Source organism: Nonomuraea sp. NPDC049421 (genome assembly GCF_040677005.1).
In the GTDB taxonomy this organism is placed as follows: Bacteria; Actinomycetota; Actinomycetes; order Streptosporangiales; family Streptosporangiaceae; genus Nonomuraea; species Nonomuraea salmonea.
Window position 1 is genome coordinate 141,746 of the sequence record NZ_JBFAQA010000001.1, and the last position, 52,034, is coordinate 193,779.

At 72.7% G+C, this 52,034-nt stretch carries 48 protein-coding genes; 24 read left to right on the plus strand and 24 right to left on the minus strand.

Annotated elements, in window-relative coordinates; translation table 11 throughout:
• Positions 1-9: 9 nt before the first annotated feature.
• Both AB0K18_RS00575 and AB0K18_RS00580 read left to right on the plus strand, forming a co-directional pair.
• Positions 10-156, plus strand: coding sequence for a hypothetical protein (locus tag AB0K18_RS00575; protein WP_364909149.1), 147 nt, complete (start codon positions 10-12; stop codon positions 154-156).
• Between the two features lie 170 nt (positions 157-326).
• Positions 327-3,092 carry a glycoside hydrolase family 78 protein gene (locus AB0K18_RS00580; RefSeq protein WP_364907812.1) on the plus strand — a complete coding sequence of 922 codons (2,766 nt, stop codon included), beginning with the start codon at positions 327-329 and terminating at the stop codon, positions 3,090-3,092.
• Here AB0K18_RS00580 and AB0K18_RS00585 read toward each other — a convergent pair.
• Complete coding sequence (locus tag AB0K18_RS00585; protein ID WP_364907815.1) at positions 3,083-4,222, minus strand: acyltransferase; 1,140 nt, start codon at positions 4,220-4,222, stop codon at positions 3,083-3,085. The genes AB0K18_RS00580 and AB0K18_RS00585 overlap by 10 nt on opposite strands.
• A gap of 124 nt (positions 4,223-4,346) precedes the next feature.
• On the opposite strand from AB0K18_RS00585, the gene AB0K18_RS00590 reads away from it, so the two are divergent.
• From AB0K18_RS00590 to AB0K18_RS00605, 4 genes are all read left to right on the plus strand, one after another.
• Positions 4,347-4,949 carry a hypothetical protein gene (locus AB0K18_RS00590; RefSeq protein ID WP_364907818.1) on the plus strand — a complete coding sequence of 201 codons (603 nt, stop codon included), beginning with the start codon at positions 4,347-4,349 and terminating at the stop codon, positions 4,947-4,949.
• 132 nt (positions 4,950-5,081) lie between these two features.
• Positions 5,082-5,918 carry a hypothetical protein gene (locus AB0K18_RS00595; protein ID WP_364907821.1) on the plus strand — a complete coding sequence of 279 codons (837 nt, stop codon included), beginning with the start codon at positions 5,082-5,084 and terminating at the stop codon, positions 5,916-5,918.
• Positions 5,919-6,194: 276 nt separating this feature from the next.
• Entirely contained in the window at positions 6,195-8,012 is a 1,818-nt protein-coding gene (locus AB0K18_RS00600) for an ATP-binding cassette domain-containing protein (RefSeq protein ID WP_364907824.1), read from the plus strand.
• A gap of 360 nt (positions 8,013-8,372) precedes the next feature.
• Positions 8,373-8,846 (plus strand): proteasome activator, encoded by a 474-nt coding sequence (locus AB0K18_RS00605; protein ID WP_364907826.1) that lies wholly within the window; start codon positions 8,373-8,375, stop codon positions 8,844-8,846.
• Between the two features lie 17 nt (positions 8,847-8,863).
• Here AB0K18_RS00605 and AB0K18_RS00610 read toward each other — a convergent pair whose 3' ends face one another.
• Positions 8,864-9,706, minus strand: a complete 843-nt coding sequence (locus tag AB0K18_RS00610; protein ID WP_364907829.1) for an SDR family NAD(P)-dependent oxidoreductase — start codon at positions 9,704-9,706, stop codon at positions 8,864-8,866.
• Positions 9,707-9,818: 112 nt separating this feature from the next.
• Between AB0K18_RS00610 and AB0K18_RS00615 the strand changes: the two genes are divergently transcribed.
• Positions 9,819-10,748 (plus strand): LysR family transcriptional regulator, encoded by a 930-nt coding sequence (locus AB0K18_RS00615; protein WP_364907832.1) that lies wholly within the window; start codon positions 9,819-9,821, stop codon positions 10,746-10,748.
• An 18-nt stretch (positions 10,749-10,766) separates the two neighbouring features.
• On the opposite strand, the gene AB0K18_RS00620 is transcribed toward AB0K18_RS00615, so the two are convergent.
• The 5 genes from AB0K18_RS00620 to AB0K18_RS00640 form a co-directional block, all read right to left on the minus strand.
• A complete protein-coding gene (locus AB0K18_RS00620) occupies positions 10,767-11,348 on the minus strand; it encodes an ATP/GTP-binding protein (RefSeq protein WP_364907835.1) in 582 nt (193 codons plus the stop codon).
• Positions 11,329-11,679, minus strand: coding sequence for a DUF742 domain-containing protein (locus AB0K18_RS00625; protein ID WP_364369552.1), 351 nt, complete (start codon positions 11,677-11,679; stop codon positions 11,329-11,331). The genes AB0K18_RS00620 and AB0K18_RS00625 overlap by 20 nt, the downstream gene beginning before the upstream one ends.
• Positions 11,676-12,101 carry a roadblock/LC7 domain-containing protein gene (locus AB0K18_RS00630; protein ID WP_345400254.1) on the minus strand — a complete coding sequence of 142 codons (426 nt, stop codon included), beginning with the start codon at positions 12,099-12,101 and terminating at the stop codon, positions 11,676-11,678. Before AB0K18_RS00630 ends, AB0K18_RS00625 begins: the two co-directional genes overlap by 4 nt.
• Positions 12,094-14,595, minus strand: coding sequence for a nitrate- and nitrite sensing domain-containing protein (locus AB0K18_RS00635; RefSeq protein ID WP_364907839.1), 2,502 nt, complete (start codon positions 14,593-14,595; stop codon positions 12,094-12,096). Before AB0K18_RS00635 ends, AB0K18_RS00630 begins: the two co-directional genes overlap by 8 nt.
• Positions 14,596-14,878: 283 nt before the next feature.
• Positions 14,879-15,859, minus strand: a complete 981-nt coding sequence (locus AB0K18_RS00640; RefSeq protein ID WP_364907842.1) for an acyl-CoA dehydrogenase family protein — start codon at positions 15,857-15,859, stop codon at positions 14,879-14,881.
• A 100-nt stretch (positions 15,860-15,959) separates the two neighbouring features.
• Here AB0K18_RS00640 and AB0K18_RS00645 point away from each other — a divergent pair, with 100 nt between their 5' ends.
• Positions 15,960-17,150 carry an aminotransferase class I/II-fold pyridoxal phosphate-dependent enzyme gene (locus tag AB0K18_RS00645; RefSeq protein ID WP_364907845.1) on the plus strand — a complete coding sequence of 397 codons (1,191 nt, stop codon included), beginning with the start codon at positions 15,960-15,962 and terminating at the stop codon, positions 17,148-17,150.
• Positions 17,151-17,329: 179 nt separating this feature from the next.
• Here AB0K18_RS00645 and AB0K18_RS00650 read toward each other — a convergent pair whose 3' ends face one another.
• The 4 genes from AB0K18_RS00650 to AB0K18_RS00665 form a co-directional block, all read right to left on the minus strand.
• Entirely contained in the window at positions 17,330-17,596 is a 267-nt protein-coding gene (locus AB0K18_RS00650; protein WP_364907848.1) for a hypothetical protein, read from the minus strand.
• A 380-nt stretch (positions 17,597-17,976) separates the two neighbouring features.
• Positions 17,977-18,600, minus strand: coding sequence for a YoaK family protein (locus AB0K18_RS00655; protein ID WP_364907850.1), 624 nt, complete (start codon positions 18,598-18,600; stop codon positions 17,977-17,979).
• 98 nt (positions 18,601-18,698) lie between these two features.
• Complete coding sequence (locus AB0K18_RS00660) at positions 18,699-20,447, minus strand: glycosyltransferase (protein WP_364907853.1); 1,749 nt, start codon at positions 20,445-20,447, stop codon at positions 18,699-18,701.
• A gap of 130 nt (positions 20,448-20,577) precedes the next feature.
• Complete coding sequence (locus AB0K18_RS00665; RefSeq protein WP_364907856.1) at positions 20,578-22,245, minus strand: aromatic amino acid ammonia-lyase; 1,668 nt, start codon at positions 22,243-22,245, stop codon at positions 20,578-20,580.
• A 74-nt stretch (positions 22,246-22,319) separates the two neighbouring features.
• Here AB0K18_RS00665 and AB0K18_RS00670 point away from each other — a divergent pair, with 74 nt between their 5' ends.
• Positions 22,320-22,487 carry a hypothetical protein gene (locus tag AB0K18_RS00670; protein ID WP_364907859.1) on the plus strand — a complete coding sequence of 56 codons (168 nt, stop codon included), beginning with the start codon at positions 22,320-22,322 and terminating at the stop codon, positions 22,485-22,487.
• Between the two features lie 61 nt (positions 22,488-22,548).
• On the opposite strand, the gene AB0K18_RS00675 is transcribed toward AB0K18_RS00670, so the two are convergent.
• Complete coding sequence (locus AB0K18_RS00675; protein ID WP_364909152.1) at positions 22,549-24,084, minus strand: MDR family MFS transporter; 1,536 nt, start codon at positions 24,082-24,084, stop codon at positions 22,549-22,551.
• A gap of 150 nt (positions 24,085-24,234) precedes the next feature.
• On the opposite strand from AB0K18_RS00675, the gene AB0K18_RS00680 reads away from it, so the two are divergent.
• Together AB0K18_RS00680 and AB0K18_RS00685 are read left to right on the plus strand one after the other, a co-directional pair.
• Positions 24,235-24,813 carry a TetR family transcriptional regulator gene (locus tag AB0K18_RS00680; RefSeq protein ID WP_364907862.1) on the plus strand — a complete coding sequence of 193 codons (579 nt, stop codon included), beginning with the start codon at positions 24,235-24,237 and terminating at the stop codon, positions 24,811-24,813.
• A gap of 84 nt (positions 24,814-24,897) precedes the next feature.
• Positions 24,898-26,211, plus strand: a complete 1,314-nt coding sequence (locus tag AB0K18_RS00685) for a hypothetical protein (protein WP_364907864.1) — start codon at positions 24,898-24,900, stop codon at positions 26,209-26,211.
• Positions 26,212-26,244: 33 nt separating this feature from the next.
• On the opposite strand, the gene AB0K18_RS00690 is transcribed toward AB0K18_RS00685, so the two are convergent.
• Positions 26,245-26,967 carry a 4'-phosphopantetheinyl transferase superfamily protein gene (locus AB0K18_RS00690; protein ID WP_364907867.1) on the minus strand — a complete coding sequence of 241 codons (723 nt, stop codon included), beginning with the start codon at positions 26,965-26,967 and terminating at the stop codon, positions 26,245-26,247.
• Positions 26,968-27,051: 84 nt separating this feature from the next.
• Here AB0K18_RS00690 and AB0K18_RS00695 point away from each other — a divergent pair, with 84 nt between their 5' ends.
• Both AB0K18_RS00695 and AB0K18_RS00700 read left to right on the plus strand, forming a co-directional pair.
• Positions 27,052-27,834: an alpha/beta fold hydrolase gene (locus AB0K18_RS00695; protein WP_364907869.1), complete on the plus strand. Its 783-nt coding sequence runs from the start codon at positions 27,052-27,054 to the stop codon at positions 27,832-27,834.
• A 48-nt stretch (positions 27,835-27,882) separates the two neighbouring features.
• Positions 27,883-28,359, plus strand: a complete 477-nt coding sequence (locus AB0K18_RS00700) for a hypothetical protein (protein ID WP_364907872.1) — start codon at positions 27,883-27,885, stop codon at positions 28,357-28,359.
• A gap of 113 nt (positions 28,360-28,472) precedes the next feature.
• Here AB0K18_RS00700 and AB0K18_RS00705 read toward each other — a convergent pair whose 3' ends face one another.
• Positions 28,473-28,901, minus strand: coding sequence for a cold shock domain-containing protein (locus AB0K18_RS00705; protein ID WP_364907874.1), 429 nt, complete (start codon positions 28,899-28,901; stop codon positions 28,473-28,475).
• 344 nt (positions 28,902-29,245) lie between these two features.
• On the opposite strand from AB0K18_RS00705, the gene AB0K18_RS00710 reads away from it, so the two are divergent.
• Positions 29,246-29,587: a hypothetical protein gene (locus tag AB0K18_RS00710; protein WP_364907876.1), complete on the plus strand. Its 342-nt coding sequence runs from the start codon at positions 29,246-29,248 to the stop codon at positions 29,585-29,587.
• Here AB0K18_RS00710 and AB0K18_RS00715 read toward each other — a convergent pair.
• Positions 29,548-30,711, minus strand: coding sequence for a citrate synthase/methylcitrate synthase (locus AB0K18_RS00715; RefSeq protein WP_364907879.1), 1,164 nt, complete (start codon positions 30,709-30,711; stop codon positions 29,548-29,550). The genes AB0K18_RS00710 and AB0K18_RS00715 overlap by 40 nt on opposite strands.
• A 282-nt stretch (positions 30,712-30,993) precedes the next feature.
• Between AB0K18_RS00715 and AB0K18_RS00720 the strand changes: the two genes are divergently transcribed.
• From AB0K18_RS00720 to AB0K18_RS00745, 6 genes are all read left to right on the plus strand, one after another.
• Positions 30,994-31,737 carry a hypothetical protein gene (locus AB0K18_RS00720; protein WP_364907880.1) on the plus strand — a complete coding sequence of 248 codons (744 nt, stop codon included), beginning with the start codon at positions 30,994-30,996 and terminating at the stop codon, positions 31,735-31,737.
• Between the two features lie 46 nt (positions 31,738-31,783).
• Positions 31,784-33,073 carry a tetratricopeptide repeat protein gene (locus AB0K18_RS00725; protein ID WP_364907883.1) on the plus strand — a complete coding sequence of 430 codons (1,290 nt, stop codon included), beginning with the start codon at positions 31,784-31,786 and terminating at the stop codon, positions 33,071-33,073.
• Positions 33,074-33,349: 276 nt separating this feature from the next.
• Positions 33,350-33,556 (plus strand): cold-shock protein, encoded by a 207-nt coding sequence (locus AB0K18_RS00730; RefSeq protein ID WP_139637865.1) that lies wholly within the window; start codon positions 33,350-33,352, stop codon positions 33,554-33,556.
• Positions 33,557-33,684: 128 nt separating this feature from the next.
• Complete coding sequence (locus tag AB0K18_RS00735) at positions 33,685-34,176, plus strand: hypothetical protein (RefSeq protein ID WP_364907886.1); 492 nt, start codon at positions 33,685-33,687, stop codon at positions 34,174-34,176.
• Between the two features lie 43 nt (positions 34,177-34,219).
• The gene (locus AB0K18_RS00740; protein WP_364907889.1) at positions 34,220-34,690 is read left to right on the plus strand and encodes a SigE family RNA polymerase sigma factor; all 471 of its coding nucleotides are present in this window, start codon (positions 34,220-34,222) and stop codon (positions 34,688-34,690) included.
• Positions 34,687-35,826: a hypothetical protein gene (locus AB0K18_RS00745; protein WP_364907891.1), complete on the plus strand. Its 1,140-nt coding sequence runs from the start codon at positions 34,687-34,689 to the stop codon at positions 35,824-35,826. The genes AB0K18_RS00740 and AB0K18_RS00745 overlap by 4 nt, the downstream gene beginning before the upstream one ends.
• A gap of 41 nt (positions 35,827-35,867) precedes the next feature.
• On the opposite strand, the gene AB0K18_RS00750 is transcribed toward AB0K18_RS00745, so the two are convergent.
• Complete coding sequence (locus tag AB0K18_RS00750) at positions 35,868-37,256, minus strand: APC family permease (RefSeq protein WP_364907894.1); 1,389 nt, start codon at positions 37,254-37,256, stop codon at positions 35,868-35,870.
• Between the two features lie 288 nt (positions 37,257-37,544).
• Between AB0K18_RS00750 and AB0K18_RS00755 the strand changes: the two genes are divergently transcribed.
• Complete coding sequence (locus AB0K18_RS00755) at positions 37,545-38,753, plus strand: SRPBCC family protein (protein ID WP_364907897.1); 1,209 nt, start codon at positions 37,545-37,547, stop codon at positions 38,751-38,753.
• 135 nt (positions 38,754-38,888) lie between these two features.
• On the opposite strand, the gene AB0K18_RS00760 is transcribed toward AB0K18_RS00755, so the two are convergent.
• From AB0K18_RS00760 to AB0K18_RS00775, 4 genes are all read right to left on the minus strand, one after another.
• Positions 38,889-40,397: a hypothetical protein gene (locus tag AB0K18_RS00760; protein ID WP_364907900.1), complete on the minus strand. Its 1,509-nt coding sequence runs from the start codon at positions 40,395-40,397 to the stop codon at positions 38,889-38,891.
• 119 nt (positions 40,398-40,516) lie between these two features.
• Positions 40,517-41,095, minus strand: a complete 579-nt coding sequence (locus AB0K18_RS00765) for a helix-turn-helix domain-containing protein (protein ID WP_364907903.1) — start codon at positions 41,093-41,095, stop codon at positions 40,517-40,519.
• Between the two features lie 81 nt (positions 41,096-41,176).
• Positions 41,177-41,467 carry a DUF3817 domain-containing protein gene (locus AB0K18_RS00770; protein WP_345400348.1) on the minus strand — a complete coding sequence of 97 codons (291 nt, stop codon included), beginning with the start codon at positions 41,465-41,467 and terminating at the stop codon, positions 41,177-41,179.
• A 54-nt stretch (positions 41,468-41,521) separates the two neighbouring features.
• A complete protein-coding gene (locus AB0K18_RS00775; RefSeq protein WP_364907905.1) occupies positions 41,522-42,832 on the minus strand; it encodes a family 43 glycosylhydrolase in 1,311 nt (436 codons plus the stop codon).
• Positions 42,833-43,135: 303 nt separating this feature from the next.
• On the opposite strand from AB0K18_RS00775, the gene AB0K18_RS00780 reads away from it, so the two are divergent.
• A complete protein-coding gene (locus AB0K18_RS00780; RefSeq protein ID WP_364907908.1) occupies positions 43,136-44,587 on the plus strand; it encodes a serine/threonine-protein kinase in 1,452 nt (483 codons plus the stop codon).
• Between the two features lie 4 nt (positions 44,588-44,591).
• Here AB0K18_RS00780 and AB0K18_RS00785 read toward each other — a convergent pair whose 3' ends face one another.
• The 4 genes from AB0K18_RS00785 to AB0K18_RS00800 form a co-directional block, all read right to left on the minus strand.
• A complete protein-coding gene (locus AB0K18_RS00785) occupies positions 44,592-45,743 on the minus strand; it encodes a magnesium and cobalt transport protein CorA (RefSeq protein ID WP_364909155.1) in 1,152 nt (383 codons plus the stop codon).
• A gap of 231 nt (positions 45,744-45,974) precedes the next feature.
• Positions 45,975-46,796 (minus strand): DUF817 domain-containing protein, encoded by an 822-nt coding sequence (locus AB0K18_RS00790; RefSeq protein WP_364907910.1) that lies wholly within the window; start codon positions 46,794-46,796, stop codon positions 45,975-45,977.
• Between the two features lie 63 nt (positions 46,797-46,859).
• Positions 46,860-48,026, minus strand: a complete 1,167-nt coding sequence (locus tag AB0K18_RS00795) for a zinc-dependent alcohol dehydrogenase (RefSeq protein ID WP_364909158.1) — start codon at positions 48,024-48,026, stop codon at positions 46,860-46,862.
• A gap of 87 nt (positions 48,027-48,113) precedes the next feature.
• A complete protein-coding gene (locus tag AB0K18_RS00800) occupies positions 48,114-48,566 on the minus strand; it encodes a hypothetical protein (RefSeq protein ID WP_364907913.1) in 453 nt (150 codons plus the stop codon).
• 235 nt (positions 48,567-48,801) lie between these two features.
• On the opposite strand from AB0K18_RS00800, the gene AB0K18_RS00805 reads away from it, so the two are divergent.
• Both AB0K18_RS00805 and AB0K18_RS00810 read left to right on the plus strand, forming a co-directional pair.
• Positions 48,802-50,520 carry a ubiquinol-cytochrome c reductase cytochrome b subunit gene (locus tag AB0K18_RS00805; protein ID WP_364907915.1) on the plus strand — a complete coding sequence of 573 codons (1,719 nt, stop codon included), beginning with the start codon at positions 48,802-48,804 and terminating at the stop codon, positions 50,518-50,520.
• A 148-nt stretch (positions 50,521-50,668) separates the two neighbouring features.
• Positions 50,669-51,892: a site-2 protease family protein gene (locus AB0K18_RS00810; RefSeq protein WP_364907918.1), complete on the plus strand. Its 1,224-nt coding sequence runs from the start codon at positions 50,669-50,671 to the stop codon at positions 51,890-51,892.
• Positions 51,893-52,034 lie beyond the last annotated feature (142 nt).

The following is a 52,034-nucleotide window of genomic DNA, read 5'->3' on the forward strand; positions in this document are numbered from 1 at the left end:
GCCCGCACTGTGGCCCGCACTGTGGCCCGCACTGTGGCCCGCACTGTGGCCCGCACTGTGGCCCGCACTGTGGCCCGCACTGTGGCCCGCACTGTGTCCCGCCCTGTGTCCGGCCATGTGGCCCGCCTTCCCGCCCGCGTCACCGCTCGTCGGTGACGAGTGTAGGAGCCCGCGCGCACCCCCGGCAGCCTGATGAGCAACGATGCCCTGGCCGTGCTGTTCAAACCTTCCACCTGGTGCTGGAGCTGGGAACAGTCGTGGACAACGTTCCCCAAATGACGTCTTGACGCACCGGCGCGCGGCGGTTTACGTTAACTCGCGTCAGGGTGTTAAAACGTTTCAACAACAACCGCCTCTTCCGCACGATCGTGGCCGGCGACGACCGCCGGGGCCATCCAGGGCTGACCAGAAGGAGCGCCTTGCTACACGTCACACCACCTGCCTTCGAGCACCACCGCGACCCGCTCGGCATCGGCGAGAGCCGCCCACGACTGTCCTGGACCACGACCACCGACGAGCCCGGCTGGACGCAGGCGGCGTACGAGATCGAGATCCGCGACGCGTCCGGCACCGCGGCCTGGCGGGTCGAGTCGGGGGAGTCGGTGCTCGTGCCCTGGCCGGGCGCGCCGCTCGGGTCGCGCGAGCGACGTGAGGCGCGCGTCCGCGTGCACGGCGCCGACGGCACCGGCAGCGGCTGGAGCAACTGGGCGGCGGTCGAGACCGGCTTGCTGGAGGCCGCCGACTGGCAGGCGGGGGCCGCCGCGCCGCCGCACGACCTGCTCGGCCCGCCCGACGGCCCCGCCCTGCTGCTGCGCCGGGACTTCACCCTGCGCGGCCCCGTCGCGCGCGCCCGCCTGTACGTCACCGCCCACGGCCTGTACGAGGCCGAGCTGAACGGCCGGACCGTCGGCGACGACGTGCTCGCCCCCGGCTGGAGCAGCTACGACCGGCGGCTGCGCTACCGCACCCACGACGTCACCGCCCTGCTGCGCGAGGGCCCCAACGCGATCGGCGCCACCCTGGCCGACGGCTGGTACCGCGGCCGCATCGGCTTCGGCGGCGGCAAGACCGCCATCTACGGCGACCGCATCGCCCTCATCGCCCAGCTGGAGATCACCTACGAGGACGGCGGCACCGACCTGGTCGTCACCGACGAGCACTGGCGCTGCGCCACGGGCCCGATCACCGCCGCCGGCCTGTACGACGGCGAGCGGTACGACGCCCGCCTGCTGCCCCAGGGCTGGTCGGAGCCCGGCTTCGACGCCGCCGCCTGGACGCCCGCCGACGTGCTCGGCCACGACCCCGCCCGGCTCGTCGCGCCGACGGGTCCGCCGGTGCGCCGGGTCGAGACGCTGCGGCCGCGAGAGGTCCTCACCGGGCCCTCGGGCGAGACCATCCTCGACTTCGGCCAGAACGTCTCCGGCCGGCTGCGCATCCGCGTCCAGGGTCCGGCCGGGCAGACGATCACGCTGCGCCACGCCGAGGTCCTGGAGAACGGCGCGCTCAGCCTCCGCCCGCTGCGCCACGCCGCCGCCACCGACACGTACACGCTGCGCGGCGACGACGTCCCCGAGGAGTGGGAGCCCCGCTTCACCATGCACGGCTTCCGCTACGCCCAGATCGACGGCTGGCCGGGCCCGCTCCCCGAGCCCGGCGACGGCGCCGGGGCAGGGGCCGAGGCCGGCGGTGGCGACGGCGCCAGGACCGAGGTCGGGCCCGGCGGTGGCGACGGCGCCGGGACCGAGGTCGAGGCCGCGATCGAGGCGGTCGTGTGTCACACCGATCTGCGGCCGACCGGCACGTTCCGGTGCTCGGACCCCGACCTCAACCGCCTGCACGACAACGTCGTCTGGAGCCTGCGCGGCAACTTCGTCGACGTGCCCACCGACTGCCCCCAGCGCGACGAACGCCTCGGCTGGACCGGCGACCTCCAGGTCTTCGCCCCGACCGCCGCCTTCCTCTACGACTGCGCGGGCCCGCTGGCCTCCTGGCTCGCCGACCTGGCCGCCGAGCAGGCCAAGCTCGGCACCGTGCCGCACTACGTGCCGTGGGTGCCGCTGATGCCCGCGGAGCCCGCCGCGGCGTGGGGCGACGCCGCCGTCATCGTGCCCTGGGTGCTGTACCAGCGTTACGGCGACATCGGGTTGCTGCGCACCCAGTACGCCAGCATGAAGGCGTGGGTGGACCACATCGCCGGAAGGGCGGGCGAGAGCCACCTGTGGGACACCGGCTTCCAGTGGGGCGACTGGCTCGACCCGGCGGCGCCGCCCGACAAGCCGGGCAAGGCACGCACGGACCCCGCCCTGGTCGCCACCGCCTACCACGCCTGGACGGCCCGCCTCGTCGCCGAGACGGCCGCGCTGCTCGGCCACGACGACGACGCGGCCCACTACGCGAGGCTGGCGGGGGAGGTGCGGGCGGCGTTCGGGCGCGAGTTCGTCACCCCGTCGGGGCGGCTGGCCTGCGACACCCAGACCGCGCACGCCCTCGCGATCTGCTTCGACCTGCTGGAGACGCCTGAGCAGCGCGAGCGGGCCGGGCGGCGGCTGGCCGAGCTGGTCGCGGCCGACGGGCACCGCATCGGCACGGGCTTCGTGGGCACGCCGCTGGTCTGCGACGCGCTGGCGGCGGTCGGCGCGTACGGCACCGCGTACGAGCTGCTGACTCAGCGCGCATGCCCGTCATGGCTGTATCCGGTCACCATGGGCGCCACCACGATCTGGGAGCGCTGGGACAGCATGCTGCCCGACGGCAGCGTCAATCCGGGCGAGATGACCTCGTTCAACCACTACGCGCTGGGCGCGGTGGCCGACTTCCTGCACCGCACGGTCGCCGGGCTCGCCCCCGCGGCCCCCGGCTACCGGAGGCTGCGCGTCGCGCCGCGTCCCGGCGGCGGGCTGACCGAGGCGGAGGCGGCGCTCGGCACCCCGTACGGGACCGCCCGCGTCGCCTGGACCAGGGCGGGCGGCGAGCTGACCGTCACCGTCACCGTGCCTCCGGGCACCACCGCAGAGCTTGACCTGCCGATCGAGGGCGGGCCCGCCGAGGTGGGGGCGGGCACGCACACGTTCGGCGGCGCCCTTCAGGGCTGAGCGCGGCGCGGGCCCGGCCCCGCCGGGCCCGCCAGCCGCTTGCCGAGCCGCTGGGCGGGCGCCTCGACCAGGTGGTAGGTCAGCATGCTCAGCGGGATCAGGACGAGGAGGTAGCTGGGCAGGCCGGGGAGCACGTACAGCAGGATCGGGTGCAGCAGGTAGACGGAGAAGCTGATCACGCCGAGCCGCGCCAGCCAGGCGGGGAACGTCCGCGTGCGCAGCCGGTACGCCGCCCAGAACGTGCAGAACGCCAGCACGATCGCCGGCACCCACGCCGGGTCGTCCTTGGCGGGCAGGCCGCAGCCCAGCACCACCAGCACCGCCGTGATCGCCGCCCGCCAGGAGATCGTGCCCTGCTCGGCCCGGTACACCGCGGTGCCCGCGAACATCGTGGCCAGGATGATCACGCCCTGCCACGTGCCGCCCCTGCTGCCCAGCACCACCAGCGCCAGCCCCAGCAGCCCGCCCGCGACCGCGCCCGCCGTCCTCAACCGGCCCCTGGCCAGCACCGTCACCGCGACGGCCGCGACCACCGCGAGCCCGAGCGCCGCCGCCAGGAGGTCGGCCCGCCCGCCGATCACCGACTTCGGCAGCAGCAGCCCGAGCGGCACGGCCGGCACCGCCAGCGCCACCGCGATCCCCGCCGACCGCCGCTCCTGCCCCACCGCGAACAGCGCCACGCACATCAGGTAGAAGGCCATCTCGTACGACAGCGTCCAGGCGACGTTGACGACGGCCGGCAGGTTCAGCAGTTCCTGGAGCATCGTCACGTTCCCGAGCACGACCAGCGCCGCCGGCCGGTCGCCCAGGCCGTCCGGCACCGGCAGCACGCCCACCAGCGCCAGCCCCAGCATCAGCGCGCAGGCGAGCAGCAGCAGCGGCAGCAGCCGGAAGGCCCGCCCGGTCCAGAACGCGCGCAGATCGCCCTTGCGCTCCAGCGACGCCGGAATGATGTAGCCGCTGACCAGGAAGAACACGAACACGCCCCACGTGCCCATGTCGATGCGCCGGTCCACCTCCGCCCAGACGGCGGGGATGAACGTCCAGCCGGCGTGGTGCAGGGTGACGGCCAGCGCTGCCGGCCCCCGCAGGGCGTCCAGCCAGGCCAGCCGGGCGGGGGCCAGGAACATCTGCCGCAGTCTAGGCCATGGGCCGCGAAAGGCCGCGGCGAGTCCCGTCGTGAATATCCGGTTTCGCGCACGCGTTCGATCTCTTATCTTTGCCGTGACCCGCGTCACGAAGGAGATGGTGATCGTGAGAAGCCCCTCCGGCCGAGCAGCTCTTGGTACCAGCGCCGTCGCCGCCGTCGCCCTCGCCGGCGGCCTGCTGACCACCCCGCCCGCGAGCGCCGCCCCCGTGGCGAGCGCGCCCGCCGTCACCACCGTGACGCCGACCGCCCAGCGGGCCGCCCAGCGGGCCGCCCAGCGGGCCGCCCAGCGGGCCGCCCAGCAGGCCGCCCAGCAGGCCGCCGCGCGCCCGCGCAACGGCCGCATACTCTACGACCGCATCAGCGGCGGGCTCGGCCGGCTCAAGATCAAGAACGGCACGTCACGCGACGGCGTCGTCGCCCTGGTCAAGGGCAAGAAGAAGGCGATCAGCATCTACGTACGCGCCAGGTCCACCGCGACCATCAGGGACGTCAGGGACGGCACCTACCGCATCTACTTCACCACCGGCACCCGCTTCAGCGTCTCCAAGGGCAGGTTCACCCGCGCGGCCAGCTACCAGCGCTTCACCAGCAAGCTGCGCTTCACCACGACCTCCAGGACCGCGACCGCCTGGACGCTCACCCTCAACCCGGTCAAGGGCGGCAACGCCAGGACCACCCACGTCAACCCGAAGGACTTCCCCGCCTGAACGATCACGCAGCGGAGCCCGGTGATCTCCGCCCGCGACTCCCATGCCGCATCCGCGGGTCCGGCTTGACGACGCGATCTTAGATGCACCAGATTGTTCGCGTCTTTCAGGACCGTTCCCAAGGAAACCCTCATGAAGCGAACCCTCATCGGTGCGGTCGCCGTCGCGGGCCTGGCGCAGTTCGTCGCCATGCCCGCGTACGCCGCCCCCACCACCGACCCGGTCAAGGCGCTGCAGGCCCAGTTAGGGCAGGGCAAGGCGGTCAACCTGCGGGCCACCGCCAAGGTGACCTTCAAGGCCGGGCAGGTGGCCACCTCCGCCCTCGACGGCACGGTCGGCTTCGGCCCGCGCGGGCCCGTCGCCTCCGACGTGGCCCACACCCTGCAGTACAGCCCGGCACTGCTGCGCACCATGCAGAAGACCGCCCCCGCCGAGACCGAGGCCCTCCAGGAAGGGCCCGTCCGCATGCTCTCCTCCGGCGGCGTCAGCTACGTCTCCGGCCCCGTCGTCGACCAGGCGCTGCCGCCGGGCACGAGCTGGGTGCGTTACCGCAAGGTCGTCCAGCCGCCCAGCAACCTGGTCGTCGAGGCGCTCGACCCGGCCACGCTCAAGACGCTCGTCGCCGGCCGTACCTCGTGGAAGGACGGCATACTCAAGGGCAGCGTCAAGGCCAGCAGTCTCGCCAAGTCCTCCGAGCCGTTCGCCGCCTTCTACGGCACCCGCTTCACCGCCAAGCGCGACGGGAAGATCGGCTACACCATCTGGTTCGGCGACAAGGGCCTCGTGCGGCGCATCGCCGCCAAGGCCGTGCTGCCCATCGACAAGAGCACCGTCCAGGTCGAGTCCGACACCCGCTACACCGACTGGGGCCGCGAGGCCACGGTCCTCCTCCCGCTGGAGGGCGACGTGATCGACAGCACCGAGGTCAAGGACGAGACCCCGTCCCAGGTGCCGGGCATCTGGAACTGACCCCGGACCGCCCACCGGGACCGTCATCTGACCCGCGGCACGTGCCCGGGGAGCTCGCCCGTGGTACGTGCCGGACGTCGTCATGCACCTGCGCCTTCTGCCCGGGATCTGAGCCGCGGCAGGTGCCGGGCACTTCCAACCGGCCCGCGAAAAACCCGTGGCGGGCCCTCGTGGCCCGCCCGTATTCTGGCCGCATGTCTACGCCCCGGACTTCTTAGCTAGGACACCCGCTTCCACGCCACCCGTGTGTCCACTAGCTTTCCGGAGCGTCATCCCATGCTCACCTTCCGTGGCGTCGCCGTGCGCGCCGGCGCCTCCCTGCTCATGTCCGGTGTGACCGGGCACGTCGGTCCAGGCGACCGCATCGGCCTCGTCGGCCGCAACGGCGCCGGCAAGACCACGCTGATGAAGACCCTCGCCGGCCGCCTCCAGCCCGCGTCCGGCGACATCGTCCGTACGGGCCCCGTCGGCTACCTGCCCCAGGACCCCGCGGCGGCCGACCCCGCGACCACGGTCCTCGACCGCATCCTGTCCGCCCGCGGCCTCGACACTGCGGTCCGCGACCTACGCGCCGCCGAGACGGCCCTCGCGGAAACCGCGTCGGCCGCCTCGGACCCCGCCACCTCCGACCCCACCACCTCTGAGGGCGTCGCTTCCGAACGCGCCGGCTCCGGATCTGCCGCTTCCGACCGCGCCGGCTCCGGATCTGCCGCTTCCGGGCGTGCCGCTTCCGGGCGTGCCGGTTCCGGGCGCGCCGGTTCCGGGCGCGCCGGCTCCGGGCCCGCGGCCTCCGAGCGCGCCGCCTCTGGGCCCGCCGCCTCCGGGGTGGTGGCCGCGGAGCGGGCGATGGCGCGTTATGTCAGGGCCGAGGCCGAGTTTCAGGCGCGCGGCGGCTATCCAGCCGAGGCGGAGGCGGCTCGGGTCGCGGCCGGGCTCGGGCTGCCCGATCGGGCGCTGGACCAGCCGCTCGGCACGCTGTCCGGTGGGCAGCGGCGGCGTGTCGAGCTGGCCAGGGTGCTGTTCGCCGAGCCAGGCGTGCTGCTGCTCGACGAGCCAACCAACCACCTCGACCGCGACTCGATCGCGTGGCTGCGGACGTTCCTGCTCGGCTACCCGGGCGGGCTCGTCGTCATCAGCCACGACACCGGGCTGCTGGCCGACGTGGTCAACCGGGTCTGGCACCTGGAGGCGGGCGCGCTGGAGATCCGTAACAGCGGCTGGGAGACGTACCTCGCCGAACGGGACGCCGACGAACGGCGCAGGGCCAGGCTGCGGGCCGCCGCCGAGCGCAAGGCCGCCGCCCTGCACGCCCAGGCCGACCGGATGCGCTCCCGCTCGTCCACCGCCGTACGCGCCCGGGACATGGCCCGCCGCGCCGACCGCATGCTCGCCGAGACCCGCCCCGTACGGCGCGCCGCCAAGGTCGCCAGGATCCGGCTCCCGGAGCCCGCGCCCAGCGGCCGCACGCCGCTCGGCGCGATCAGCCTGACCAAGGCGTACGGCGGCCTGCCGGTGCTGACCGGCGTGGACCTCGCCATCGACCGGGGCAGCCGCCTCGTCGTGCTCGGACTCAACGGCGCCGGCAAGACCACCCTGCTCAGGATCCTCGCCGGGCACGAGCAGCCCGACTCCGGACGGGTGGTGCACGGACACGGGCTGCGGCTCGGCTACTTCGCCCAGGAACACGACACCCTCGACCCCGCCCACACCGTCGCCCGCCACCTCGCCACCGCCGCGCCCCACCTCACCGACGGCGAGGCCAGGACCGTCCTGGGGTCGTTCCTGTTCGGCGGGGACGACGTGGACAAACCCGTCGGGGTGCTCTCGGGCGGCGAGAAGACCCGGCTCGCCCTGGCCGGGCTGGTCAGCTCCCAGGCCAACGTGCTGCTGCTCGACGAGCCCACCAACAACCTCGACCCGGCCTCGAAGGCGGAGGTGCTGGCGGCGGTGGCGGCGTACGAGGGCGCGGTCGTGATGGTCACCCACGACGAGGAAGCCGTCGATGCCCTGGCCCCGGACAGGGTGCTGCTGCTCCCGGACGGCGTCGAGGACCTCTGGAACGACGACTACGCCGACCTCATCACCCTCGCCTGACCTCGCTGAGGGGAAGAGCCCGTAAGGCTCTTCCCCGGGATCGCCGGTCGGTGCCCGAGTCGCGGGGAGGAGCCCTTTCCCCCGAGCCGGGGGAGAGGAGCCCCCTCCCTCAACTCGGGGGAAAGGCCTCCCTTTCGGCTCCCCCCCGCTTTCGGCTTCCTCCGCCTTCGCCGTTTTCCGCCTCGCTTTCCTCCGCGTTCGTCTCCCTCGTCTTCGAGAGGGCCCCGGGCGGTGGGTGCGTGGGCCTGGGGGGTGTCACTTCTGTCTCGGAGGTCTCTGGCGTGAGGGGCGTGTGCCTGGGCAGGGGACGGTGGAGACCGCGCCCCCGCGTGGGGCGACCTGCTATGACAGGACGGCGACATGACCTCTACACCCGATCCCCACCGGCCGGCAGCTCCCGTCCCGCCCGACGCGGCGCAGGAGGCGGAGTCGGCGGTGGAGGCCGAGATCGGGCGCGTCAAGGAGCCGGCGCGGCTGCTGCGCGTCAGCACGATGGCCCGGTCACTGCTCGACGAGGCCCGCGGGCTGCCGCTGGACGAGCACGCCCGCGAGCAGCTGGGGCACATCCACGCGCGGGTCGTCGCGGAGATCGGCGACTCGGTGGCGCCCGAGTTGCGGGAGGAGCTGGAACGGCTGCTGCCCACCTCGTCCGGCACCCTGACCCAGGGGGAGATCCGCATCGCGCAGAGCCAGCTCGTGGGGTGGCTGGAAGGGGTGTTCCAGGGCATCAGAGTGGGTCTGTCGCTCCAGCAGGCCACCCACCCCGAGTTCCCAGGTGTTCCTCCCACCCCAGGCCGCCCGCCCACCGCCCCCGGCACCGGCCCTTACCTCTAGAGCTCGGGCACGGGGGCTCAGGCGGCTGGCGACCAGGGCAGAGCCCGGCCGTGGCGGATCAGCCGGCCGTAGTGGCCGGGATTCACCGGGCCCGTCGCCAGGTCAAGCAGCGGGACGGCGGCCTCGCCGGGGAGGGCGGCGGTGGTGACGTCCCACCACAGGGCTGAGGTGGGGGTGTTCATCATGCCGGGACACACCGCGGCCAGGAGGATGCCCCGGCGGGTGTCCTCCGGCCGGCGCTGCCCGGCCAGGACTCGTACCGCGGCCACCTGGGCGATCTTCGAGGGGATGTTGACGAACATCGGCCAGGCGCCCGCCTTGGCGCTGCCGTCCTTGATCGCGTCCCGCCAGGCCGCGACCTGCTCGTCCACCTCGTCCAGCGACGACAGCCCGTCGAAGCGGCCGTGCAGCACCGGGGCCAGCTGGTGCAGGGTGCCCAGTGAGCTGGCGACCACGAGCAGCCGGCCGCCGTCGCGCAGCAGCGGGAGGAAGGCACGCAGCAGGCGGGTGGTGCCGAAGTTGTTGACCTCGGTGTATTCGTCGATCACGGCGGCCGGGTCGTCGCCGGGGCCGACGCGCATGACGGCGTTGCCGAAGACGATGTCCACGCCGCCGTGCCGGTCCCGCAGCAGATCGGCCAGGCGGGTGGCGGCGCCGGGGTCGGCGACGTCGTAAAGCATCCCGCGTACCTCGGCGGCGGTCTCAGGCAGTTGCGCGATGGCCTTCGCGACGCGTCCCGGGTCGCGGCCGGTCAGGTAGACCGTGTCGCCTGGGCCCAGACGGCGGGCCAGGCCCTCGACGAGGGCCAGGCCGAGGCCCTGGGTCGCGCCCGTGACCAGGGCGACTTTGGCGTTGCTCACTGTAGTGCTCCTCAATCGGAAAGGGACAGAGGGAGCTCCCGGTCGTCCAGCCTAGGGAGGCGGGGGCCATGCCGCCAGCGCAACTTCGTCAAGTGTGGTATGCGTATACCTCATGGCCTTCACCGACGCGTCGCTCACCGCGCTACGGGTCTTCCGCGAGGTGGCCGAGCGCGGCACGCTCACGGCCGCCGCCACCGCGCTCGGCTACACCCAGTCGGCCGTCTCCCGCCAGATCGCCGCACTCGAACGCGCGGCGGGCGCCGAACTGCTGGAGCGCCGCCACGACGGCGTGCGGCTGACCCCGGCGGGGCGGATCGTGCTGCGGCACGCCGCCGTGGTGGTCGATCAGGTGGACGCGGGCGCGCGTGAGCTGGCCGGGCTGCCGGACGAGCCCGGCACCGTACGCCTCGGCTTCTTCGCCAGCGCGGGCGTCGTCCTGGTGCCCCGGGCGCTGGCGGCCCTGCGCGCCGAGCATCCCGCCATCACCGTGCACACCAGGGAGGGCAGCACGCCGGCGCTGGTCCGCGCGCTGCGGGCGGGCGCGCTCGACCTCGCGCTGCTCGGCTCGGCGCCGCCGTTCCGTCCGCCCGACGCCGAGAGCCCCGCCCTTGAGGTGAGCGTCCTGTACGAGCGGAGCCTGCGTGTCGCCGTCCCCGCCGCCCATCCGCTGGCCAGGGGCGACTACATCGACGTCGCCGACCTGCACGGGCAGCGCTGGATCGCCGGTCCAGGCAGGGCGGCGGCCGGGGGAGCGGGCGACAGCACCGGCATGGGCGCGTGGCCCGGCCTGGACGAGCGTCCCGCAATCGTGCACTCGGCCCGCGACTGGCTGGCCAAGCTCAGCCTCGTGGCCGCGGGCGCCGGGCTGACCACGGTGCCCGCGATGCTCGCGGAAGCCGTCCCCGACGGGGTACGGGTGCTTCCGGTCCGTGGCGGCCCCCACGAACAGCGCCGCTGCCTGCTGGCCAGGCTGCCGGGCCCGCTGCCCGAGCCCGCCGCCCACCTCGCCGGAGCACTACGCGACGCCGCGCCCACACCATAGACGCCGCGCGCCGTGCGGTCACATGCCCTTCACCGCGTACGTGACGAGCGTCGTGAGCACGTCCCTGACGGAGTCGCGCCGCCGCACGTCGCACAGCACGATCGGGATGTGCTCGCCCAGCCCCAGCGCCCGCCGCACCTTGCCGGGCTCGTACCGGCGGGCGCCGTCGAAGCAGTTGACCCCCACCACGAACGGGATGCCGCGCTGCTCGAAGTAGTCCACGGCGGGGAAGCAGTCCTGCAGCCGGCGGGTGTCGGCGAGCACGACGGCGCCGAGCGCGCCGAGCGCCAGCTCGTCCCACATGAACCAGAACCGGTCCTGACCCGGCGTGCCGAACAGATACAGCCACAGCCCGTCGCGGATCGTGATCCGGCCGAAGTCGAGCGCCACCGTGGTCGTGATCTTGGACTCGACGCCTGAGGTGTCGTCCACCCCGATGCCGCGGTCGCTCAGCAACTCCTCGGTGTGCAGCGGCCGGATCTCGCTGATCGTGCCCACCATGGTCGTCTTGCCGACGCCGAAACCACCCGCGATGAGGATCTTGATGGCCAGTGCGGGGACGGCCGGCGCCGTCCCCGCCTCAGAGACTGCGTAGCCCATGGAGCACTTCCCTGTAGATGCGTTCGTCGATCGTCTGCGCGACGGGGCGTGGGCGGTCGATGGTGACGAGGCCGTCGCGGCGCAGATCGCCCAGGATGACCCGGGTGATGTTGAGCGGCAGCCGCAGGTGCGCCGCGACGTCGGCCACGGGGGTGGGCCTGCGGCACAGCGTCAGCACGGCGCGGTGCTCGGGGATGAGGTCCGCGGGTTCCGGGACGTCGCCGATGGTGGTGACGATGGCCACCAGGTCGAACGTCTCGCCCTGGGGCCGCGCCCGGCCCCCGGTCAGCCCGAAGAGCCGGATCAGCGGCCCCGGATCGTCCCCGCTCACTGTCTCGTACCGTTCCAGGCCGGTGCCGGTGCAGCTCCCCTCGGTTGCGCGGAGAGGTGCTCGCCGACCCTCTTGACCATCAGGGCCATCTCGTACGTGACCATGCCCAGCTCGGCGTCCGCCGTGGCGAGCACGGCCAGCCGGGCGCCCTGCCCTGCGGCGGTGACGAACAGGAAGCCCTCCTCCATCTCGATGATGGTCTGCCGTACGCCGCCGAGCCCGAAGTGCCGTCCCGCTCCCATGGCGAGGCTGTGGCTGCCGGCCGAGATGGCGGACAGGTGCTCCGCGTCCTCCCTGGTCAAGCCTCTGGAGCTGCCCATGGACAGCCCGTCGGCGGACAGCACGATGGCGTGCCGGATGCCGGGCACGCGCTGGATGAGGTCGTCGAGCAGCCAGCTCAGTTCGCTTCTGGAGTCAGGCATCGGATTGGTCGTCCTTTCGGTTCCACATGTCGTGCTCGTGCCCCGTCTGCCGGCGGCCCTGCTGCCAGCCGCGTTGCATGGACGACATGAGCTGTGCGAGCTCCTCCGGCGTGCGCTCGGCGACGACGCGACGGTGCACGCGTCCCGAGTCACGGAGCTGGGGAGCCAGGCTGGCCTGCGGGATCCGCATGGGCAGCCCGTCGAGATCCTCGTCGGCGTCCTGGGCGGGCACCGTGACGCTCCACGCCTCCGGCCGGCCGTCGGGGTCGGCGGAGCCGGGCACCGGCGTGGGCTTGGCGCCGCCGGTGGGCCGCCGCATCGGCAGCTCCACGTCGTCGGTGCCGGGCCCGAGCACCGAGCCGATCATGGGCGCCGCCGGAGAGGCGGGCGAGGAGGCGGGTGAGGGGTCCTGCGCGGTGCCGCCGGACAGCCAGGCCGGGTCGGGCGTCCAGACCGGCTCGTGGTCGCCCGTACGGTCGGGCGCGTCGAACCAGGTGCCCCGCTCGGGAGCGGTGCTCGTCCCCTGCCCCCAGGAGGCCGACGACGCCGACGGCGCCGACGATGCCGACGAGCCGAGGGCGGGCTGGCCGCCGGCGGTGAGCGCGGGGCGCTCGGCCTCGGCCAGCAGCGAGGCGGGCAGGAGGACGATCGCGGTGGTCCCGTCGTACGGCGACCGCCGCAGCATGATCTTGATGCCGTGCCGGGTCGCGAGCCTGGCGACCACGAACAGGCCCAGCCGGTCGGTGTCGGCCAGGTCGAACTCCGGCGTGTCCGACAGCCGGGCGTTCAGCTCGGCGAGCGTGGCGTCGTTCAGGCCGAGCCCCCGGTCCTCGACCTCCAGCGCCACCCCGTTGGCCGCCGTCACCCCGCGCACCTGCACGGTGGTGTTGGGCGGCGAGTAGACGGTGGCGTTCTCGACCAGCTCGGCCACGAGGTGGATGACGTCGGTGACGGCGGCGCCGACGAGCAGCGGCGCGTCCGGCATGGGCGCGACCGTGACCCGCGTGTAGTCCTCGACCTCCAGGACGGCCGCGCGTACGACGTCGAACAGCGGCACCGGGTCGCGCCAGCGGCGGGCGGGGGAGGAGTCGGACAGGATGATGAGGTTCTCGGCGTGCCGCCGCATGCGGGTGGTGAGGTGGTCGAGCTTGAACAGGTCCTCCAGCGTCTCGGGCTCCTCCACCCTGCGCTCCATCGTGTCGAGGAGCGCGAGCTGGCGGTGCAGCAGCGCCTGGTTGCGCCGCGCCAGGTTGAGGAAGACCTGGCTGACGCCCTTGCGCAGCGCGGCCTGGCCGACGGCGGCCTCGACGGCGGTGCGGCGCACGGCGGCGAAGGCGTTCACCACGCGGTCCACCTCGGCGGTCTCGGCCGGGTCGAGGGCCGGGGCCTCGGTGGCGGGGTCCACGTCGTCGCCGCGGCGCAGCCGCTCGACGAGGCGGGGCAGCCGCTGCTCGGCCAGCTCGACGGCCGACCGTTGCAGCCGGAGCAGCTCGTCGACCAGCGAGCGGCCGAACCGGTACGACAGCGCCAGCGACACCAGCACCGCCGCGAGCCCGAGCAGCAGGACCAGCCCGATCCGCCAGTACGCGCCGACCTTCTGGCTCTGGCCCTCGGCCGCGGCGCGCGTCAGCTCGGCCTGCGTGGCCTGGTTGATCTGGCCCAGCACGGCCTCGGCGTCGCCCTTCCACTCCCGGGCGGTGACGGGCGGCGCGCCGCCCGTGTCGAACGTGAACAGCTCGTCCTCGACCGCCACCACGCGCCTGTAGGGCTCGCTCGCCACCAGCCGGTCGTAGGCGGCCCGCAGCTCGGGCCCGGCGTCGCGCTCGGCGTTGGCGAAGAGGAGCCGGCGGCTGGACATGGCGGCCACGAACGCGGCGCGGTCGGTGGGGGTCATCCTGCGCTGCACGATCGTGCTGGTCAGCACCGCGTGCTCGCGCCACAGGTATTCGGCGGTGGCGCTGAAGGCGGCCATGCCGCGCACCGCGCGGTAGGAGGAGACGTCGCTCAGCGCGTCGCGGTCGGTGAACTGCCGGTTCACCACCGCGATGAGGTTGTTGTACGCCTCGATGATGGTCAGCGTCGGGGCCAGCACGCCGCCATCGGCGGAGGCCCGCAGCGACTGGAGCCCGTCGAGGGCCTGCACCATCGCCTCGACCTGGGCCGGGGTCGCGTCGCTGTCGCCCTCGATGATCGTCCTGACGATCTCGCGGACCTTGCCGACCTGGGCGTCGGTCTGCTGCCGCTGCTCGGCCAGCGGCTTGTACGCGGCCGTGCTGCCGGGCGCCTCGGCGGAGAGCTGGCGCTCGCGCTGCAGCTCGACGATCAGCTGGAGCAGCGGCGAGCCGATGGCCTCCCAGCGGTCCTGCGTCTGCGAGACCTCGACGATCTCGTCCACACTGGAATAAGCGATGAATCCCCATAACGCCACCATGGAGACCAGCGGAAGCAGGAGGATCCTGAGCAGCTTGGTACGGATCGGCGGGGGCGAGCTCATCCTTCATCCAATTCCGCGCGAGTGTGCGCTGCCGGGCAGTCGTGGACGTGCTGCCGCCCCCGAGGTTGCCCGCCACGACCGGTGCGCTTGTGGTTCGTCCACTATGCCGATGGGGCAGATGTACTTCAAGGTACGGATGCGAAGAATCATCGCGAATGACGTGTTGACTCTTTGTCAACACACGGTTCGTGAACCGTGACCGCCGTCACATCCACGCACAGTGACGAATCCGGGTAATTGATCAAATGACCGATCGCAGGACCGGTCAAATGAGCGATCACGATCAGACGAACGCGCCGTGCCCCGTCACCGCGCGCCCGACGATCTGCATCTTCGCCAGGCGCACCACCATGCCGAGGCAGGCGGTGGCGTTGCCCAGCATCTTGACCAGCAGGTCCTGCACGAGCTGGAACGCCGCGATGGGCCGGCCGAACTGCTCACGTTCACCGGCGTAGCGCAGCGCGATCTCGTACGCCGCGATCATGATGCCGACCGCCTGCCAGGCGACGCCGCTGCGGGTCCTGCGCAGGATCTTCGCGGTGTCGCGAAAGGAGGAGGCGCCGGCCAGCCGGTGGGATTCGGGCACCCGGCAGCCCCGCAGCGTGATGTCGGCGTTCTGCACCGTGCGCAGCGCCATCTTGTTCTCGATCTTCGTGGCGGTGAACCCGGGCGTGCCCTTCGCCACCACGAACCCCTTGACCTGCCCGTCCTCGACGTCCTTGGCCCACACCACGATCAGGTCGGCGAACGTGCCGTTGCCGATCCAGCGCTTGGCGCCGTCGAGCACCCACGTGTCGCCCTCGCAGCGGGCCGTCGTCCGCATGCCGCCCGCGACGTCGGAGCCGCCCTCCGGCTCGGTGAGCGCGAACGCGCCGATCTGCTCCATCCTGCTCATCGCCGGCAGCCACCGCTCGCGCTGCTCCGGCGAGCCGCAGGCGGCGATGCTGCCCATGGCGAGGCCGGTGTGCACGCCGAAGAACGTCGCCATCGACGGGTCCGCGTGCGCCATCTCCAGCGCCAGGAACCCGCTGAGCAGGCCGCTCGGCTTCGACCCAGGGCACTCCGGCAGGGCGAGCCCGGCGACGCCCAGCTCCGCGTACCCCTTGACCAGGTCGATCGGGAACTCGGCGCGCACCCAGCAGTCGTTGGCGATGGGCACCACCTTGTCGTTGAGGAACTCGCGCACCCGCAGCAGCGTCCGCCGCTCGTCGTCGGCGAGCAGGCTCTCGAACTGGTAGAAGTCTCCGGTCAGCAGCTCCGACATGGCCGCCCCCTACCCGGCTCCCGTCCCGCGACACGACGCCGGGGCGCGAGAAGAGGCAGACTGGCGCGCGTCTGGTACACCGCCGCGCAGAAGGGTCGTGATGATGCTCGACGCGTTCGCCAGGTGCCGGCTCCATGAGGACTTCGAGCCGGTCACCGAGATGGGCGCCAATCCGTACTACCGGCCGGTGGAGGAGCGGCTGGCCACCGGCGAGGTGCGGGTGGACGGGCGGGTGCTGGTGTCGGCCGGGTCCAACGACTACCTCGGGCTCTCGGCCGACCCCAGGCTGAAGGACGCCGCCTGCCGGGCGGTGCGCCGCCTGGGCACCGGCACGTCGGGCTCGCGCCTGGTCAACGGCTCTCTCGCGCTGCACGAGACGCTGGAGTCGAGGCTGGCGGCGTTCCTCGGGCAGCAGGCCGCCATGGTGACGCCGAGCGGGTTCCTCGCCAACATGGCGCTCGGCGCCCTGGTCGGGCCGCGCGACACCGTCCTCGCCGACCAGCTCATCCACGCCTCGCTCATCGACGCCGTCCGTGTCTCCCGCGCCCGCCTGCGCCGCTACCGCCACAACGACATGGAGCAGCTGGACCGGCTGCTCGACGGCTGCGACCCGGCCGCCGCCGCGCTCGTGCTCACCGAGGGCATGTTCTCCACCACCGGCACGCTGTGCGACCTGCCCGGCACCGCCGCCCTGGCCCGCCGCCACGGCGTGCGCCTCGTCCTGGACGGCGCCCACGACATCGGCCTGTTAGGCGCGGCAGGCCGCGGCGCCGCCGAGCACTTCGGCCTGGAGAGCGCCGTGGACCTGCACACCCTGGCCTTCTCCAAATGCTTCGGCACGACGGGCGGCGCCGTCGCCGGACCCGCCGACATCATCGTCTACCTGCGCCACCACGCGCGCTCGATGGTCTACTCGGCGGCCCTGTCACCGGCGAGCACCGCCGCCGCGCTGGCCGCGCTCGACATCATCGAGACCGAGCCCGAGCGCCGCCGCCGCGCGCTGGCCGCCGCCGACCGCCTGCGCGCCGACCTGTCCGGGCTCGGCTACGACACCGGCGGCTCGCGCACCACGATCATCCCCGTCCACGTCGGCGACATCGTGCCGTGCTGCCTGCTGTGGCGGGAACTGTTCGCCGAGGGCGTCTTCGCCACCGCCATGGTGCCGCCCAGCGTGCCGGAGGGCCGGGCGCTGATCCGGGTCAGCGCCACGGCCCTGCACACCGACGCCCAGCTCGACCGCATCGCCACCGCCTTCGCGGTGGCCGGCCGCCGCCTGGGCCTGATCCCCTGATCAGGGACGGAAGTCGGCCGCCGACAACCTCCCGCCCATGATCATGAGGACCGCCACCAGCGCCGTCCAGCCCGTCTGGTGCGCCGCGCCCAGCCCGGCCCCGCCGCACCCGGAACACCTCGTCGAAGCCGGGCCCCAGCGGGTCGGCGGCCCCGGCGGCCCCGGCGGCCTCGGCATTCTCAGCGGCCGACAGCCGCACCCGCACGGCCGGGCAGGTCGTCGGGGCCGGCCTTGGCGTACTCCACGACCACGTCGAAGTAACGGTCGCCGGCGAAGATGCCCGTGTCGAGCAGCTCGTACTCGAAGGCGTGCGCGTCCCTGGCCGCGTTCGTCACCACCAGGTCGGAGTACGGGAACGCCGCCTGCGGATACTTGTACAGGAAGCGCATGTAGGAGTGAGTGGGCGTGCTGTCGAGGTAGAAGTAGTACGTCCTTGACGTCCTCACCGTGGTTGCCCTCGCTCGTCAGCCCGAACGGCCGCTCCTTCAGGATCGGGTCGCGCCCGTTCCACAGCGCGGGCGACAGGCACGGCCGCTGCTTGTCGTCGCTGACCCCGCCGAGACCGTCCTCACCCCAGCGGTACGCCCTGGAGCGGGCGTGGTCGTGCGGGAAGAAGGTCCAGGCGTCGCCGTTCCCGCTGTAGTCCTCGCGGACCGTGCCCCACTGGCGCTCGCTCAGGTACGGCCCCACCTGCGCCAGGGCGCGTCCGGGTGCGGCCGACTGCGCGAGCCGCGCTCGTTCGGCATCCGGGTGTGTGTCCATGGCGGCAGCATCCACCCGGATCCCGCCGTTGCCTGCTCGCCACGCGGTGACGTCCATGAGGCGGTCACGCGTAGGCGCTGGCGGCCAGGGTGACGGTCACCGCGAGCAGCGCGAGCGCGGGGGCCGCCAGGGGGAGCAGGACGACCAGCAGCGTGCCGCCGGCCGCGCCGAGCACCAGCGCGCCCAGCACCGCCACCAGCTCCGGCCCGTGCGGCTGTCCCGTGCCCGGGGTGAGGTGGCGGGCGATCGTGCTGGTCAGTGCGCCCGTGATGAACGTCGTCGAGCCGATGAACGTGTGCAGCCGGTGCGTCACCGCGCTCTGCATGCCCATGGCCAGCGCGGCCGTCGCGATCAGCACCAGCTGCGGCCCCGACAGCGCCCACCCCGTCAGCAGCATGACCAGCAGCCCCGCCTCCGCCGCCACCGCCAGCCTGGTGCGCACCGCCCACCCGCGCACCCCGCGGGTGAACCGGAACGCCAGCACCAGCCCGCAGGTGAACGCGACGAACGCCACCAGCGAGCCCACCGCGTCGGCGAACCTGCCCCGGCTCGCCGACACGCCCAGCAGCACCAGGTTGCCGGTCATGTTCGAGGTGAACACCTGGCCCAGGGAGAGGAAGGTGAAGGCGTCGACGGCTCCCGAGGCCAGCGCCATGGTCAGCACCGGCAGGCGAGGGACGGATCGCATCCCCCCATCGTCCGACGCCGGCCCCGCTCACCCGGGGAGGACGCGCTGACCGTCTGACTGCTTCCTCGCCGCTCGCGAAGGGATGACGCGCTAACCGCCTAGCTGCTTCCCTGCTGCTCGCCCGCCTGCGGCTCCGGCAGCGGGGTGGCGTCCTGCGCTGGCTTCTGGCCGTTGGCGGGGAGGCGGTTGAGGACGCGGCGGCGGATGACGCGCTTGACGCGGCCCGTCAGGGTCGTCGGCGCGGCGGGCTGCCGGCGCTGCGCCGCGTGCAGCTCGCGGCGCAGCGTGCCCACCTCACGCCGCAGCTCCACGGCGCTCTTACGCCACTTGCCCGCCTCCTCGCGCCACTTGTCGACCTGGCCGCGCAGCCGCTCGGCCTCCTTGGTCAGCCTGGCCACCTCGGCCTCCGCCTGCACCCGCGCCTTGTAGGCCGCCCGCCGCCCCACCACCTCGGGCAGCCCCTCGGCAGGTGCGGCGGAGAACGCGTACTCCTCGCCGGTCACCCACCGCACCCCGGACACGTCGTCCACCGCGTCGTCCAGCGGCTCACCGGGACGCGCCACGAGCCGGGCCCGCGCGAACGACGACACGCGCTCCAGCCGCGCCTCGGCCACGGCGTCGGCGGCCTCCTCCAGCAGCACCCTGACCAGTCCGAGCCCCTCGTTGCGCATCAGCCTCAGCAGCCGCGCCACGCTGTCCTCGCCCGGCACCCACCCGGCGGGCAGCCGCAGCACGAACGGCGTCGACGGGTCCACCTCCTCGGCCGTCGCCAGGCGTACCCGGCCCTCGTGCTCGTAGTGGCCGTGGACCAGCACCAGGTCGAGGTTGGGGTCCTTGAGGGGGGCGCGGCGATCGCGGTCGAGGGTGTCCCAGGGGCCGGTCACCACCACCGACAGGTCCGCCACCGTCGAGGCGAGCAGCGCGTCCACGCTCGCCCGCACGGACTCGTACCCGGCGATGCCCGGGACGACGGCGGTCACCTGCGGCACCTTCCACTGCCGCCCTGGATGACCGCGCAGCCACTGGTAGGTGGGGATGCGGTCGGCGACGAAGGCGTGGCTGACCCGGTCGATGCGCTGCTGGTGCCGCATCCGCATGGTCGGCCCGAGGTGGTAGGCGCGGGCCGCCGGCTCCGGTACGAACACCGCCCCCGCCTGCGCGAGCCGGTAGCCCATCTCGGTGTCCTGCCCGAGTATCAGCTCCTCGTCCATGGGCCCCGCGGCCTCGATGAGCCGCCGGCTCGCCGAGGTCGCGCCGCCGACGTGCAGGCTGAACGGCCGCACCGGGTTGTTCGTGAGCCCGTCGGTGCGCTCCACCAGGCCCACCAGCCAGGCGTGCGGCTCGGCCGGCTCGAACGCCGCCTCCAGGTCGGCGGGCAGCTCGGCGGGCAGCTCGGCGCTGGTGAAGCGGATGTAGCCGGTCACCGACAGGTAGGGCGCGGCGTGGTGCCAGCGCATGTGCGCGTCGAGCGCGCCCGGCGTGAGCACCACGTCGGAGTCGAGCCAGTGGATGACGTCGCCGTCCGCCGCGGCCAGTCCGGCGTTGCGGGCGGCGGCCCGTCCTGGCCGCTCGCACACGACCAGGTGCGCGGCGCTGCCCTCGGGCACCCGCAGCGGCGGCGAACTGCCGTTGTCCACCACGATGACCTCGGTCAGCTCCGCCGGGTACGTCTGCCGCGCCAGCCCCTGCAGCACCAGGTCCAGCTTGTCCTGGGCGCCGTAGGCGGGGATCACCACGCTGACCCGCAGCCGGGGCGTGTAGTCCTCCGGCGGCCGCAGGACACGGTAGTCGTTGCCGCGGACGCGCGGCACCTGGCTGTCGGCACGGTCCCGAGGGGTGGCGGACATGCGCGTTGCTGCTCCCTCATGCGTCGGTCGTGGCATTGGCGAGAGCCCACTGTAGAGCCCTTACCTGAGAAAGCAACGAGCCGATATCGCGGGATTCAGGGTTGTCGCAGGTCAGGATTGTCAGGATCTGTCAAGGAAGGGGGGCGCCCGGCGGCAGGAGACGTCCGCCGCGTACCAGCGCGACGACCCGCTCCAGGTCGGGCGTCAGGTAGCGGTCGTCGCCGAGCGGCGCGACGTGCCGGCGCAGCTCCGCGTGCAGGGCGCGGGCGGCGGGGCCGAGCGGCAGGCCCGCCATCCTGTCCGCGATCAGGTCGATGCCCTGGGCCGCCATCAGGTACTGCACGGCCAGCACGACCTCCAGCCGGTCGAGGTTCTCGTGCAGGTGGCGGGCCGAGGCCATGGCCATCGTGTTGTGGTCCTCCTGGCCGTCCTTGACCGGGCGGGACAGCGTACCGGCCGGGGTGGCCCTGACCTGCAGCTCGGGGATCAGTGCGGCGGCCACGGTCTGCGCCTGCACCATGCCGGAGTTCAGCCCGGGGGTGCCGCCCGCGAGGTTCGCCGGCAGGCCGTAGCTCCACCGGGGCGACAGCAGCCGCCCGGACAGCTCCTGCGACAGGACGGCGACGTCGGCGATCTCCGCGTTCATGCTGTCGGCGAGGTGCCCCATGATCGAGGCGTCCCAGTTGCCGCCCATGACGAACTCGTACCCGGCGCCCTGCTTCTTCCTGAAGACCAGCGGGTTGGAGGTGGCGGAGTTCGCCTCGCGGACCAGGGTGCGGCGGGCGTCGGCCAGCACGTGCCGCAGCCCGGCCAGGATGTGCGGCGCGGCCCGTACCGACACCGCGTCCTGCACGCGCGGCTCGTAGTGCTCGGGGTCGAGCCGCTTGCGGCCCTCCTCCGTCATCCAGCCCGAGCCCGCCACCATCGCCCGCAGCCGGGCCGCGACCGCGTTCTCCTCGGGGATGTGCCGTTCTTCGTGCGTACGCGCGTCCAGCGCCCCCTGCTCGGCCCTGGTCGCCTCCATGAACAGCGCCAGCGCGCCCTCCGCCTGCCCGGCCAGCACCGTGGCCCGGCGTACGGCGTCCATGAGCAGGGCCGCCACGACCGTGCTGCCGCTGACGATCGGCAGCGCCTCGCCCGCCTGGAGGGTGAAGCCGGCGGGCAGCCTTGCTTTGGGCAGCAGGGCGGAGGCGGGGCCCTCCTCGCCGCCGTACCGCACCGGCGCCTCCTCGCCGATCGCCGCCAGCCCGGCCGCGGCCTGCGGCTGCAGGTCGCCGGTGCCGAGCGAGCCGATCTGCGGCATCAAAGGCACGACCCCGGCGTTGACCAGGGCCAGCAGCCGTTGCGGCACGTCGGGGCGGACGCCGTACCTGCCTCTGGCCATCTGGTTGGCCTTGACGATCAGCGCCAGCCTGGCCACGTCGTCGCGCAGCGGCTCGCCGACCCCCGCGGCGTGCGAGCGCAGCACGTTGCGCTGGAACCGCTCGGCCTGCTCCGGCGTGAGCGGCCGGTCCTTGAGCGGGCCGAGCGCCTGGTTCCAGCCGTACACCCGCTGCCCGTCCTTCAGCGCGGCCAGCGCGCCCGCCCTGGTGCGCGCCATCGTGGCCCGCGCGGTCCCGGCGATCCTGGCCGCGACGGGGCGGCCCTCCAGGATCGCGAAGGCGTCGTCGAGGGTGAACGAGCGGCCGTCCAGCACCAGGTTCAGCGGGCGCGGCGCGACCGGTTCGGCCGTGGCCCTGGCCGGTACGAGCAGCGCGGCCAGCAGGCCCATTCCCGTGACGATCCGTACGGCTCTCATCGGACCTGTATAGGCGGGAAGCGCGCGGGTCCCGGCGGCGCCGGGCGGAGAGCTGACCCGATCAGGAAGAAGTGATGAGACCCCCGGTACTGTCGGGACCCATGGAGATCTGGATCAACCCGGCCTGCTCCAAGTGCCGCGCCGCGCTGTCCGTGGTCATCCAGCGGCCGATCACCGCCGACGACGGAACGGCCGTGGTCGCCCGGACGGAGGAGGCCGTACGGTCCGTCCTGCCGCGGTGAAACGGAAGGCCGCGTCCCCGCGGGCGAGACGGGGACGCGGCCTTCCGGGCTTTCCTGACGGTCAGGCCGGGGCCGGAGCCTCGTCCTTGACCGGCGGCGTGGGCAGGTCGAGGCTGTCACGCAGCTTGGCCGGCTTGAGGAAGAACGCCGCGATCAGGCCGACGAGCGCGATGCCGACCGAGACCATGAAGATGTGGCCGGTCGCGTCGCCGTACGCGGCCCTGACGATTCCTCTGAGCGGCTCGGGCATCGAGGCGATGTCGAGGCTGCGCCCCGCCTCACCGCCGGCCACCGGGATGCCGGCCTTGGCCAGGCCCTCCGCGATGTTCGTGGCCACCCGGTTGGCGAGCACCGCGCCCAGCACCGACACGCCGACGGTGCCGCCGAGCGAGCGGAAGAAGGTGATCGCGCCGCTCGCCGCGCCGATCTCGCGCAGCGGGACGGTGTTCTGGATGACGAGGACGAGGTTCTGCATCGACATGCCGACGCCGACGCCGACGAGGAGCATGTAGATCGAGACCAGCACCAGCGACGTCTCGTGGTCGATGGTCGCCAGCCCGGCGAACCCGGCCAGCAGCACGACCAGCCCGGTCAGGATGTACGGCTTCGTCTTGCCGCTCTTGGAGACCATCCGGCCGCTGATCGTCGAGGAGAACAGCACGCCGACCATCATGGGGATGGTCAGCAGGCCCGCCGCCGTGGGCCCGTAGCCGCGGCCGATCTGGAAGTACTGGCCGAGGAAGACAGCCCCACCGAACATGGCCATGCCGACCGCGAGGCTGGCGAGGATGGCGAGCGCGGGGTCGCGGCGCTTGATGACGTGCAGCGGCACGACCGGCTCGCGGACCTTGGTCTCGACGAACGTGGCCAGCGCGAGCAGCAGCACGCCGCCGCCGACCATGGCGAGGGTCTGCCAGGACAGCCAGGCGAAGGAGTTGTCGACGAAGGTCACCCAGATGAGCAGCACGCTGACGCCGGCGGCGATGAGGCCGGCGCCCCAGTAGTCGATGCTCACGTCGGCCCGGCGCACGGTCGAGACGTGCAGCGTCTTGGCCAGCAGCGCGAAGGCGGCGATGGTGAACGGCACGGCGATGAAGAAGCACCAGCGCCAGCCGAGCCAGGAGGTGTCGGCGATGAGGCCGCCGAGCAGCGGGCCCGCGACGGTGGCGACGGCCATGACGGCGCCGAGGTAGCCGTTGTAGCGGCCGCGCTCCTTGGGAGAGATCATCGCGGCGATGACGACCTGGGTGAGGATCTGCAGCGCGCCCATGCCGAGGCCCTGGATGGCGCGGAAGGCGATGAGCTGGCCGGTGTTCTGGGCGAACCCGCAGGCCAGCGAGCTGACCATGAAGATCACGATGGAGATCTGGAGCAGCAGCTTCTTGTTGAACAAGTCGGCGAGCTTGCCCCAGATCGGCGTCGAGGCGGTCGAGGCCAGCAGGGATGCGGTGACGACCCAGGTGTACTGCGACTGGCTGCCCTTCAGCGAGCCGATGATCTGGGGCAGCGCGACGGAGACGATGGTGCCGCTGATCATGGCCACGAACAGGACGAGCAGGAGGCCGCTGAGGGCTTCGAGGATTTGGCGGTGGGTCATCGGCTCCGCCGCGGACGGCGCGGCCGGCTGGGCACTCACACGCAACCTCCGATCAAGGGTGTTAAGGGAAGCAACTGGGATACTTTACATGCTCAGATGGCAACTTTGCGCATTGAGCATTTATTCCCAGTGGGTAAACTGTGTCGCACCATGGGAAGTACAGCAGGGTTGCGCGAACGCAAGAAGGCCGAGACGCGGCGAGCGGTGCACGAGGCCGCGCTGCGGCTCACCGTCGACCACGGGCTCGACCACGTCACCGTCGAGGCCATCGCCGACGCCGCCAACATCTCGCGGCGGACGTTCTCCAACTACTTCGACGGCAAGGAGGACGCTCTGCTGTACGGGGACGAGCAGATCCTCGGCACCCTCGTCCACCGCGTGCGCGCGCAACCCCGCGACCGCTCCGCCTGGCTCGCGCTGCGCGGGGCGGTGGAGAGCCTCTTCGAGGAGTACGGCGGGCCCGACCGCGAGTGGCACCTGCGCGCCCGCCTCGCCATGCGGCACCCGTCCCTGCTGGCCCGGCAGCTCGCCGGCCGGATCCGGCTGGAGCACGACCTGAGCGAGGCGATGGCCGAACGCGAGTGCCCCGTCGAGCCCCGGCTCGTCGCGGCCGTGTTCATGGCGGCGCTGCGGGTGGCGAGCCAGCAGTGGTGCGCGGAGCACGAGACCCGCGAGCTCCCCGAGCTGATCTCCCAGGCCCTCGACCAGGTGGCCCAGCCCTTCACCTGATCTCCGGAGAAATCGGCTCTTGTCGCGGAGGAGGATCGCGGAGACACTCCGGGCGGGGGTCGCTCACGGGCCGGAGGGGTGCTCATGCGGGGTGTGAGGTGGCGGGCCGCGATCGCCGCGCTGCTGCTGACGTTCACCATGGGGGCCGCGGCGGCGCCCGGCGGGCGGGAGGCGTACGAGATCTGGCTGGTCGACCAGTCCGACACGAACGGGCTCGCCCACGGCGGCACCATCCACATCTACGACGGCCACGACGTCACCCGCCGCCTGTCGGACGCCCGCCCGTCGGACGTGATCGACCTGGGCGGCGCGACGTCCGCCCTGTGCCGGGCGAGCACGGGCCGCGACCCCGTCAGGCCGCACATGCTGGTCTTCAGCCGGCGCGACACGCACGCGGCGCTCGCCTTCGTCGCCAGCGGGCACGTGGTCGTCTTCGACGCCCCAGCGAGGCGGCCGCTCGCCTGCTTCGCCACCGAGACCGGCGCGGGCGGCGCCCGCCAGGCGCACGCGCTGTGGCCCACGGGCGACGACCGCCACCTGATCATCGCCAACCAGAACGGCAAGAAGCTGGAGCGCATCCGTACGGACTACGCGACGAACACCTTCACCCAGGAGCCCGCCGCCACGCTCGACCTGGCCGGCTGCACCACGCCGAGCGGCGCCCCCTGCGAGGCCCCTGGACTGCGCCCGGACAACGCGCCGATCTGCCCGTTCATCGCCTCGGACGACGGGCCCGTGTTCATCAGCCTGCGCGGCGGTGGCCTGTTCGCCGTGGACTGGCGCCGTACGCCGATGGCGATCGCGGGGGAGTACGACGCCGCGCACGTGCCCGCCAACGGCTGCGGCTTCGCCGAGGCGCACGGACGGGTGTTCGGCGACGGGGGCGGCGGCACCCCGGCCAACCTCGACCAGTTCACCGTCTTCCGGCTGCCGCGCACCGGCTACTCGGCCGCGAACCCGCCGAACACGCCGCCCGTCGAGCGCCTCTACGACGACGAGGCGCCGGACCGCGACGCGCACGGCACCCTGGTCAGCGCCAAGGACCGGTACGTCTGGGTGGGCGACAGGGACGCCAACGTGGCGGAGGTCTTCGACGGCCGCACCGGTGCGCACGCCGGCACGGTGCCGCTGACGTCGCGGTTCAGCGCCGACCCGACGGTGGACCTGTTCGCCTCGTCGCCGGACCGCGCCTGGGCGTTCGCCTCCACGCGCGGTCCGAACCCGCTCTCCGGCGACCCGCACTCCTCCCACGGCACCGACCCCGGCCTGCTGATACTCCGCCTCACGGGCGACGGCAGGACCGGTCAGGTACGCGGCCTGATCCCGATCACGAACGTGGACGCGGGCGGCGTCGAACGCGCCGACCCCCACGGCATCCGCATCCGCCGGACGTCATGAACCGTCATCGCATCCGCCGGACGTCATGGACCGTCATCCGGCGGGGGCGGGCAGCACGATCGCCGCGAGAACCAGCCCCTCGGCCGCCAGCCACCGCCCGGAGAACTCCTGCACCGCCCGTCCTCCGACGAGGGGCCCCTCGACGAGCAACCGCGCACGGAAGCCCCCGGCGACCGCACCGGCAGCGGATCCCGTCCCCGGCGCCGTCGCTCCCGGTGCCGTGACCGGGTCGGTGGTGAGGTCGATGCGGGCCTCCTCGAAGCCGAGCCACCGGCCCGTGAGCGGATACCAGGTCTTGTAGACGGCCTCCTTGGCGCAGAACAGCAGCCGCCCCCAGCTCACCCCGCCGTCGTCCGCCTGCTTCCTGACGAACGCGGCCTCCTCGGGCAGCGCGACCGTGTCGAGCACCCCGTCGGGCAGCGGCCCGTTGGGCTCGGCGTCGATGCCGACGGACGCCACCACCGACGAGTCGGCGGCCACCGCACCCCGGTAGCCGTCGCAGTGGGTGATGCTGCCCACGATGCCGTCGGGCCACAGCGGCTCGCCCCGCGTCCCGGACAGGATGGGCGCCGGCGGCCGGCCGAGCCGCGCGAGTGCCCGGCGGGCGCAGACGCGGGCCGCGGTGAACTCCCTGCGGCGCTTGGCGACGGCCCGGGCGACCAGCGCCTCTTCCTCGGGGAACAGGTCGCCGTCCGGATGGTCGTCGCCGCGCGACTCGACCGCGACGACCTGCGGGGGAAGGAGGTGGTCGATCACGTGGACACCGGGATCGGGCCGATCATGGCCTCATTGTAGGCGAGCGCCGGGCACGGAGATCGGCGTAAGTTGGGTGGACTTCTGATGATTCGTGCCACCCGCCTGGAGGACGACATGCCCGCCCGCGCCGCCGCCGACCGCGAGCCGTGGATCCGCTCCCTCCGCCCGGCGCCCGGGCACGCGGTCAAGCTGCTGTGCTTCCCGCACGCCGGCGGCTCGGCGAGTTACTACGTCCCGCTGGCGCGCAGCTTGCCGGATTCCGTCGAGGTGTACGGCGTGCAGTACCCGGGGCGGCAGGACCGCTTCGCCGATCCGATGATCGACGACCTCTTTGTGCTGGCCGAGCGCATCCACGAGGTGCTCAGCCCGCCGCTGGACGGCCCGGTCGCCTTCTTCGGCCACAGCATGGGGGCGACGGTCGCGTTCGAGGTGATCAGGCTCATGGAAGGCAAGGGCCAGACCCCGCCCGTACGGCTGTTCGCCTCGGCCAGGCGGGCGCCGTCCCGCTCGCGCGACGACGGCGTGCACCGGCTCGACGACAAGGGACTGGTGGCCGAGGTGAGCGCGCTGAACCCGTCGGCCGCGCACGCCTTCGCGGACGCCGACTTCGTCTCCATCGTGCTGCCCGCGCTGCGCAACGACTACCGCGCCGTCGAGCGCTACCGCTGCACCGAGGGCGCGACCGTGAGCTGCCCCATCACCACGTTCATAGGCACCGAGGACCCGAAGGTGACCGAGCCCGAAGTCCGCGCGTGGGCCGAGCACACCACCGCCGGCCTGGACCTGGAGCGCTTCTCCGGCGGTCACTTCTACGTCGAGGACCACTGGCCGCGGCTGGCCGCTCAGCTGACCCGCAGGCTCAGCTGAGCAAGATCGAGTTGCGCCGGACGAAATCGTCAGGAATTCTTGACGACTATGACGTTCAGGTGTGCTGACCTCCCCGACCACGAAGGCTTCGCCGCGCCGGTGCTCCCCGGCGGCGAGCAGGCCCCGACCTCGCCCGTCTTCACCAAGACGTTCGTCGGCTACCGGGCCTCGTGCTCGTGCGGATGGAGCGACCGCCGCCGGCTGCCGCCCACGTCCGAGGGCGCCAAGGACGCCGAATACCGGTGGTGGAGCGGGCACGTGCCGGCGCTGCTCGCCGCCGCGCCGCCGAAGGAGCTGGTGGTCAAGTCGGACCTGCTGTGCGAGCAGATCGTCCGGCTGGCCGGCGACCGCCCGCTCGCCGCGCTCTCCCTGCTGTCGCAGGTCGAGAGCTGGCAGCGCACACTGCTCGACCAGGCCGTCGCGGGCGCCAGAGCGGCGGGCGCCTCGTGGGCGGAGGTCGGCGAGGCGATGGGCATCTCCAAGCAGGCCGCCCACGAACGCTTCAGGTCCCACACAGACGCCTGAGCCGCCCGGCCCGGCCCGGCGGCTCGCTCGCACCCGCCCCCAAGGCCCGCCCTCGGACCCGACGCTCAGCCCGGAGGCAGGCTCCCGGCCCTGGACCGGCTACCGGTTCGGGGTCAGCTCTCGACCCACTTGTAGCTCTTCGCCAGCGACGACAGCTCCTGCCTGATGGCCACGATCTGGGTGCCCGTCAGCGTCGGGACCGTCGTGATGAGCAGCTCCGTGATCTCCCGCTTGAACTCCGACTCCGACAGCACCTCGCACAGGTCGTCGCCCGCGTTGCCCTCATGGGAGGGCACGTAGGAGCTCTCGTGGGAGTGCGAAGGCGCGACCGCGGCCCGCTGCCCGACGATGCGGACGTCGGACGCCTTCAGCCCCCGGTCGCCGCCCTCAAGCCGGAACTCCACGACCGTGCCGGGCCGTACGGCGTGCTTGTCGTCCAGCAGATCGTTGGCGTGCAGGAAGACGTCGGCACCGCCGCTGTCCGGCGCGATGAACCCATAACCCCGAACCTGATCGAACCGCAGAACCCTACCCGTTACCACCAGCACCTCACTCGACCAAACCGCGGGCGTTCCACCAGTTGAACACCCGTGCGCAGGCTATCGCGCGCCGCAGCGCAGGCACAACGGCCCGCCCCGCGAGCCGGATCACGGCCGCCCGGCGATGAGCCGCACGCCAGGGACGACCGCGGCCCCGGCCGCCCCCACCCGGGACGAACTCCGCACAATGCCCGTCGCCGGCACCCTCCTCGCGGGACGCTGGATCTGGAGGGCGTGGTGAAGAGCGTGGCCCCCGGCTCGGAGCGCGTCGTGAAGACCGCCGTGACCTTGTCCGACAGCAGCTTGGAGGACCGCGTCGCCGTGACACGTACTGACACCATCAGGACGTGGCCCGCGCGGGCCTGCCGCGACACGTTCGCGCCCGCGGTCCCGACCCGGTGCAGGGCGGGGAGCTGCCGCCGGGCCGGCACGGCCTCTACTTCCGGCCCGACCTGCCGATGGACGCGCTGCACCCCGACGGCACCCCGGCCCGCGACGGCGTCGTCCCGGACATCGACCTGCCGCGCCGCCTGACCGTCCTCAGCCGGCGCGCAGGCGGCGCGCCGCCCGTGCCCGTGCCCGTGCCCGTGCCCGTGCCAGGGGCGGATCGCCCACCCTGGGCCCCGCCTCATGGGCGGAGCCTCCGGCGTCAGGCGGGCACCGGCTGCGGCGGGGTGTCACCCACGTAGCGCGCCGCCGGTCGAATGATCTTGCTGTCGGCGGCCTGCTCCAGGATGTTGGCGCACCACCCGACCGTACGGGCGGCGGCGAACGTCGGCGTGAACATCGAGCGCGGTACCCCGCACAGCTCCATCACCACGCCCGCGTAGAACTCGACGTTGGTGTGCAGGTCGCGGCCCGGCTTCAGCTCGGCCAGGATCTCGATGACCCGCCGCTCCACCTCGTGCGCGAAGTCCACCAGGTCGCCGCCGAAGCTCCGCGCGATGCCCGACAGCATGCGCGAGCGCGGGTCCTCGGTGCGGTAGACGGGGTGGCCGAAGCCCATGATGCGGTCGCCGGCCAGCACGCGGTCGCGGACCCAGGCGTCGATGCGGTCGGGGGTGCCGATCGCGTCGAGGGTGTCCAGGGCACGGCTCGGGGCGCCGCCGTGCAGCGGCCCCGACAGCGCGCCCAGCGCGCCCACCACACAGGACGCCAGGTCGGCGCCCGTCGAGGCGGTCACCCGCGCGGTGAAGGTGGAGGCGTTGAAGCCGTGGTCGACGGTCGAGATCAGATACTGCTCGATCGCCCTGGCGTGCGCGGGCTCCGGCTCCTCGCCGGTGAGCATGTAGAGGTAGTTGGCGGCGTACGTCAGGTCGTCGCGCGGCTCGACCGGCTCCAGGCCGAGCGAGAGCCGGTGCAGCGCGGTCAGCAGCGTCGGCGTCAGCGCGCTCACCAGCAGCGCGTCGTCAAGCCGCTGCTCGGGCCCGAGGTCGTAGAGCGGCCGCAGCCCGAGCACGGAGCCGGCCGCCGACACCGCGCCGCGCACGGCGTCCAGCGGGCCGCCGCCCGGCGTGGCCAGCGCGGGCAGCAGGGGCCGCAGCGCCTCGGGCACGTGACGCAGCGGCAGCGTGCGCTCGACGAAGCGCCGCCGTTCCCCGGCGGACGGCAGCGCGCCGAGCAGCATCAGGTGCCAGACGTCCTCGAACGTGCGCTTCTCCGCGAGCTCGATCGCGGAGTACTGGCGGTAGTGGTAGAAGCCCTCACGGCCGCGGACGTCGCTCAGGCGCGTCTCGGTGACGACGACGCCGCTGAGCCCCCTGGGCACCTCGATGCCGTGTCCGTTGCCCGCCGGCGCGGTGGTGCTGATCATGTGGTGAACCTCCTCCGATACCGGCACTCTCCGGCCTGCACCATGGGCTCGTCAACATTGATTTTCGTCCACGTGAGCGAGGTCACCGCAGGATTTACAGCACTTACCGCACCTCGGCATATTGATTTTCATCAACACGCCACGGTGAGGGCGAGCTGGGAGAACCACACCCGCCGATGCGTAACGCGGTGGTATAACTACTCACCGTAATCGACCAAGCGCGCCGGTGCGGACACCCCCGGCGCCGTCCCCCCGGCTCTTCCCCCCGAAGGAGCAGCAAGCATGCGCTCGACCCGTGCGTCCCTGGTCACGGGCGGCACCGCCCTCGCCGCCCTCCTGTTCACCGCCCAGCCCGCCGCTCAGCCTGCCGCGGCCGCCCCGGTCGGCACCGGCTGCCTCGCGTACGGGCAGGCCGGCAGCTACCTGTCCAGGGAGGGCGGGCTGAAGCTGACCCTCTCGCCCGGCTTCCTCGCCGAACTGCGGCGGGCGGGCATCGGGCTCTCCGCGCTCGGCCCGGTCGAGCTGGTGGACGGCGGCAAGGCCCTGTGGACGCCGGTCGGCGAGCGGTACGACACCGTCGCCACGCCCGGCGGCCGGATCTGCCACCCCGGCGGCTTCTCGTTCTCCGACCCCGAGACCAACGTGACGTACGAGATCGACACCTTCCGCATGGTGTTCGCGGCCACCGGCGGCAGCGCGCTCCTCGCCACCCCTGCCGTCAACGGGCGGCCACGGCCGCGCGGCGAGCTGACGATGGCCGGCTTCAGCCTCCGCGAGGCACTCGCGCCCGGCACGTTCGTCCGGCACGGCGGCGGCGTCGGCCCGCGCAAGGTCGCCCTGACCCTGCACCGGAGCTGGGCCGACGACCTCAACCGCGAGCTCGGCACCCGCCTGCGCGGCGGCGCCCACTGGGCCGACCTCGCCATCGCCTGGCAGGGCACGCCCAGCAGGCCCGTCCCCGCCGGGACGTCGCCCGGCCTGCGCGGCATCGAGCTCGTGAACGCCGCCATCCGCCGCATGTCCTGACCTTCCCGTCCCGTTCATCTCCCCACCACGAGGACACCCCGATCAGATGAAACGCGTACGGCTCGTGCTGCCCCTGCTGGGATGCGTGCTGGTGGCCTGTGCCTTGATGGCCATGTACGCCCCCACCGGGCTCCTGCGCCAGGAGGAGCCGCCGCCGGGCCCCGTGGGGTGGACGCCGCACGACCTGCCGGACGGCATCGAGGCCGTCCAGCGCCGACTGAGCCGCCACCCCGGCGACGCGGCGGGCTGGGCGAACCTCGGCCACCTGTACCTTCGTCAGGCACTCCGCACCGCCGAGACCTCCTTCCACGCCAAGGCCGAGGCGGCTTTGGAACGTTCCCTGCGGCTCGGCAGGCCCCGCGTCGAGGCCCTGATCGGCATGGGCGAGCTGGCCAACGCCCGGCACGACCATGCGGGCGCGGTCCGCTGGGCCGCCCGCGCCCGCACCGCCGCCCCCGACAACTGGGCGCTCTACGGCGTGCTCACCGACGCCTACCTGGCGCTGGGCCGCTACGACCAGGCCGGGCGGGCGCTGCGCCGCATGCTCGACGGCCGTCCCGACCTCGCCTCCTTCACCAGGGCCGCCCGCGTCGAACACCTGCACGGCCGCGTCGGGCCGGCTCGCGAGCTGCTGCGCCGCGCCTGCCAGGTCGCCGGCGACCCCGCCGAGTACGCCTTCTGCCAGTGGCGGCTCGGCGATCTCGCCTGGCACGAGGGCGACCCTTCCGCGGCGCGGGCGGCGTACACGCAGGCTCTCGCCGCCGACCCTGGCCACGTGCCCGCCCGTGCGGGCAAGGCGCGTACGGAGGCCGCGCTCGGCAACCCCGACCAGGCCAGGCGTGACTACGCCACCGCCGTCGCCCGCTCGCCCGCCTACGCCGTCGAGTACGGCGAGCTGCTCGACCACCTCGGCGAGCGCGAGGAGGCCAGGCGGCAGTACGCCGCGTTCGTGGCCCACCACAAGGTGCTGGCCGCCAACGGTGACACCGACCACTACGCCGTCGGGGTGTTCCAGGCAGACCACGGTGACGCGCGCGCCGCCGTACGGCATCTGCGGCTCGAATGGGCGCGGCGGCAGGCCGTCGAGGTCGCCGACGCGCTGGCCTGGGCGCTCCACCGGGCCGGCCGGTCCGCCGAGGCCGCCAGGTACGCCGCGCGCGCCGCCACGCTCGGCGGGCGCGACGCGCTGTTCTCCTACCACCGGGGCGAGATCGAGTACGCCCGCGGCCGCCTCGCCTGGGCGCGCACCCACCTGACGCGCGCCCTGTCCATCAACCCGCACTTCTCGCCAGGTGGCGCCGTGCGTGCCCGTGCCCTGCTGGCCCAGACCGCGTGACCGCCTTCCCCTCCCAGAATGCGGAGTAAACCTCTTAAATTCCGCACAAGCCACGATAAATGGACGACACTCACAATGCGTCAATGCCGAGGGGGTGTGCTAGCCTGATGGCGTTGCAGTTGTGGTTCCCATAAAAGACTTTGTGTGCGCCTGACAGATTGTAATCTTCGGGCGCATTTTTTGTTCGCCGGTCATTTCCGGATGGGCACATCGTGGCGACACGGATTCCGCAAGGTGCGGATTCCGTCAGATCTGCGCATATCTAAGGAGATCGACATGGCGACTGGCACCGTGAAGTGGTTCAACTCGGAAAAGGGCTTCGGCTTCATCGCCCAGGACGGCGGCGGCGCCGACGTCTTCGCCCACTACTCCAACATCGTCGCCAACGGCGGCTACCGCGAGCTGACGGAGGGCCAGAAGGTCTCCTTCGACGTCGTGCAGGGCCAGAAGGGCCCCCAGGCGGAGAACATCGTCGCCGCCTGACCCGCGTTCGCTGAGCCCGGGCACCTCACCGTGCCCGGGCTCTCGCGTGCCCGCCGATGAGTTCTCGCTCCGCGGACGGTCCAACCTTCCGTAAGCCCGTTTCCGGCGCGACGAGAGGACCCATCGCGATGAGCGAGGAGAAGATCACCCCCGCCGACCTGCCGTCCGGCCGTTCACCGGCCCTCGACCGCCTCGACGTGCTGGTGGGGGAGTGGAAGACGGCCGCCGTCTTCGACGCCGGCTTCTTCGGCCCCGGCAGCCCCGAGGTCGTCGGGCACGGCCGCACCACGTTCGCCTGGCTGAAGGGACGGCGGGTGCTCGCCCAGACCTTCACCAACGACCACCCCGACGCCCCCGACGGTATGTGCGCCATCGGCCTGAGCGACCAGCCCGAGGTGTTCGTCCAGCACTACCACGACTCGCGCGGCGAAACCCGCGACTACCTGATGACCCTCGAGAACGGCGAGCTGCGCTTCTGGCGCGCGGACCCGGCCTTCGCCCAGCGCTACCGCGGCACGGTCACGGCCGACGGCAAGACGATCGAGGGCGCCTGGGAGATCTCGGAGGACGGCCACACATGGCGCCACGACTTCAAGCTCATCTACACGAGGATCGGCTGACAGGTTTTTGCAACGGAAGCCGCGGCCCGGGCGTCCCTGGGAGGTGGAGTTCGAGGATTTCGTCCGGGCCAGGGGGCCGGCGCTGCTGCGATACGGCCTGGTGCTGACGGGGAACGCCGACGACGCCGCCGACCTGGTGCAGGAGGCCCTGCTCAAGCTGAACTCCACCTGGCGCCGGGTCAGGCGGAAGGACGACCCGGAGGGGTACGTCCGCACGATCATGGCCAGGCAGCACGTGACCTGGTGGCGCCGCCGCCGGCGCGAGCACCTCACCGACGAGGTGCCCTCGCCGGTCCACGAGGACGAGCACGACCTGCGCGAGGTCTGGCAGCGCCTGCGCGCCCTCCCGCCGAAGCAGCGGGCGGTGCTGGTGCTGCGCTATCACGAGGGGCTGGGCGACGACGAGATCGCCGCGATCCTCGGGATCTCCCAGGCGACCGTACGCAGCCAGGCATCGCGGGCCCTCGCCACCCTCCGCGTCCGCGCTCAGGCCCTGTCGGGGAGGCTCGCATGAGGACCGAGGACGAGCTGATCGAGGCCCAGTTGACCGAGGCGCTGCGGATGATCGCGGAACGCGCGCCGCAACACGACCTGCTGGCCGGCTTGGCGGAGCGCCGGCGCCGTCGCCGACACCGCCGGGCGCGGGCGGTGCTGGCGGCGGCGTGCGCGATCGCGCTCGGCTGGGGAGTGGCGGCCACCTGGCCCTCGCCGCTCCGCCCTGTCCTGAGCGCGCACGGCCCCCGAACGGACGGCGCTGGACCGGACGGCTCTGCCACGGACGGTGCTCGCACGGAGGGGGACCGGGCGACGGGCCTGCCGAGTGGGGCGGGGCGGGAGATCGAGCGGGTGTGGCCGGACGCGATGGTCACCATCCCGGCGGGCTATCGGCCGTTGGCCGCGATCGACGCCACGCGGCTGCTGGTCAGGCACGAGCCGGGGCAGATCGGCGTCTACGACGTGACGACCGGGCGGTTCGGTGCGGTGTTCACGCCGCCCGCCGACATGCGCGCGCTGACCGTCGATGAGGAGCACGCCGCCTGGCTGAGCAAGGGCTGGGTGTGGGTCGCTCCGCTGCGGGGCAGCGGGCAGGCGCGGCGGGCCGGTCGCGTGGAGACCGGCGCGGCGGGCGAGCCCGACCGGCTGGCGCTGGCGGGCGACGAGGTGGCCTGGTCGAGCCCGCTCGGCGGGATCTGGCGGCTGAGCCTCAGCGGTGGAGAGCCCGAGAAGGTGCCCCGGTCGGCCGGGCTCCAGCTCGCCGGCTGGCCCTGGGCCACCGACGAGCCGCTCGCCCTGCACGACAACCCCACCCGCATGGTGAACCTGGAGACCGGTAGGAAGGTGACGATCCGGGCGGCGTACGGCGTCGAAGGGCTGCGGTGCGGGCCCACCCGGTGCGTGGGGACCCGCGGCCAGGACACCGTGGTGCAGCGGCTGGACGGCCGCGACGTACGCGTACGGAAGGGGCTGAGGGAGCCCGGTTACCGTGACCGGTTCTTCGTCGGGCACCAGGGCGTCTACGACGCGCGGGCCGACCGCCTCGTCTCCTTCGCGCCGCTCACCCAGTGGTCGGGAGGAGACGGGGTGATCGCCTGGCGGCAGGGCGACGGGCTGCGGGTGGTGAACCTGGCGGCCGTGCCTCCGGCCCGGTGAAAGGGCCGCTCCCCGAGGGGAGCGGCCCTGGTGGCTGGGGGTCAGGCTCTTCTTCGTGACCACCAGGTGAGGCCCCACAGGAGCAGGCCGACCGCCAGCAGGACGCCCGCGATCTCGTACTGGCCGGCCGGGCGGCCGGAGGACCAGGGGAGCACCAGGTAGAGGCAGGTGACCGTGCCCACCACGGGCAGGACCCGGCCCGCCTTGAAGTGCTCGACGCCGGTGTCCTCGCGGCGCAGCACCAGGACGGAGACGTTGACCAGCGCGAACACCGCGAGCAGCAGCAGCGACGTGGTGCCGCCGAGCAGCGCGACGACCGGGCTGTCGGGCACCAGCGAGACGTAGGCGATGAGCAGCAGCGCGATGCCGGTGGTGAACACGATGGACGCGTGCGGGGTGCGCCGCGTCGGGTGCACCTTGGCGAGGAACGGCGGCAGCACGCCCTGCTTGCTCATCCCGTACAGCAGACGGCTGGCCATCAGCATGTTGATCAGCGCCGAGTTCGCGACGGCGAACATCGAGATGAACGGCAGCAGCTCGCCGATCGGCACCCCCGGCGCCGCCGTCTCCACCACCGTCACCAGCGGCGTCTCGCTCTCCGCCAGCCTGCCGACCGGCACCACCGCGACCGCGCAGATCGACACCAGGACGTAGATCAGCCCGGTGATGCCGATGCCGGTGAACATCATCCGCGGGAAGATCTTGGTCGGATTCTTCGTCTCCTCGGCCATGTTGACGGAGTCCTCGAAGCCGACCATGGCGAAGAAGGCCAGCGACGTGGCCGCGCTGACCGCGAGGAACACGCTCTTGTCCTCGGGCGTCTCGAACGCCACCACCCGGGAGAAGTCGGCCTGCCCGCCGGTGATGAAGTAGAGGCTGAGCACGATGACGAGCAGCAGGCCGGACAGCTCGATCGCGGTGAGCACCACGTTGACCTTGACGCTCTCGCCCACGCCGCGCAGGTTGACGGCCAGCACCAGCAGCATGAACGCCATCGCGATCAGCAGGATGACGGTGTTGCCTGCCTCGAAGCCGAAGCCGGTGGCGAGGTTCGCGGCGAAGGCCCGCGAGGCCGCCGACGCCGAAGTGATGCCGGAGCACATCACCGCGAAGCACACCAGGAAGGTCAGCAGGTGTTTGCCGAACGCCTTGTGGACGTAGAGCGCAGCGCCCGCCGCCTCCGGATATTTCGTGACCAGCTCCAGGTAGGAGCACGCCGTGATCAGCGCGACGATGAACGCGATGGCGAACGGCAGCCACGCGGCGCCGCCCACCTCGCCGGCCACCTGGCCGGTCAGGGCGTAGATGCCGGTGCCGAGGATGTCGCCGACGATGAAGAGCAGCAGGAGGCCTGGGCCCATCACCCGCTTGAGCGCGGGTTGGCCGTCGCTGCCCGTTTCCGCAGGGCCGGGGGGACTGATCTGTGACATAAGGGTCCTTGTCGTGCGTCAGCTGTACGGCTGCTGGGGGAGGGGAACACGTCCCGCGCGCGGGAACCTCGTGAGACGGGGGACCACGGCGCCGACGGGAGACTGCTCAGGCCGGACCGGCCGCGTGATCACGACAGTCATCCTGACACTTTACGGCTCCGGTGGTCATCCGTGAATACGTCGTCACGCAGAGTCGGCGCGCGCCTCGGTTAGCGCAGGTCATGGGCGGGTAGCGGCCCTCCGCGAGCATGAACGCGAGCATGATGCCGGGTGCGAACTGGGGGAGTCATGAGCACCTATCGCGACGTAAGCGCGGGGGACGGCCGGTCACGCCTTCCGATCGTCCTCAAGTCGGCCGGGGCGGGGGCCTGCGCGGGGGCCGCGGCCGTGTACCTGCTGGACCCCGCGCGCGGGCGGGCCCGCCGGGCGCGCGTCCGCGACCAGGCCGCGCACGCCACGCACGAGGTGCGGGACGGCGCCGGTGTGCTCAGCCGCGACCTGGGCAACCGCGGGCGTGGCGCGGGCGCCGCGCTGCGCTACCAGGTCAGCGGCCGCTCCGCCGACGACCGGGTGCTGACCGAGCGGATACGCGCCGAGCTGGGCCGCCACGTCAGCCACCCGCACGCCGTCCACGTCACGGTCGAGGACCACGTGGTGACGCTGGACGGCGACCTGCTGGCCGGCGAGGAGGAGCGGGCCAGGAAGGCCGTACGCCGCATTCCCGGCGTCAAGTCGGTCGTGGCCCGCTGGACCCCGCATCTCGACCCGACCGGCGTGCCCACGTTGCAGGGGCCTGGCCGGCCCCGCGAGCCCGTGCCCGAGCTGCTGCAGCAGCGCTGGTCACCGACCGCCAGGTTCATGGCGGGGGTGGCGGCCGCGTACGCGCTGACCGCCGCCCGCCGCCTGCCGGGCCCGCTCTCCTGGGTCGTCCGCACGGCGGGCGTCGCCGTGGCCGCCCGCGCGCTGACCAACCTGCCGCTGCGCAGGCTCACCGGCGTCAACGCCGGCCGGAGCGCGGTGGACGTGGCCGAGGCGGTCGAGATCGCCGCCCCGTCCGAGGCCATCTGGGAGCTGGTGAGCGACTATTCGGTCTTCGCCCGGGTCATGCCCGACGTGTACGAGGTGCGCCGCTCGCCCGACGGTGAGCTGTCGCACTGGATGATCAAGGGCCCGGCCGGGGTGCCGATCCGCTTCGACGCCACCGAGACCAAGCGCGACGAGGGCAAGGAGATCGCCTGGAAGTCCACCGAGGGGCAGCTCATCGCGCACACCGGATCGCTGCGGCTGGTGGACAGGGGGCGGGGCAGGACCCGCGTGCAGGTGCGGCTGACGTACAACCCGGTGGTGGGGGCCGCCGGGCACGCGATCGCCAGGCTCCTCGGCGCGGACCCGGGCCACAAGCTGCGCCAGGACCTCGCGCGGCTGAAGCAGCACGTCGAAGGCGAGCACCGGCGGCGCAGCGTCCGCGGGGAGCGCCCCGTCACCGTCGGCACCTGACCGGCCGGCGAGCCCACGACCCGCGCGGGTCGTGCCTGCGGGTCCGCAGGGGGCTTCGGGTGGTGGGCGGCCGGACCCGCTTCCGGTGGCGGCATCGGAAGCGGGTCACGGGGTCAGCAGCGGGGCCGGAAGCGGTTACGGGGTCAGCAGCCCCCAGTACGCCGCCCACGGCACCAGCAGCAGCGCCCCTGACAGCAGCACGCCCCGCCGGAAACCGCCCCGCCGGAAACCGGACCGCCGGGCGCCGAACGCGCTCACCACGCCCGCGACCACGGTCAGCGCCGTGAGGAGTTGCAGCGCCAGCCACCACGGAGGCCGTCCGAGCACCGCCGCGTCCACCTCCGTGGCGCCCGTCATGACGACGGACCCCAGGTAGAGGAGCGTTCCGACCAGCACGGCCGTCCCGCCGGCGGCCACCACCCTGGGCGCCCACCGCACCACGGTTCCCCGGTCGTCGCCCGCCCGGCCGCGCACGCGGCGTACGGCGCCGCCGATCCCGTAGCAGGCGAACGCCGCGAGCATCGCCGCGAACACCGCCACGTGCAGGACCGGCGACTCGTGCCAGGCGGGCGCCGCGACCGGCCGGCTGGCGAACGGCTGGGCGGGCGGCGGGTCGGCGGAGACGGCCGGGGGACCGGCGGCGAGGCCCTTGACCCAGGAGGCGACCGTGTCGACGTACCCGGGCGCGAACCCGGAGCCCCGGGTGAAGCCGTCGTGGCTCGCCCGCAGGTCGTGGTCGGCGTCGCGGACGACCTTCAGCGCGTAGTGCCCGTGGCCGCCGCGCTGCAGCGCCTGACGGAAGATCGCCAGGCTTTCCCCGGGCGCGGTGGAGCGGTCGTGCTCGGCGAAGACGGCGAGCAGCGGCCGGCGGACGCGGACGAGGTTCGCGACGGGGTCGTTGCCGGTGTCGCCGAACAGGCCGGCCGCCATGAGCACCCGGCTGAGCCGTGTGCCGATCGGGTCGATCAGCCGCTCGGCGACGCCCGTGTGCGCGAGGTGGGCGCGGTTGCTCCACAGCTGCGTGCGATCAGGACGCAGGGCGCTCGCCCCCACCGTGACCACGAACGCGACCGCGTCCGCGCGGGCGGCGGCCAGCGGGACGACCCAGCCGCCCTGGCTGTGCCCCCACAGCCCCGCCTGCCGGGGATCGACCTCGGGGCGGCGGCGCAGCAGGTCCAGGGCGGCGAGCGCGTCCGTGGCGAGGTCGTCGAACGAGGTGGTCGCCCGCGAGTAGCCGGCCCGCTTGTCGTAGACGAGCGTGACGACCCCGGCCCTGGCGAACGCCTCCGCCTCCGGCCGGTACTCGGTCCGCGACGTGCCCCCCGACCCGGCGACCAGCACCATCGCGGGCAGCCCGCGGGCTCCGGCGGGGGCGAGCAGAGTGCCGTGCAACGTCCGGCCGTCGCTGGTGAAGCTCACGTCGGTGGCGGTCAGATCGGTGGCGGTCAGATCGGTGGCGGTCAGATCGGTGGCGGTCAGATCTGCGGTGGTCGGATCTGCGGTGGTCGGATCTGCGGTGGTCGGATCTGCGGTGGTCGGATCTGCGGTGGTCGGATAGGTGGCGGCGGCCTGGCGTACGGGCTGGAACAGCGTCAGCAGCGCGACCAGCAGCAGTAATCCGGCTGATTTGCGTACGGACAGCATGGAGTGCTCTCCTAACGAGGGAAGTTGTGAGCATCAGGAACTCGCCTGGTGGCGAGGCATCGCAGCTTTCGCAGAGCCCGGGTCGCCGAGTTGCCGCTCGGCGGCCCGGATCATCGTCGTCAGTCGTGTCGGCCGGTGGCGCCCTCCTCGGGGTCGGGGAACGCGACGAACCTGGTGTGCACGGTGCGCGCGCCGGGCGCGGCCTGGCCGTGCGGACGCTGATAGCGCTTGAGCAGCGCGAGATAGTCGGTGAAGAACGCCATCAGCTCGTCGAGGTCGACCGTGATGACCCCGCGTGAGAACGGCCGCGCGTCGGCCCACGGGCCCAGCTGGTCGCGCACCTCGTCCAGCCGGGCCAGCAACTCCTTGTCCTCGCCGAACCACACCTCGGCGAGCAGGTCGACGGCGTCGCGCATGGCGGGCTCCTGCGCGCCGCGCGGCTCGAAGCGTACGCTGCGGCGCGCCGAACGCCACCAGCGTTCCTTGCCGCGCGCCCGCTCCGGCACCTCCTCCACGAACCCGTGCTCGGCCAGGATCCGCAGGTTGTAGCTGGTGCCGCCGGTGGTGACGCCCAGGCGGGCGGCCAGGGTCGTGGAGGTGGCCTCGCCGAGCAGCTCCAGCTCCCTGAGTATGCGCTGCCGGAGCGGGTTGGCCAGCGCTTTGGCCGCGCCCAGGTCGGCCATGTCGTCTTCCGGCATACATGCATCATAAGTCGTGCACGACATTTCGTGCACACAGAAAATGCCCCCGGCCTCGGCGGACCGGGGGCAGGGCATGGGTCAGGCGGGTTGCGGGGTGCGGGCGGCCATGCGGCGCTCGAACCAGAGCGAGGTGAACGGCGGCACCGCGCACGCCAGCCCGAGCACGATCGCGCCGCGGCTCCAGCCCGCCTCCCGCGCCGAGAGCAGCACGCCGAGCCCGTACAGCACGAACAGGGCGCCGTGGATCGGCCCGAACACCTTGACGCCGAGCTCGCCGGTCTCGGTCACGTACTTGAAGAACATCCCGACCAGCAGGCCCGCCCACGAGCACGCCTCGGCCACCGCCGCGATCCGGAACCAGCGCAGCACTTTCGCCCCTTTCCTAGGTCCGCGTCACTCTACAGCCTGTAGAGCAAGGCCGGGTCAGCGGCCGTGGCGGCGCTGGACGTAGAGGCGGTTCCCGCGCGGCCCCGTCCACTCCAGCCGCACCACGCCGGCCACCGCCGCGTCGCCGACGCGGGACGGGTCGGCCCAGTGGCCGACGTTCGGGTTGCGGAAGAACGTGGCCCACAACCGTCCGGCGTGGTCGCGGAAGACGTTGTTGTGCCCGGCGCCGACGCCCAGCGTCCACCGCTTGGAGTACGGGCCCTCGAACCGGTCGGCTACGGCGATCACCGCGTCGTACTGGTACTGCGTCCGGCCCGCGCCGCCCGGGTCGTAGGCGTAGCGGGTGCTGCCGTCGGGGTTGGTGGAGGTGCGGTCCCAGGCGGCGTGCAGGAGGTAGTACTTGCCCTCGTGCTTGAAGACGTACGCGCCTTCGAGGTAGGGCTCCGGCGTGTACGGCTGCTGCTGGAACGCGGGCAGCCCCGTGGCCGGGACGATGTCCTCCATGTCGTCGCGGAGCTTGGCGTACAGGTGGTTGTGCAGCACCAGCCACGCGTCGCCGCCCTCGGTGTACAGGCTGCCGTCGATGTGGTGGTACGCGCCCGGCTCGATGAACTCGGGGCCGCCGACGAAGGACTCGCCGAACGGCTTGTCCAGGTTGCCCTCCGCGAGCCGGTAGGGCCCCTCGACCCCGCCCTCGCTCACCAGCAGGAACGAGCCCACCTTCCGGGAGTGGTCGCCCATGCAGGCCGCGATGTACCACTTGCCGCGGAAGTAGTGCACCTCCGGCGCCCACGCCTGGCCGCGCTTGCCGAACCTGTCGTCGGTCCAGTACTCCTGCCACGGTGCCACCACCGTGCGGCCCTCCCGGTTCTCGCCGGCGAACTCGGGCGACCACACCTTGCCCTTCTCCGCGTCCGGCCTGATGCGGGTGGTGTCCGCCAGCCGCCATGGGCCCTTCAGCGACGGCGCGGTCCACACGAAGATGCCGTCGTTCCAGGGGCCCGCCGCCTGCAGGCCGGGCACCCGCGTGGTGCCCGTCGCGACGTAGAGCGGGCGGCCGCGCACGCTGAAGCAGTTGACGTACGTGTCCCGCATCCACACCCGGCCCAGTTCCCTGTCGCGGGGGCGCAGTTCGAGCGGCAGCACGAACGAGTTGTCGTCCCTGGGCCACAGGTCGGGCCGGGTGTCCGCAACGCCGTACGGCTCCTGCTCCGGCCAGTTCGCGGGATAGCGTCCCGGCGCCGCCTGGGCCGCCGTCGCCGGCAGCGCCGCCGCCCCGGCCAGACCTGCCACGCCGGCCAGCAAGGCTCTCCGGCCGACCTGCGCGCCGTTGTCGGAACCAGTCATCAGTACGTCCTCCCACTGCGGTGATCCGCCGCGGCTCGCCGCGACCTGCCGGAGAGTCTGCCGAAGCCGCGCAAATTTCGTCAATAACCCGGAAGAAATCGGCTCCCGGGTTCCGGACGCTCGGAAACCCCGTACCGGATGGGGGATTCGGTGCGGAGAAGTGCTGTGGTGGGAAACCTTGCGGGCCCGCCCAGGCGTTGGAAGGGTGAACAACGCGGGGCGAAGGGCGGAGATGCGGGACAATGTCCCGTCCTGTACGGACGACCAGCGGCCAACGGGGGAACACGGAGGATGACGTCGAGGATGAGCACACAGGCGCAGGAACAACTCGGTCCCTACCGGGTGCTCAGGAAGATCGGCGAGGGCGGCATGGGGGTCGCCCACCTCGGTCTCGACGAGGCGGGACGGCACGTCGCGATCAAGGTGCTGCACCCGCACGTGGCCGCCGACCTCAAGGCGCGCGACCGCCTCTTCCGCGAGGTCGAGACCATGCGGCGGGTACGCAGCCGCTTCGTCGCCGAGGTGCTCGACGCCGAGCTGGCCGGGGGCCGGCCCTACGTCGTGACCCGCTTCGCCGACGGCCGCACGCTCGAGGACACCGTGCTGACCGGCGGCCCGCTGAGCCCGCACGACGTCGTCAGGCTCGCCCAGGGGCTGTGCCAGGCGCTGGTCGACATCCATGCGGCCGGGGTGATCCACCGCGACCTCAAGCCGTCCAACGTCATGATGGTCGACGGCGCGCCGCTGGTCATCGACTTCGGCATCGCGCACCTGGTCGACGCGGCCAGGCTGACCCAGACGGGGATGTTCGTCGGCACGCCCGGCTACCTCGCGCCCGAGATCATCCGCGAGTCGCTGGTCACCCAGGCGGCCGACGTGCACGCGCTCGCCTCGACGGTGTTCTTCGCCGCCACGGGTCTGCCGCCGTTCGGCACGGGGACGTTCGAGTCCGTCTGCTTCAACACCATGGAGGGCCGCTGGCAGGCCGAGCACGCCCCGGCGTGGCTGCGCGGCTGGCTGACCAGGGCGCTGACCCTCGACCCCACTGAGCGGCCCACCGCGCGCGAGCTGGCCCGCATGGCCGCCGAGCTCGACCCCGACGGCGGGAGCCCCCGCCCCGCCACGCGGGCCGACCGTACGCTCACCATGGACGCCGTCTCCGACCTGCTGCCGCCCGTCGCGTACGCCACGAGCGTCCACGAGCAGCGGCACCCCGGGACCACCGCGGCGGAGACCGTGCAGGACCCCCTGCCCGAGCCGCCGCGCCCCGCGCCGCCCGCCGAGCCGTTCGACCTGCGCAGGTTCATGAAGAGCAGCGGCTTCTCCGGCGTGCTCGTGCTGGTCATGCTGGCGGCGTTCACCGTGCTCGAGCCGGTCGCCGTCGGCCTGATCGCGGCCGGGCTCTCGCTGGCGCTGCGCGTCGCCGGCCACTTCCTCGACGAGGAGCGCGAAGACGTCACCAGGGCCGCGCTCGTGGCGGTCGGCCACCTGCTCCTGTCGCTGGCGTTCGGCCTCGTCGCCGGCACGCTCCTGAACATGACCGGCCTGCTGAGCGCCGGCCACGCCGAGTCGCTGGCGGCGGGGGTCTTCACGATCGGCCTGTTCGCGCTGCCCGGCGCCGGCCGGGTGCGCCGCGTCGCCTCCGGCGCCCTCGCCCGCGTGCTGCCCGGCAGCAGCGCGGTCGTGGTCAACACCGCGATCCTCGGCCCGATCGCGCTGATCACGGTGATCGTCGCCCTGACCCAGGGCCTGTAGGGGCTCAGAGCCAGTCGCGGCGCTTGAAGATCAGATAGAGGCTGAGGCAGGTCAGCGCCATCAGGCCGAGCGCGAAGGGATAGCCGTACGTCCAGCGCAGTTCGGGCATGCCGGGGGCCTCGAAGTTCATGCCGTAGACGGTGCCGATGAGGGTGGGCGCGAAGAGGATGGCGGCCCAGGAGGAGATCTTCTTGATCTCCTCGTTCTGGGCCAGGCTGGCCTCCGTCATGTGCTTGATCTCCTCGTTCTGCGCCTGCGTGACGAGGGTGGCGTTGACGGTGAGGATGTCGGCCAGCATCTGGCGGAACCCGTCGACCCGCTCGGCCACCGTGGTGGCGTGGTCGGCGACGTCGCGCAGGTAGCGCTGCAGCTCCTCCTCGGTGCCGTACTTGTCGAAGCCCGCCGTCAGGCCGTCGAGGATGGCCAGCAGCGGCCTGGTCGCCCGCTGGAACTCGATCACCTCGCGCGACAGCTCGTAGATGCGCCGCGAGACGCCCGGGTCGCCGCCGAAGACCTGGGTCTCGATCTCGTCGATGTCGTTCTGCAGGCCGGCGATGACGGGGGCGTAACCGTCGACGACATGGTCGAGGACGGCGTACAGGACGGCTTCCGAGCCGCGGGCGAGCAGCCCGGGGTCGGCCTCCATGCGGGCGCGCACCGGGTGCAGTGGGGGAGCGTTGCCGTGGCGGACGGTCAGCACGAAGTCGGGGCCGCAGAACAGGTGGATCTCGCCGAACTCCACCTCCTCCGCGGCGTCGTCGTAGCGGGCGGCGCGCAGCACCACGAACAGGGTGTCGCCGTAGCGCTCCAGCTTGGGCCGCTGGTGGGCGACGACGGCGTCCTCGATGGCCAGCTCGTGCAGCCCGAACTCCTCGCCGAGCTCCGCGAGGTGCGCCTCGTCGGGCTGGTAGAGGCCGATCCAGGCCATCGTGCCCGGCTCCTTGCGCAGGCGGGCGCGTACGTCGGCGGGCGACGACGGGCTGTCGAGGCGCCGGCCGTCGCGGTAGAGGGCGGCGTCGAGCACCTGCGCGCCGAGCTCACGCTCACCGGACGGGCGGCGGCCGCGCGGGTCCATCGACTGCTCGGGCGCGGGCTCTGCTTGGGCGGTGGCGGCGCGGCGGACGGGACGCAGAACGCGGGACCGCCAATCGGACATCATCAGGGACCTCCGGAAGGACTCAAGGGGCGACGACCCGGCCCGCGCGACGGAGGAGGCGCGCGGCGCTGCCGGGTGAAAGGGGGAAGTCGGCGGCTCAGTGAGTGCGACTAGGAGGTTGACTGCTCATGCAGCCTCACCTCCTCGCCCTGGGGCCACGGCGTGGTGGCATCCGGAAGAACCCGCTCAAGATACCGCACGCATGTGACGTGCGGATGGACGGTTCGTGTCTTACGAGGGCACGCGGCGCACCGGCGCCGCCCAGCCCCTCACCTGGCCGCGCGAGGCGGCGAGGTGCAGCCGTCCGCGGCTCGCCTGCCACGAGGCGACCATCACGAACGTGACGCTGACCAGCAGCGCCCACGCCCCGAACTTCGCGGGATGCACGAGATGCCAGGTCTCCTGCTGGTGCGGGTACTGCCAGGCGCCCAGGAAGGTGGCGATGTTCTCGGCCACCCACAGGAAGAAGCCGATGAGGGCGAGCGCCAGCGCCAGCGGCATCTGGTAGCGCCGGCCGCCCACCGTGAAGTGCACCACCGTGCCCCACGTGACGAGCAGCAGCGCGGCGGCCAGCGGGAGCCGCAGGTCGATCCAGTAGTGCTGGCTGACGAAGTTCACGTAGACGGCGAGCGCGACGAGGGTGGTCGGCACCGTACGGTAGTTCGCCAGCCGCAGCTCGAAGATCCGCCACGCCGAGCAGACGTAGCTGCCGACGGCCGCGTAGAGGAACCCGCTGTAGAGCGGCACCCCGCCGATCTTGGTGTAGGCGTCCTCGGGATAGCTCCACGAGCCGAGCCTTACCTTGATCAGCTCGAAGGCCAGCCCCACCAGGTGGAACGCGGCGATGACGGCGGTCTCCGCGCCGCTCTCCCAGCGGGTCAGGCGCAGCAGCGCGGTCATCGCGACGGCGTAGAGCAGCAGCGCGTCGTAACGCGGGATCGGCAGCGGCAGCACCGACGAGGCGGCGAGGCCCGCGAACATGGCGAGCGCGAACGTGCACGACCGCGCCTCCGCCCAGGCGAAGCGGAGCAGCTGGGTGACGAAGAATCTCACGCCTGTATCCGATGGCGGCTGCCACGCCGGAGTTCATGAGATTGTGTGAAATGTCGGTGCAGGTCACGGGCGGAAGACGGCGCGGACGCAGCCGTCCAGCTTGCGCTTGAACAGCTCGTAGCCCTTCGCGCCGTCGTCCAGGCTCATCGGATGCGTCAGCAGCGGGGAGGCGTCGATCTCGCCCCGGCCCATCCGCTCCAGGATCATCGGGATGTAGCGGTGGCCGTGCTGCTGGGCGCCGCGCATCGTCAGGCCCTTGTTCATCAGCGCGCCCATCGGGAACTTGTCGACCATCCCGACGTACACGCCGAGCACCGACACCGTGCCGCCCTTCCTGCACGCCTGCACCGCCTGGCGCAGCGCGAGACCCCGGTCGGTCTGCAGGCGCACCGCCTGCTTGGCGCGGTCGTAGGCGTACTGGGGGCCGGTGCCGTGGCTCTCCATGCCGACCGCCTCGATGCAGACGTCGGGGCCGCGCCCGCCGGTCAGCTCCTTGAGCGCGTCCAGCACGTCCGTCCGCTCGTAGTCGAGCGGCTCCGCGCCGAGCGCGGCGGCCATGCCGAGCCGCTCGGGGAAGCGGTCGATCGCGATCACCCGCTCGGCGCCCATGCGCAGGGACGCCAGCGCGGCCATCTGGCCCACCCCGCCGCAGCCCCACACGGCCACCACGTCACCCGGGCCCACCTGGCCGAGGTCCGCGCCCATCCACCCCGTCGGGACCGCGTCCGAGGCGAACACCGCGTTCGAGTCCGGGACGTTCTCCGGCACGGGGAAGGCGTTGACGTCGGCGTACGGGACCCGGACGTACTCGGCGTGGCTGCCCGCGAAGCCGCCCATGGCGTGGGAGTAGCCGAAGATGCCGGCGCTGGAGTGGCCGTTCAGCTTCTCCTGGAGGCCCGGGTTCGGGTTCGTGTTGTCGCACAGCGACCACAGGCCCTCCTGGCAGTAGTGGCAGCGGCCGCAGCCCAGGATCGAGCACACGGTGACGCGCTCGCCCACCCGGCGGTTCCGTACGTCCTGGCCGACCTCCACCACCTCGCCGACGAACTCGTGGCCCAGCACGTCGCCCTTCAGCATCGCGGGGACGTAGCCGTCCAGCAGGTGCAGGTCGGACCCGCACACCGAACTGGCCGTCACCTTGACCAGCGCGTCCTGCCGGTTGAGCAGCTTCGGCTCCGGCACGTCCTCGACCGCCACCTCGTTGACGCCCGTCCAGCACAACGCCCTCATCACGCCCTCCTCCTTCGCCCGCACGGCGCGCTCATCGTGCGCGCCTCCGCCGTTCTCCTTGAGGTTCTCTTCGCGCGCGCCGGGCGGTCACCGGGCTCCCCTTCGTGTGAGCCGGCGGATCGCCGGGCGGGCGGCGCGGCCGAGCGGGGTGCGGCGGCCCTCCGGCTGCCCCTCCACCACCAGCACCTCGCCGGTCTCCAGGAGCTGCTTGAGCGCCCGTACCTGCTCCCTGGCCGCGCCGTCGGCGGTGCGGACCGCGATCTCGGTGCCCCGGCCGCCCGGCGCCCGCGTGATGCGCACCTCGTGCCGCTCGGCCAGCCGGGCGAGCAGGTCCGGCCGTTCCCTGCCGGTCAGCTCGGCGGGGTCGACCGCGACGGTGACCGCGTACCAGGGGATGGTGGCCGGATGCCGGTTGCGCGACACCCGCCTGGCCGCCATCGCGGCCGCCCCTGCCACGGCCCCCGACACTGCCGCGCCCGCCAGGAGCAGCCCCCGCCGCCGGCGGCCTGTGCGCACCGTGATCGTGGATGTGGTTCCCATGGTTGCGCGGCTGCCCGTCACACCCATACGCAAACCGCCGATCGCCTCGCCCGCCCCCCGGCCCCGGGGCCGATGCGCTGCTCGGCGGGGAAGTCCTTGCTGGCGCTTGTGTTTTCGTGGAGGAGATCGGGGGCAGCCGCCTTACCAGTTGCCCCGGCGGTTCCAGCGTGGGGGCAGGCGATCACGGGGGCCTGGGATCGTCCTGCCGGGGCCGCGGCTATGGGGGAGGCCATCGATGGAGACACCGCCGAAGCTCATCAGCGGGCCGGCCAGGTTCCTTGACGACCGCATCGGCGGCGCGAACTTCCTCAAGCGCAACCTGCGCAAGATCTTCCCCGACCACTGGTCGTTCCTGCTGGGCGAGATCGCGCTCTACACGTTCATCATCCTGCTGCTGACCGGGACGTTCCTCACCTTCTGGTTCCGTCCCAGCATGGGCCACGTCATCTACGACGGCCCTTACGCGCCGCTGCTCGGCGTGCAGATGTCCGAGGCGTACGCGTCCACGCTGGAGATCAGCTTCGAGGTGCGCGGCGGCCTGCTGATACGGCAGATCCACCACTGGGCGGCCCTGCTGTTCGTGGCCAGCCTGGTCGTCCACATGCTGCGGGTGTTCTTCACCGGCGCCTACCGCAAGCCGCGCGAGATCAACTGGCTGATCGGCATCGGCCTGTTCACGCTGTCGCTGTTCGAGGGCCTGACCGGCTACTCGCTGCCCGACGACCTGCTGTCAGGCGCCGGGCTGCGGATCACGCAGGGCGTGCTGCAGTCGATCCCGCTGGTCGGCACGTACCTGTCGTTCTTCCTCTTCAACGGCGAGTATCCCGGCGAGACCGTCATCGAACGCTTCTACGCCCTGCACATCCTGCTCATCCCCGGCATCCTGCTCGCGCTCATCACCGCCCACCTCGTCCTGATGTGGGTGCAGAAGCACACTCAGATGCCGGGCAAGGGACGTACCGAGCGGAACGTGGTGGGCGCGCCGCTGCTGCCCGCCTTCATGGGCAAGTCGGGTGCGTACCTGCTGTTCACGCTCGCAGTGGTGTGCGGGCTCGCGACGTTCGCGCAGATCAACCCCATCTGGCTGTTCGGCCCCTACACACCGGCCGACATCTCCGCCGGCTCCCAGCCCGACTGGTACATGGGCTTCCTGGAGGGCTCGCTGCGCCTCATGCCCCCCTGGGAGATCAACCTGTTCGGCACCGCCGGCGGGACGCTGCCGCTCAGCGTCCTCATCCCGGCCCTCGTGCCCCTCGGTCTGATCATCACCGGGCTCGTGCTCTTCCCGTTCCTGGAACAGTGGGTCACCGGCGACCGGCGCGAGCACCACATCGCCGACCGGCCGCGCAACAACCCGCACCGCACCGCCATCGGCATCTCCGCCATCACCTTCTACGGGGTGCTGTGGCTGCTCGGCGCCAACGACCTGGTCGCCGCCAACTTCCACGTCAGCCTCAACTGGACGACGTACATCGGGCGCGCGCTCATCTTCATCGCCCCCGCGCTGGCGTACTGGATCACCTACCGCATCTGCCTCGGCCTGCAGCGCTCCGACGCCGCCGTGGCCTCGCACGGCGTCGAGTCGGGGGTCATCCAGCGACTGCCGCACGGGGAGTTCATCGAGGTGCACACGAAACCGTCGGACGACATCGAGGCGCACGTACAGGGCAAGACCCCCGTCCCGATGCTGCCGTCCGCGCCGGACGGGGACGGGGTGCCGCCCGAGGTGGCGCGCGGGCCGCTCGGCCGGCTCAGGGTGAAGATGAGCCGGGCGTACGGGGGCGAGAAGATCCGGCTGGGCGCCGGGCACGGGGACGGGCACGGGGACGGGCACGGCCCTCATGGCGACGGGCACGGGCACGGGGACGGGCACGGGCACGGGGACGGGCACGGCACCGACCTCGACGACCGCGACAGCCCCCCACCCGCCAGGACCGGCCCGCCAGAACGCTGACCCTCCAGCGACCCGCGTCCGGACGCGGGTCGCTGCCTGCGGCCTTCGCGCGGGGCCCGTCTTTGCGCCGGGGTCTCGTTTTGCGGGGCAGGTGACCTGCGGCGGACTGAGGGTAAGTGACGGCGACAGCCTTCTCGCGGGAGGGAAGATGCGCTCCTCGATTCCTCTTGGCCGCGTCGCCGGAGTCCGGGTCGGGCTCAACATCAGCGTGCTGGTCATCGTCGTCATCCTGGTCGCGGGGCTGGCGTTCGGGCGGTTCCCGGTCGTCTTCCCCGGCCACTCTCCGGCGGTCTACCTGCTGGCCGGGCTGGTCGCCGCCGTCCTGTTCATGGTTTCGCTGCTCGCCCACGAGCTGGCCCACGCGGTGACCGCGCGCCGCCACGGCATCGAGGTGTCGCAGATCACCCTGTGGCTGCTCGGCGGCGTCGCCGAACTGCGCGGCGAGCCGCGTACGCCGGGCGCCGACCTGAAGATCGCGGTCGTGGGGCCGCTGATGAGCCTCCTGGTCGGCGTGGTGTCGGCGGTCGTCGCGGTGCTCGCCGGCGCCGTGACGGGGGTGCCGCTGCTGGCCGGCATCTTCTGGTACCTGGCCGGGGTGAACGTCCTGCTGGCCATCTTCAACCTCATCCCGGCCGCGCCGCTCGACGGCGGACGGGTGCTGCGGGCCGCCCTGTGGGCGCGCTGGGGCGACCGTACGCGGGCGGCCGTCGCCGCGGCCCGCGCCGGCCGGGTCTTCGGGTACGTGCTCATCGCCCTCGGCTTCCTCCAGATCGTCACCGGGCTCGGGTTCCAGGGGCTGTGGCTGGTCCTCATCGGCCTGTTCCTGGTGAATGCCGCCACCGCCGAGGAACAGCAGACCCAGCTCGGCAACGCCCTGTACGGGCTGCGCGTCGGCGACGTCATGTCCGGCAGGCCCGTCACCGCCCATCCCGAGGAGACCGTGGCGGGGCTGATCGACCGGGTGGTCATGCGGCACCGGCTGTCGACGTACCCGCTGGTGGACAGGCTCGGCGTGTTCACCGGGCTGGTCACGCTGAACCGCATCCGCCGGGTGCCTCCCGAAGCCCGCGCGGCCACCCGGCTGGGCGACATCGCCTGCCCGCCGCACGAGGTGCCCCAGGCGCGTCCTGACGAGCCGCTGACGGACCTGCTCGGCCGCATGGACGGCTGCGCGGACGGCCGTGCCGTCGTCCTCGACCCCGACGGGCACCTCGTCGGCCTGATCACGCCCAGCGACATCAGCCGGGTGGTCGCCACGGCCGGCCTGCGCGCCACGGACCCCTACCTGGGGCCGCGCGGCGCCGACGTCGCCGTACCGCACCAGCGCCGCGAGGACGACGCCCGCGTCCGCCATCCCCACGACACCACCTGACGCCCTCCCCGCGCACCCCGTCCGGCTATTCGGGCGGGGTGTAGCCGTATTCCTGGAGGCGGGAGCGGGCCAGGTCGCGCTCTTCTTCGCCGAACAGCGGGGCGAACCTCGCCTCCAGCACCACGCGCGTCGAATGACAGGG

Bases quoted from the DNA above. Each gene is read 5' to 3' on its own strand.
- AB0K18_RS00755 (WP_364907897.1), top strand. From the start codon at position 37,545: ATGAGCACCTATCGCGACGTAAGCGCGGGGGACGGCCGGTCACGCCTT.
- AB0K18_RS00695 (WP_364907869.1), top strand. From the start codon at position 27,052: ATGATTCGTGCCACCCGCCTGGAGGACGACATGCCCGCCCGCGCCGCC.
- AB0K18_RS00665 (WP_364907856.1), bottom strand. From the start codon at position 22,245: ATGAGAGCCGTACGGATCGTCACGGGAATGGGCCTGCTGGCCGCGCTG.
- AB0K18_RS00780 (WP_364907908.1), top strand. From the start codon at position 43,136: ATGAGCACACAGGCGCAGGAACAACTCGGTCCCTACCGGGTGCTCAGG.
- AB0K18_RS00675 (WP_364909152.1), bottom strand. From the start codon at position 24,084: ATGACCCACCGCCAAATCCTCGAAGCCCTCAGCGGCCTCCTGCTCGTC.
- AB0K18_RS00795 (WP_364909158.1), bottom strand. From the start codon at position 48,026: ATGAGGGCGTTGTGCTGGACGGGCGTCAACGAGGTGGCGGTCGAGGAC.
- AB0K18_RS00635 (WP_364907839.1), bottom strand. From the start codon at position 14,595: ATGAGCTCGCCCCCGCCGATCCGTACCAAGCTGCTCAGGATCCTCCTG.
- AB0K18_RS00735 (WP_364907886.1), top strand. From the start codon at position 33,685: ATGAGCGAGGAGAAGATCACCCCCGCCGACCTGCCGTCCGGCCGTTCA.
- AB0K18_RS00725 (WP_364907883.1), top strand. From the start codon at position 31,784: ATGAAACGCGTACGGCTCGTGCTGCCCCTGCTGGGATGCGTGCTGGTG.
- AB0K18_RS00595 (WP_364907821.1), top strand. From the start codon at position 5,082: ATGAAGCGAACCCTCATCGGTGCGGTCGCCGTCGCGGGCCTGGCGCAG.
- AB0K18_RS00800 (WP_364907913.1), bottom strand. From the start codon at position 48,566: ATGGGAACCACATCCACGATCACGGTGCGCACAGGCCGCCGGCGGCGG.
- AB0K18_RS00585 (WP_364907815.1), bottom strand. From the start codon at position 4,222: ATGTTCCTGGCCCCCGCCCGGCTGGCCTGGCTGGACGCCCTGCGGGGG.
- AB0K18_RS00685 (WP_364907864.1), top strand. From the start codon at position 24,898: ATGCGGGGTGTGAGGTGGCGGGCCGCGATCGCCGCGCTGCTGCTGACG.
- AB0K18_RS00640 (WP_364907842.1), bottom strand. From the start codon at position 15,859: ATGTCGGAGCTGCTGACCGGAGACTTCTACCAGTTCGAGAGCCTGCTC.
- AB0K18_RS00730 (WP_139637865.1), top strand. From the start codon at position 33,350: ATGGCGACTGGCACCGTGAAGTGGTTCAACTCGGAAAAGGGCTTCGGC.
- AB0K18_RS00660 (WP_364907853.1), bottom strand. From the start codon at position 20,447: ATGTCCGCCACCCCTCGGGACCGTGCCGACAGCCAGGTGCCGCGCGTC.
- AB0K18_RS00645 (WP_364907845.1), top strand. From the start codon at position 15,960: ATGATGCTCGACGCGTTCGCCAGGTGCCGGCTCCATGAGGACTTCGAG.
- AB0K18_RS00680 (WP_364907862.1), top strand. From the start codon at position 24,235: ATGGGAAGTACAGCAGGGTTGCGCGAACGCAAGAAGGCCGAGACGCGG.
- AB0K18_RS00745 (WP_364907891.1), top strand. From the start codon at position 34,687: ATGAGGACCGAGGACGAGCTGATCGAGGCCCAGTTGACCGAGGCGCTG.
- AB0K18_RS00775 (WP_364907905.1), bottom strand. From the start codon at position 42,832: ATGACTGGTTCCGACAACGGCGCGCAGGTCGGCCGGAGAGCCTTGCTG.
- AB0K18_RS00785 (WP_364909155.1), bottom strand. From the start codon at position 45,743: ATGTCCGATTGGCGGTCCCGCGTTCTGCGTCCCGTCCGCCGCGCCGCC.
- AB0K18_RS00615 (WP_364907832.1), top strand. From the start codon at position 9,819: ATGGCCTTCACCGACGCGTCGCTCACCGCGCTACGGGTCTTCCGCGAG.
- AB0K18_RS00605 (WP_364907826.1), top strand. From the start codon at position 8,373: ATGACCTCTACACCCGATCCCCACCGGCCGGCAGCTCCCGTCCCGCCC.
- AB0K18_RS00760 (WP_364907900.1), bottom strand. From the start codon at position 40,397: ATGCTGTCCGTACGCAAATCAGCCGGATTACTGCTGCTGGTCGCGCTG.
- AB0K18_RS00810 (WP_364907918.1), top strand. From the start codon at position 50,669: ATGCGCTCCTCGATTCCTCTTGGCCGCGTCGCCGGAGTCCGGGTCGGG.
- AB0K18_RS00765 (WP_364907903.1), bottom strand. From the start codon at position 41,095: ATGCCGGAAGACGACATGGCCGACCTGGGCGCGGCCAAAGCGCTGGCC.
- AB0K18_RS00670 (WP_364907859.1), top strand. From the start codon at position 22,320: ATGAGACCCCCGGTACTGTCGGGACCCATGGAGATCTGGATCAACCCG.
- AB0K18_RS00620 (WP_364907835.1), bottom strand. From the start codon at position 11,348: ATGGGCTACGCAGTCTCTGAGGCGGGGACGGCGCCGGCCGTCCCCGCA.
- AB0K18_RS00805 (WP_364907915.1), top strand. From the start codon at position 48,802: ATGGAGACACCGCCGAAGCTCATCAGCGGGCCGGCCAGGTTCCTTGAC.
- AB0K18_RS00600 (WP_364907824.1), top strand. From the start codon at position 6,195: ATGCTCACCTTCCGTGGCGTCGCCGTGCGCGCCGGCGCCTCCCTGCTC.
- AB0K18_RS00715 (WP_364907879.1), bottom strand. From the start codon at position 30,711: ATGATCAGCACCACCGCGCCGGCGGGCAACGGACACGGCATCGAGGTG.
- AB0K18_RS00720 (WP_364907880.1), top strand. From the start codon at position 30,994: ATGCGCTCGACCCGTGCGTCCCTGGTCACGGGCGGCACCGCCCTCGCC.
- AB0K18_RS00750 (WP_364907894.1), bottom strand. From the start codon at position 37,256: ATGTCACAGATCAGTCCCCCCGGCCCTGCGGAAACGGGCAGCGACGGC.
- AB0K18_RS00630 (WP_345400254.1), bottom strand. From the start codon at position 12,101: ATGCCTGACTCCAGAAGCGAACTGAGCTGGCTGCTCGACGACCTCATC.
- AB0K18_RS00655 (WP_364907850.1), bottom strand. From the start codon at position 18,600: ATGCGATCCGTCCCTCGCCTGCCGGTGCTGACCATGGCGCTGGCCTCG.
- AB0K18_RS00700 (WP_364907872.1), top strand. From the start codon at position 27,883: ATGACGTTCAGGTGTGCTGACCTCCCCGACCACGAAGGCTTCGCCGCG.